This window comes from Enterococcus sp. LJL128, assembly GCF_056924295.1.
Genome location: NZ_JBXPBP010000014.1, coordinates 1 through 57,671 on the forward strand (window position 1 = coordinate 1; position 57,671 = coordinate 57,671).

The 57,671-nt window shown below is 39.7% G+C and carries 42 protein-coding genes; 6 read left to right on the top strand and 36 right to left on the bottom strand.

The window, feature by feature from the left end:
* Positions 1–61: 61 nt before the first annotated feature.
* The 7 genes from AC1Z3K_RS14425 to AC1Z3K_RS14455 form a co-directional block, all read right to left on the bottom strand.
* Positions 62–481: a hypothetical protein gene (locus AC1Z3K_RS14425; protein ID WP_426084671.1), complete on the bottom strand. Its 420-nt coding sequence runs from the start codon at positions 479–481 to the stop codon at positions 62–64.
* On the bottom strand, positions 475–1,143 hold the full coding sequence (locus AC1Z3K_RS14430; protein WP_426084670.1) for a DUF5081 family protein: 669 nt from the start codon (positions 1,141–1,143) through the stop codon (positions 475–477). The genes AC1Z3K_RS14425 and AC1Z3K_RS14430 overlap by 7 nt, the downstream gene beginning before the upstream one ends.
* A 12-nt stretch (positions 1,144–1,155) precedes the next feature.
* A complete protein-coding gene (locus AC1Z3K_RS14435) occupies positions 1,156–1,446 on the bottom strand; it encodes a hypothetical protein (protein ID WP_426084669.1) in 291 nt (96 codons plus the stop codon).
* A 19-nt stretch (positions 1,447–1,465) separates the two neighbouring features.
* Positions 1,466–1,912, bottom strand: a complete 447-nt coding sequence (locus tag AC1Z3K_RS14440) for a hypothetical protein (RefSeq protein WP_461733080.1) — start codon at positions 1,910–1,912, stop codon at positions 1,466–1,468.
* 487 nt (positions 1,913–2,399) lie between these two features.
* Positions 2,400–2,672: a YiaA/YiaB family inner membrane protein gene (locus tag AC1Z3K_RS14445; RefSeq protein ID WP_426084667.1), complete on the bottom strand. Its 273-nt coding sequence runs from the start codon at positions 2,670–2,672 to the stop codon at positions 2,400–2,402.
* Positions 2,673–2,734: 62 nt separating this feature from the next.
* Positions 2,735–3,751 carry a YncE family protein gene (locus tag AC1Z3K_RS14450; protein WP_461733081.1) on the bottom strand — a complete coding sequence of 339 codons (1,017 nt, stop codon included), beginning with the start codon at positions 3,749–3,751 and terminating at the stop codon, positions 2,735–2,737.
* A gap of 95 nt (positions 3,752–3,846) precedes the next feature.
* Positions 3,847–5,091, bottom strand: coding sequence for a hypothetical protein (locus AC1Z3K_RS14455; protein WP_461733082.1), 1,245 nt, complete (start codon positions 5,089–5,091; stop codon positions 3,847–3,849).
* Between the two features lie 283 nt (positions 5,092–5,374).
* Between AC1Z3K_RS14455 and AC1Z3K_RS14460 the strand changes: the two genes are divergently transcribed.
* Positions 5,375–5,542 carry a DUF3042 family protein gene (locus AC1Z3K_RS14460; RefSeq protein ID WP_426084664.1) on the top strand — a complete coding sequence of 56 codons (168 nt, stop codon included), beginning with the start codon at positions 5,375–5,377 and terminating at the stop codon, positions 5,540–5,542.
* A 200-nt stretch (positions 5,543–5,742) separates the two neighbouring features.
* On the opposite strand, the gene AC1Z3K_RS14465 is transcribed toward AC1Z3K_RS14460, so the two are convergent.
* From AC1Z3K_RS14465 to AC1Z3K_RS14500, 8 genes are all read right to left on the bottom strand, one after another.
* Positions 5,743–7,581 carry an FAD/NAD(P)-binding protein gene (locus tag AC1Z3K_RS14465; protein WP_461733083.1) on the bottom strand — a complete coding sequence of 613 codons (1,839 nt, stop codon included), beginning with the start codon at positions 7,579–7,581 and terminating at the stop codon, positions 5,743–5,745.
* A 155-nt stretch (positions 7,582–7,736) separates the two neighbouring features.
* Positions 7,737–8,087: a DUF488 domain-containing protein gene (locus AC1Z3K_RS14470; RefSeq protein ID WP_426084662.1), complete on the bottom strand. Its 351-nt coding sequence runs from the start codon at positions 8,085–8,087 to the stop codon at positions 7,737–7,739.
* Positions 8,088–8,617: 530 nt separating this feature from the next.
* Positions 8,618–9,019 carry a rhodanese-like domain-containing protein gene (locus AC1Z3K_RS14475; protein WP_426084661.1) on the bottom strand — a complete coding sequence of 134 codons (402 nt, stop codon included), beginning with the start codon at positions 9,017–9,019 and terminating at the stop codon, positions 8,618–8,620.
* 14 nt (positions 9,020–9,033) lie between these two features.
* The gene (locus tag AC1Z3K_RS14480; RefSeq protein ID WP_426084660.1) at positions 9,034–10,002 is read right to left on the bottom strand and encodes an ROK family glucokinase; all 969 of its coding nucleotides are present in this window, start codon (positions 10,000–10,002) and stop codon (positions 9,034–9,036) included.
* Position 10,003: 1 nt separating this feature from the next.
* On the bottom strand, positions 10,004–10,222 hold the full coding sequence (locus AC1Z3K_RS14485; RefSeq protein WP_426084659.1) for a YqgQ family protein: 219 nt from the start codon (positions 10,220–10,222) through the stop codon (positions 10,004–10,006).
* Between the two features lie 29 nt (positions 10,223–10,251).
* Complete coding sequence (locus AC1Z3K_RS14490) at positions 10,252–10,950, bottom strand: rhomboid family intramembrane serine protease (protein WP_461733084.1); 699 nt, start codon at positions 10,948–10,950, stop codon at positions 10,252–10,254.
* A 10-nt stretch (positions 10,951–10,960) separates the two neighbouring features.
* Complete coding sequence (locus AC1Z3K_RS14495; protein WP_461733085.1) at positions 10,961–11,497, bottom strand: 5-formyltetrahydrofolate cyclo-ligase; 537 nt, start codon at positions 11,495–11,497, stop codon at positions 10,961–10,963.
* Positions 11,498–11,660: 163 nt separating this feature from the next.
* Entirely contained in the window at positions 11,661–12,587 is a 927-nt protein-coding gene (locus AC1Z3K_RS14500) for an alpha/beta fold hydrolase (RefSeq protein ID WP_461733086.1), read from the bottom strand.
* Positions 12,588–12,839: 252 nt separating this feature from the next.
* On the opposite strand from AC1Z3K_RS14500, the gene AC1Z3K_RS14505 reads away from it, so the two are divergent.
* Entirely contained in the window at positions 12,840–13,697 is an 858-nt protein-coding gene (locus AC1Z3K_RS14505) for a DUF4304 domain-containing protein (RefSeq protein ID WP_461733087.1), read from the top strand.
* 248 nt (positions 13,698–13,945) lie between these two features.
* Here AC1Z3K_RS14505 and AC1Z3K_RS14510 read toward each other — a convergent pair whose 3' ends face one another.
* From AC1Z3K_RS14510 to AC1Z3K_RS14560, 11 genes are all read right to left on the bottom strand, one after another.
* Positions 13,946–14,413 (bottom strand): VOC family protein, encoded by a 468-nt coding sequence (locus AC1Z3K_RS14510; RefSeq protein ID WP_426084654.1) that lies wholly within the window; start codon positions 14,411–14,413, stop codon positions 13,946–13,948.
* Between the two features lie 35 nt (positions 14,414–14,448).
* Positions 14,449–15,318, bottom strand: coding sequence for an AraC family transcriptional regulator (locus AC1Z3K_RS14515; RefSeq protein ID WP_461733088.1), 870 nt, complete (start codon positions 15,316–15,318; stop codon positions 14,449–14,451).
* A 238-nt stretch (positions 15,319–15,556) separates the two neighbouring features.
* Positions 15,557–17,287 (bottom strand): Na/Pi cotransporter family protein, encoded by a 1,731-nt coding sequence (locus AC1Z3K_RS14520; RefSeq protein ID WP_461733089.1) that lies wholly within the window; start codon positions 17,285–17,287, stop codon positions 15,557–15,559.
* 586 nt (positions 17,288–17,873) lie between these two features.
* Positions 17,874–18,590, bottom strand: coding sequence for an MIP/aquaporin family protein (locus AC1Z3K_RS14525; RefSeq protein WP_461733090.1), 717 nt, complete (start codon positions 18,588–18,590; stop codon positions 17,874–17,876).
* Positions 18,591–18,592: 2 nt separating this feature from the next.
* Positions 18,593–20,428: a type 1 glycerol-3-phosphate oxidase gene (gene glpO / locus AC1Z3K_RS14530; protein ID WP_461733091.1), complete on the bottom strand. Its 1,836-nt coding sequence runs from the start codon at positions 20,426–20,428 to the stop codon at positions 18,593–18,595.
* 6 nt (positions 20,429–20,434) lie between these two features.
* Positions 20,435–21,955, bottom strand: coding sequence for a glycerol kinase GlpK (glpK, locus tag AC1Z3K_RS14535; protein ID WP_461733092.1), 1,521 nt, complete (start codon positions 21,953–21,955; stop codon positions 20,435–20,437).
* A gap of 256 nt (positions 21,956–22,211) precedes the next feature.
* Positions 22,212–23,699, bottom strand: a complete 1,488-nt coding sequence (locus AC1Z3K_RS14540) for an AcpB/EbpR/MafR family transcriptional regulator (RefSeq protein WP_461733093.1) — start codon at positions 23,697–23,699, stop codon at positions 22,212–22,214.
* Positions 23,689–25,017, bottom strand: coding sequence for an FAD-dependent oxidoreductase (locus AC1Z3K_RS14545; RefSeq protein ID WP_461733094.1), 1,329 nt, complete (start codon positions 25,015–25,017; stop codon positions 23,689–23,691). Before AC1Z3K_RS14545 ends, AC1Z3K_RS14540 begins: the two co-directional genes overlap by 11 nt.
* 991 nt (positions 25,018–26,008) lie before the next feature.
* The gene (locus AC1Z3K_RS14550; protein WP_426084646.1) at positions 26,009–26,767 is read right to left on the bottom strand and encodes an alpha/beta fold hydrolase; all 759 of its coding nucleotides are present in this window, start codon (positions 26,765–26,767) and stop codon (positions 26,009–26,011) included.
* 273 nt (positions 26,768–27,040) lie between these two features.
* The gene (locus AC1Z3K_RS14555) at positions 27,041–27,859 is read right to left on the bottom strand and encodes a TraX family protein (protein WP_461733095.1); all 819 of its coding nucleotides are present in this window, start codon (positions 27,857–27,859) and stop codon (positions 27,041–27,043) included.
* Positions 27,860–27,945: 86 nt separating this feature from the next.
* Complete coding sequence (locus AC1Z3K_RS14560; protein WP_461733096.1) at positions 27,946–29,625, bottom strand: MutS-related protein; 1,680 nt, start codon at positions 29,623–29,625, stop codon at positions 27,946–27,948.
* A 413-nt stretch (positions 29,626–30,038) separates the two neighbouring features.
* On the opposite strand from AC1Z3K_RS14560, the gene AC1Z3K_RS14565 reads away from it, so the two are divergent.
* The 3 genes from AC1Z3K_RS14565 (at position 30,039) to AC1Z3K_RS14575 (ending at position 33,478) form a co-directional block, all read left to right on the top strand.
* Positions 30,039–30,437: a VOC family protein gene (locus AC1Z3K_RS14565; protein ID WP_461733097.1), complete on the top strand. Its 399-nt coding sequence runs from the start codon at positions 30,039–30,041 to the stop codon at positions 30,435–30,437.
* 440 nt (positions 30,438–30,877) lie between these two features.
* Positions 30,878–32,353 (top strand): SdrD B-like domain-containing protein, encoded by a 1,476-nt coding sequence (locus tag AC1Z3K_RS14570; protein ID WP_461733098.1) that lies wholly within the window; start codon positions 30,878–30,880, stop codon positions 32,351–32,353.
* A 486-nt stretch (positions 32,354–32,839) separates the two neighbouring features.
* Positions 32,840–33,478, top strand: a complete 639-nt coding sequence (locus AC1Z3K_RS14575; protein WP_426084642.1) for a VanZ family protein — start codon at positions 32,840–32,842, stop codon at positions 33,476–33,478.
* Between the two features lie 111 nt (positions 33,479–33,589).
* Here the strand turns inward: AC1Z3K_RS14575 and rpmG are convergent, their stop codons facing one another.
* The 6 genes from rpmG to AC1Z3K_RS14605 form a co-directional block, all read right to left on the bottom strand.
* On the bottom strand, positions 33,590–33,739 hold the full coding sequence (rpmG, locus tag AC1Z3K_RS14580; protein ID WP_426084641.1) for a 50S ribosomal protein L33: 150 nt from the start codon (positions 33,737–33,739) through the stop codon (positions 33,590–33,592).
* 127 nt (positions 33,740–33,866) lie between these two features.
* Positions 33,867–36,005, bottom strand: a complete 2,139-nt coding sequence (locus AC1Z3K_RS14585; RefSeq protein WP_461733099.1) for a peptidoglycan D,D-transpeptidase FtsI family protein — start codon at positions 36,003–36,005, stop codon at positions 33,867–33,869.
* A 407-nt stretch (positions 36,006–36,412) separates the two neighbouring features.
* Complete coding sequence (gene thrS / locus AC1Z3K_RS14590; protein WP_426084639.1) at positions 36,413–38,350, bottom strand: threonine--tRNA ligase; 1,938 nt, start codon at positions 38,348–38,350, stop codon at positions 36,413–36,415.
* 135 nt (positions 38,351–38,485) lie between these two features.
* Positions 38,486–38,608 carry a hypothetical protein gene (locus AC1Z3K_RS14595; protein WP_461733100.1) on the bottom strand — a complete coding sequence of 41 codons (123 nt, stop codon included), beginning with the start codon at positions 38,606–38,608 and terminating at the stop codon, positions 38,486–38,488.
* A 405-nt stretch (positions 38,609–39,013) separates the two neighbouring features.
* Entirely contained in the window at positions 39,014–39,193 is a 180-nt protein-coding gene (locus AC1Z3K_RS14600; protein WP_426084638.1) for a 2-hydroxymuconate tautomerase, read from the bottom strand.
* Between the two features lie 262 nt (positions 39,194–39,455).
* Positions 39,456–40,952 carry a L,D-transpeptidase family protein gene (locus AC1Z3K_RS14605; RefSeq protein ID WP_461733101.1) on the bottom strand — a complete coding sequence of 499 codons (1,497 nt, stop codon included), beginning with the start codon at positions 40,950–40,952 and terminating at the stop codon, positions 39,456–39,458.
* A gap of 410 nt (positions 40,953–41,362) precedes the next feature.
* On the opposite strand from AC1Z3K_RS14605, the gene AC1Z3K_RS14610 reads away from it, so the two are divergent.
* Positions 41,363–41,944, top strand: a complete 582-nt coding sequence (locus tag AC1Z3K_RS14610; RefSeq protein ID WP_426084636.1) for a YdcF family protein — start codon at positions 41,363–41,365, stop codon at positions 41,942–41,944.
* 71 nt (positions 41,945–42,015) lie between these two features.
* Here the strand turns inward: AC1Z3K_RS14610 and AC1Z3K_RS14615 are convergent, their stop codons facing one another.
* From AC1Z3K_RS14615 to AC1Z3K_RS14630, 4 genes are all read right to left on the bottom strand, one after another.
* Positions 42,016–54,648, bottom strand: a complete 12,633-nt coding sequence (locus tag AC1Z3K_RS14615; RefSeq protein WP_461733102.1) for an isopeptide-forming domain-containing fimbrial protein — start codon at positions 54,646–54,648, stop codon at positions 42,016–42,018.
* 38 nt (positions 54,649–54,686) lie between these two features.
* Positions 54,687–54,893 (bottom strand): hypothetical protein, encoded by a 207-nt coding sequence (locus AC1Z3K_RS14620; RefSeq protein WP_426084845.1) that lies wholly within the window; start codon positions 54,891–54,893, stop codon positions 54,687–54,689.
* Positions 54,894–55,704: 811 nt separating this feature from the next.
* A complete protein-coding gene (locus tag AC1Z3K_RS14625; protein ID WP_426084844.1) occupies positions 55,705–56,424 on the bottom strand; it encodes a YebC/PmpR family DNA-binding transcriptional regulator in 720 nt (239 codons plus the stop codon).
* A gap of 65 nt (positions 56,425–56,489) precedes the next feature.
* Positions 56,490–57,665 (bottom strand): nucleotidyltransferase, encoded by a 1,176-nt coding sequence (locus AC1Z3K_RS14630; RefSeq protein ID WP_461733103.1) that lies wholly within the window; start codon positions 57,663–57,665, stop codon positions 56,490–56,492.
* Positions 57,666–57,671 lie beyond the last annotated feature (6 nt).

Below are 57,671 nucleotides of genomic sequence, written 5' to 3' on the forward strand. Positions count from 1 at the left end.
CCTCGCTCAACGCCTGCCAATCTGCTGCATTATACTTTATATCCAACCTTTTCCTCCTTTTTTAGCCAAAAGGGCGCAGGATATCATTCTGCTGCTTTTGAATTCCTGCCAAACCTTCCGGTGCTGATTTTTTCTGATTAAAATTCGGATGTAAGCGTTCATTTCTTTCACGTTCAAAGCCTGCCATCGCTTCCTGACTTTTCTTCTTTAACAGCTGGTCTGCAGCTACTGAAGTCTCAGAAACGAAGGTGACATACTCCGCTAAACGCTGGTAATGCGTTGCTAGCTCTTCTACACGAACCGAAGAATAGGCTTGAAACAGCTCAACCATCATCTGGCCGTCACCGCCTTCATAATAAGCGCTATTATTCAAAGAAGACAGCTTTCCCGCTGCCTCATTCAATTGCTGCGTAATTTGCTGCAGCTGTGTTACAAGTCCGGAAAGCTCCTCCGGATTAACGGATACGGATGCACTTACCAATTAGACAACCCCCTTTTTCTTGTCTCATCTTCCAGTTCGTAGGTAATCCCTAAGCGGTCAACCAGCCATTTAGTCAACCAGTACTGACTTATTCGTTTTAATTTGCCCTCCTGTAAGCGATAAAGCAATCCGTCAGAAATAAACAGGACAAACTCTACCTTCTTTATTTCTGTTTCTGTCCGTTCAATAGAACCAATCGGCAGAAGATGAGAAATATCTTCCTGCTCCAGCTCAGTCAAATCAATGCGGGCCCTTCTGCTGCGGAAGCCTGCTTCTTCTTCTAAGGGCTCCCGAGCAAAAATTGTAAAATGAACATACAGGTAGCTCAATAGCTCCTCTGGTCTGAACAGCTGGAACAGATAGCCTGTCTCTGTTTTTTCCAGTAGAATGCACTCTTCCAGTAGTGCGATAAAATAACGATTTCCGATAGAAATATATTGTTCAGCATCACCATATTTTTCCACTAACAATGCGAGAAAGAAACCTTCGTCCGTTAACTGTTCTTCTTCATCCAGCAGCTGATGCCTCCTTAACTCCTTTAACCCCTGCTGATGGAATTGTTTTTGATTCATTCGGTAAAAAGTCAGGTCAGGAAAGCCAAACAGCTCATCATGACCCACCGTATCTGTCAGTATGAGCAACGCTTCTTTCGTCAACAGCATTCTTTTCCCTCCTCATATTCCTCTGATTTCTGCCATATCGCCGCTGTCAAAGACCTTACAATCTTCATCCAGCTTTTTTAAGGCACTGTGAAAATCCTGAATCATCTCAGCTACTTCTTCATGATTCTGAGACAAAATATCCAAATACATGGCATATGTATTTTTCGCTTCTCCCTGCCAGCTTGTTGTGCTGCCTGCCAGTGATTTAGCTGCGCTCAGCGCATGCTTAATATCAGCCTTTGCTGACTCCGCCAGCGCCGTTGCCTGTACTAATTCACCTTCTTTAATGATTAATTTTTCCATTGCTTTCCTCCTCTACTATTTACCATTTTGGATTCATAATCTGATTATTTCTATTAAAGAAATCCTGTGTATCAGCTTTACGGTCAGAGGGTGTTGGATTCAGCAGCCTTTGCCGTTCCGCTTCAAAATGCGCATGTTCTCTCGCTTTTTCTGCTTGATACAAGGTGTTATAGTGCTCATATTTTTGTTGAGCAACGGTCGTGCCGTTCTTAATACTGCTGTTTCTTCTACTCAATGCATTCAGCAATAGCTGCAGCTCTGAAAATAATTCTTCTGCCTTATTAATTGTCGCCTCATTCGGTGTCCCGCTGCCCTCTGAAACACCAGAAAGACTGCTTTTTGCCTGATTTAAACAATCATTTATCTGTGTTTGCTTCTCTGTATGCTGCTGTTGGAACAAGTCCAGCTCAGTTTTTAGCAGCTGATAGTCGTCTCTCTTCTTTTTATACTCTGCGGTGAGAAACATTGAATCACTCCTTTTTATTTTTCTCCTTTGTCTGTCTAAATGCTTACAATAGTAGTCATTAACCTTTCAATAAAGTACCAACACTACTATCTTTTATTAGAACACAGAGCGGAATCTTACTCTTTGACTTGCTTCAATGCATTTAGATATATAATTATAACAAATAAAATATCAAACAATGTATCAATATTTTAAATTATTATCAAAGAAAATGAGACTTTATTTTTTTATCCCTTGTAAAAAAAACAAAAAATGAGATTTTTTGAAAAAAATTCTGAAACACCCATCTGACTGGCATTTCAGAATTTTAAATTTATACAAAACAAAAAAGACGGGTAGAAGCAGCCGCCACATCCAAGCTGCAGCAAACGCCGCAGACCAAAACAAATCAGAATCCTCCCTTATAGCCTTGTTGCACTAAAAGTATTCCTATTTGTTTTGTTAAAGATGTGATGCTTCTTTCCCCGTCTCTCAGATTATCTGTGATTTAGATAGAACCATCTTCATTTTTGATAGAATCATCCATTGCACGGAACATTTGCTTGTACCGCTCCTCATCTTCCTGATTATCTCTGATGACCTTAGCCAGAGTAAAGGAAGAAGAAATCAATCCCACTGATCCCATCAAGTAGTAGCCTTTTACCATCAAAGGCTCTTTCAATGTGTATAATCCAATCAACATTAATGCCACAAAAAAGGCAAATGACCCCCAGCTCATAAATGAAAAGGCTGGTGTGTTTCGATACGCTTTCTTTTTCATTGTTCTCTCCTTTTAAATAATGTTACCAAATTAGTATAACATTACTAACAAAAGAAGAACAGTTATTTTTTTATTAGTTCGGACAATTCGAGCTTCAGTATACGATCGACTTTATTTTTTGTAAATTTCCTAAAAAAGCTGCTTGAAGATTCGTAAACCGTATAAAGATATTTTCCATCGCTGGCAATCTGCTCCATCCGCTCCGGCATGTCAATACTCGGTGCTGTTTCTTGATCAATAAATACCTCTCCTTCAACATAATCCTCTAAAATAATCAGCTTTGACGGGTTTCTGCCGCCATTAGACTGAGACAATAGCAGGTAATCCTTGTAGAATGCTGCTCCTTGGATTCGCTGATCAATCAGGGCTGATTGAATAGGAGAAATCTTAGTTTTATGCTTCACATGAATCTGTCCTTGACTGCCTGTTTTAAAGGCACCTCGATTATCCAGTGCGTATTTCTCAATAACCCCATCTCTATTCTCATCAAAATAGCCAACATACAGGTGCTGCTGATGCCAGGTCACAAAAGAGGCCCGCTTGATTTCCAGTAAAAGAACAGACTGATCATAGGCTATTGGCTGGCTGCTTTTGGAAAAATCATATGCTTCCAGATTTCTTAACTGAACAGCTACTAATTGTGCCTGATTGTCTTTTCGAGCGCAAATCCAAAGATTTTGAAATTCCGAGTCATAGGATATTCCACCCACATGAGGCTTGCCCTGAAGCACAATCGTTTTAAGGTAGCTTCCACTGGATTTATCTAATACATACAATACAGAATTATGTTTTTTATCATGACAATACGCACTAACAATTAGATAATTTTCCGTAACCGCAACACCTTGCTGATCCATCTCATTACAAACAGAAGCAGTCTGATTTTGATTACTGCTTAGGGTCTTTGTAGTTAATAAACCCGGAATAATGAATAGCTGTTGTGCCTTCGGTTCTTCCAACGCTTGGTAAAGCTTCGGGAAGTTCTGCAGGATGGCTAACTGCTCCTCTGTTGAATAAAGAGCAGCGGACGTGTTGGTTTCTGTTCCATTTGATTCCCGAATAAGCGGCTGAAAAAGCAAGTATCCTCATAGACAACTAACATAGGCCAATCCCGCAAGCAGAATCGGGTAGCCATATGATTTTCCAATCTTCATTTTTTACCTGCTTTCTGTCTTTAATCTTCCAGCGTATGCAAAAATTGAATGAGTGAAGCAACTTCATGATTCTTTTCAAATGGCGACAGACAGTCCACCGCCTGTTGCAGCTGTTCTGCTATTTCTCCAGATTTCATCTTACCTGAGCGAAAAACAACCTTTCCCGACAATAGCGGAACAAGATTTTCACCAACGGCTAAACAGTCATCAATAACGGGCACCTGGGTCCGATTAATAAAGAACAAATTGAAGGTGTAGTTGTTTTCTCTCTTTCGACCAACTATCACAGGCTTACTTCCTGCTCCTTTTTTGAAATTTTTCCATTGAGAAGTTAGAAACAAGATACTCTCAATTAGTTCATTCTTATCAGGCCCCTGCAGCTGAACAGCAGGAAAAAGCCCCGGAACTACACCTATATTAAGCAATGGGTACTCCTCTCGTTCAATAAACGTTTCTGCCTCGACAGCCAGACTAGGCAAAGAAGCAGCTCCGCCCTGATAATAGCCATGGGATTCCCTAGTTTCCCCATCAAATGAAATAAAGTAATGAGGAAATATGTCTAAGATGTCTAGCATACGCTGAACTGCTGCTGTCCCCCAAACCAAAGGTTTATGCTCCTCCGAGGAAATATAAAACTGTTCTGGAAATTGTGCAGCAGGACTATAATGGAAGCCCCAGCTTTCTCCTTGAAGGTTCATCCGAATCAAACGGCTGGCTGCTGTTTCTACTGAGCTTTCTCCATTGAATCCTTCGTTTTCAAAGCAGTGATAACAGCTGGGATTCGGCTGTTTTTTATGAAACAGACTGAAAAATCCGCTCATTCGCTCCTCTGCTGTTTCGGTTAATTCACTGCATTCTGCTCCTAAAAAATTCTGAGGAGCTGCTGACCGCTCTAGTGGAGCGACATAGCCCGTTTGACAACACAGGTTATAAAAATATTCTGTTGCATCAGCTGGCTTTTTCGCATAATATTGAGCGAAAAGTGCATTAACAACAGAGGGAGGCGGTGTCAGCAGCTCTTGAAATTTTTTCTGCAGCTGATTTTTTTCCCAGTCTGTATCCGCTATTTTTTTATTTTTTACTGCAATCAAAAGGAATAACTGTATAGGTGTTTCAGCCGCCTCAGAAAAAACTGTTTTTTCGTCTGAATATCCACCGACCCATTCAAGGATTCGATTTGTTAAGTATAAACGGTCCAGCTCCATCCATCCGCCCAGCTGAATTGCTGAATCATTGAATTGTTTGATTGCTTGTTCTAGCTTCATTATTTTCTTTCCCTTCCCATTCCATCATTCATAAGGAATTATCTCATTTTTCCTGATTAATTTCATTCCTCAAGCACATATTCACTAAAGAAATAGGAGCTGCCTGCACTAATGGAATAACCATATCAAAGAAGAACCAGCTGCCACCGTCATTGTGCTGTTGTATTTTTAATCAATTGATGGAGAAATATATATTCCGCTACTTTACATAACAGTTGGCTTTTTTGATCTTTTGCTTCATAATAGTAAGAGAAGAATCATTTATAACGAGGAGATGGAATTTATGAAAAAATTTGTTTCTGGCCTATTAGTTGGAACTGCAGTCACTTGCGCAGCAGTTGCTGGTCTTGCTCTAACAGTTAAAAAAACAGTGATTGATCCAATCGAAGAAAAAGAAAACATGATTGAAGAAAACCGCAAGAAAGCTATGCGTAAACGCGTTTCCCGCTAAAGAAATACATAAAAAAAGCCAAAGACTTCTCTTTCATCTAGAGAAATCTTTGGCTTTTTTTATTAAAGGGATTATAAACTTTTCCAGTCGTAAATAAAGGAATACTAAGCGGTTGTGAGGAAGACCTCTGGCTGATACCCAGCCTCACGAGCAAGCGCTCAAACAATCTGCGCTGTTCAGCTGTTCTAATTTCTAATTCCTCATGCTAAATATTCTTTCAAGATGCGTGCGGCAATACAATCTGCTTCCCGCAGATTCCATGGGTCCGTTCCCGGTCTGGAGGTAGCGGCTGTTAGCCAATGAATCCCTTCTGTAGGAATCCCATAACAGAATAAACCTGGAACAACCTTTCCTTCTCCATCAATCAGCTGATTAGAAACCGCTTCTACATCAATTGCTCCTGTATAGTGAGCTTCTCCATCGATGGTTAATCGATGACGTCTGCCAACCTTTTCTTTAAGCAGCTGCTGCATCAGCGGACTAACACTTCTTTTCACATCAATAGAAGGAATTCTCGCTTCCATCAAAAAGAATGCATCGTATTTTTTTTCAGGATCATTTGCTGAATAACCAATAAATCGTCCGTCCTTCATGTCTATCTTCATTTCCGGCGCCAGAATTGTTACTACACCAGCCTTCAACAAAGCCGAAAGCTCCTCCATTCGTTCTAAAGGAGGACCAATAGACAAAAAGGAATCTAAGGAAATGAATTTTTCCAAAAACTGCTCTTTGTACTCTTTTTCTGTGAACAGCTGATGATCCAGCATAAAACGGACCTGATCCCGCATATCCTTCAAACTGTCGAACGCACTGCTTAGAGGACCATCGATATTCCCTTTTCGGGCCTCTCCGGCATCATGAAGAACGTAGTTTAAAACGGCTTCTGAAAAATTCTTGTAAGAAGACAAGCCCTGATCTGGGTGCTCAATTTTAGACCAGTCCCAATAATCCTCTTCTGAAATTGCATATTTACTGATGACTGTGCTGTCTCCTTTTTTTCGGATGTACTCCTCTGCAAACCGCTTTTGATTGATTTCAGGATACTTCTCCTTGATTAAGGCTGAATAGTAAACAAATTCTACTTCTTTTTTTAACAAATAAAAAAATTCTTCCGCTGGAAAGCTGCCTTTTCGTTTCCATTTATTCAAATTCTTCTGTTTGAGAAAGCGTGGCTGATACTGTTCCCCATAGGATTTTTGATTGACACCACGGGCATGATAAGGAAAGCCTCTGCCGGAACCAGCCACAATCAGGGGCTCATTCCCGGAGGGCAGGTAATCCAGCTGGCCATTTTTCCGCCGGAAAGTACCACCGCGATTGACAGTCAGCATGTTCATATAATCAAAAAAGGATAGACCTAAACCTTTTAACAGCACTGTCTGTCTGGGCTTAACAGCATCAAAGAAGTTATCTGCAGCATTCTTCGGTTGTGAATAAAATAGACGATGTTCTGCTGCATAGGCAGCTAGCTCCTTCTCAGCGGCTGTCCCTTCAACCTCTTGATGACCAAGAGCCAAGACCACTTTATCTGCTGTAATCTCTACTGATTGTGTGTATACAAGAAATCCTTCTTCCGCTTTTCGAACTGCACGAACGGTATCATTAAAGAAGGTGACAGAGGTTTGCTCCGTCATTCTCGTTCGAATATATTTGTAGAACCAACGCTGATACACGCCATAAAAAGCTCTGGAGCAATGATCATTCGGCCCTAAATTTCGAGCTTCATTGATAAAGGCTAACGCACCGCTAAGCTCCTCCTGAATAAATTCTTCGGCGTAATCCCGCGCCCACTCATAAAGATTAGGACCTTTCGCTACTGGTCCATCTGTACCCAGGGTTTCATCTGTAAATAAAGTGACCTGACAAGCCACTGTATTCATTTTTAGAGACAGCGGCTGATCCTGCCGCCAGATTTTCCCTCCGGGTCCATAAGGATCAAACATCGTGATTTTTAAGTTTTTGACATCTCTCGAACGCTCAACAATTCGTTCCAAAGCAGACAAGCCTCTAGGACCGCCGCCGACTATCACAAGCTTCATCTCATTCCTCCTTTCTTCTCATTACGCTTATATAAATAGGATAAACTTTTCATTAATGCTAAACAAAAATCGGCTAAATTTCTTACAATTAGCAGCCTGCTTCCACATAGCCTAGGCGCGAAATATAGGAGTTGCTCCCGAATCTTTCTGGAAAATTAACTCACTAGGTTTTCGATAACTTCTTTTAAAACCACAGCATTATTCATTTTTTTATTTTTCGCTCCATAAATAAGAGTAACCTTTTCTTTTTTTGTCAGCTCCAACAGCTGTTCAACTACTACCGGGTTTTCTTTAAGTTCTACTTTGTATTTCTCTTTAAATTCGCTAAATTTCTCAGGATCGTGATTAAACCATTGCCTTAATTCCTTACTGGGAGCTGCTGCTTTCAGCCAATAGTCAATCTGCGCCTTTTCTTTGGACACCCCTCTGGGCCACAGACGGTCAACTAAAACACGACAGCCATCTTCTGCTTCCGGTTTTTCATACGCTCTTTTCAGATAAATCATAACGATCCCCCTCTTCCATTGTATCTTAAAATAATAAAAAGAAAACTATTTCTATTTGGAAATTTTTCTTTCGAGTATCGCTGCAGGTAAAAGAAGTCTGCAACCCCTTTAGTAAAAAAAACAGAGAAAGCAGCCTTCCTTGCTTTTTTAGGTTCTATAGCTAACTAACAATTTCTCTCTATCTAAAAGCTGCTAGTAAAATAGTGGGCGTAGCTTCGATAAGTAGTCCTTAAAAAGATTAACTCGCTCCGTTCCAATCAAATGATGCACAAGCAGGGATTGCATGGAAATAGAGCCATTTATTTGAATCATTGAATAGAGATTTTCCACCTATAGACAGGCTATCAGGTGACTAGACCTAACTCTGCGATTACTCCAGATAAAGCAAAGCTTAGCAGCTCAGCTAATTGACAGAGTTTCCTTTCAAATAGAAAAACCTGAAACAAAACCAGAAGTTTCCTGCTTTTTGTTCCAAGTTTTACAATTTTTCCAGATTTTTGTTCTATTAACAAGATTTGATATAGAGCCTTTTATATAGTATTTTTCTTTTTAATTTTACCTGTCCAATTGTCGTATCCTTCTTTTAGCACATACAATTCTTGATAACCGGCTTTCTTCAACTTGCGAGCAACACGCAGGCTAGTTGAACGCCGCTGGTCATAAAGATAGACCGGCTGATCTTTACGAATCGACTGCATACCGGTTTTTAATTGAGAAGACGGTACATTGCGGGCACCTAAAATATGCCCAGCATCAAAGGAATCTTTTTCTCTCACATCGATTACCTGTGCTTTTCTCATTCCTTCTTTAAATTCATCATCTGTCAGCAGTTTAGCTGTTGTCTTTCCTAAAATAAATGTGTACAGCACATTTCCAACCATCATCAAAAGAATTGCACCTAAAATAATATTCAAAACCATTAACACAGACATCTAAAAACCCTCTCTTACTCTTCGTTAAATTTTAATGCCAGAGAAGCAGCACCTACTACACCGGCTTCATTTCCTAATATAGCTAATTTTATTTTTGTACTTTCCCGAACCTGCGGGAAGGTAAATTCATTGAAATAGTTCTCAACACGGCTTCTTAAAAATTCGCCTGCTGCTGAAACGCCGCCACCGATGACGATTGACGAAGGATTCAGAATATTTCCAATGTTCCCTAAAGCCAATCCAAGATAGAAGCATACCTTATCAACAACCATCAAAGCAAATGCATCGCCCTTTTCAGCGTATTCAAACACATCTTTACTGCTAACAGCCTGACCATCATCAATCATCTGTTTCAGTTCAGAATCTCCAGCATATTCTTCTGATAGTTTTCTTGCCAATCTAACAACACCTGTCGCACTGGCTACCGTTTCCAGACAGCCCCGCTTACCGCAGGTACATTGAAAACCTTCAGGATCAACAGTTGCATGCCCGATTTCTCCTGCACAGCCAGCTGTTCCGTGCAGCAGCTGACCTTCTGCAATAATACCGCCACCGACACCTGTACCCAAAGTAATGAAAGCCACATTTGCATCATTTTCACCAGCGCCTTTCCAGCGTTCCCCCAGCGCAGCCACATTTGCATCATTATCTACAGTATAAGGAATTCCTGTGCCGGCTTCAATCAGCTCTTTCACTGGCTGAACTGTTATCCAGTTTAGATTGTAGGCGCCTACTACGGTACCAGCTTCGATGTCTACGCTGCCTGGAGTTCCCATACCGATGCCGACAAAATCAGATTTGTCCATTCCATAAAGAGAAATACGATGGTTGATCGACGCAATGATATCAGGTACGATATGAGTTCCGTCATCTAGAATGTTTGTTTCAATGCTCCATTTTTGCTGAATTTCTCCATCCAGCGTTAAAATCGCGAACTTGATTGTGGTACCGCCTAAGTCAATTCCTATAATCTTCTTATCCATTTCATTCGATCCCTTTCCCTTGTGTTCTATTTTCTTCAATTCTGTGCTCACGGTTCAGAATTCGCCGGGCATGAAGGTAGGTCTCTTTATCAACCAACTGACTATCATAAAGATTCTTCAGCTCAATCATCATCAACTCAATATCATAGATTCTGGCGCCTACATAGATGTATATCCCAAATCTTTTGAACAGCTGCTGAACATCATATAGCGTTTCCAAGTCAAAGCACTTCCTTATCATTATACAGTTTAATAAGCATTTTTAAAACCTAAGAAAAAGCAAATTACTAGAATAAAAACAAAAATCATTCCACTGATAATACGCTCATGAATATTGAAGGACTCCGAGCGCTTAGGTACTGCTAAAAATGTCGCTGTTAAAAGTCCGCCAAGTAAACCGCCAATATGTCCAGCGATGTCTACAGACGGGCTGAACAGGTTAAAAAATAAGTTGATGGCAATAAAAATACCATATTGCCTCGACATAAAAGCAATCGCAGGATCATTCCTGAAATGTCTGCCTAAAATCAGAAAGGCGCCAAACAAGCCAAACAACGAAGTGCTGGCACCAGCTGAAACCGCACCTTGACTAAAAGCAAAACTCAGTAAATTACCGGCTATCCCGCTTAAAAGGTAAATTGCCAGATAACGCCAATGTCCGTAAATATTTTCGACCTGCCGTCCTACATAATAAAGTGTAACCATGTTTACAGCAAAATGCATCCAGCCTATATGTAAAAACATCGGAGTGAAAAAGCGCCAGAATTCATGATTCTGGACAATCGACTGCTTCTGCATTGCTCCCCAGCGCAGCAGTACTTCATTCACTTCTGATCCACCTGTTAGCTCCATCCCCAAAAAGAACACAGTTGTAACTACTAATAATCCGTATGTGATAAATGGCTGGTTAAATATTCGCTTTATTTTTATCTTTGTTTGATAATCCATCAAATCCTCCTTATCGAATAAACAGTTTGTCTACTCTCTGGTCAAATTCTTCAATCTGCCAGCTTTCCTGAATTTGTTCGCTAAATACCAAACTACAGCTTTTCCCTTGAAAATCCTTTAACACACGGTCGTAATAACCTCCCCCAAAGCCTACCCGATACCCGTTAATTTTAAAAATTAAGCCTGGAACAATCAGCAAGTCAATCTCTGACAGCTTAATTTCTTTTTCTATCGCCGGCTCTTCTACACCAAAAGCTGATTCAACAAAAACTGATTCAGCAGTAATTTGATGAAAAACCAAGCCGTTTTTAGTTGTTTTTGGTACAACTATCTGCTTACCTTCAGCCCAGCCCTGCGTCATTACAGGTGCGGTGTCCAGTTCAAACGGCAGCGACTTAACAATTCCTACAACAGCAGCCTGTTTCCAAACTACATCGTTAAATAATTCTTGATATAGTTCAGCTTCTTTATTTTTCTTGATTTCTTCATGTCGGAACAGCCAATTCAAATTCGCGGCGCCAATTTCCCTAATTGCTTTCTTTTTCATTTTTTCCTATTCTCCCGATAATTATTACTCCCGAATATTGCTGATACAATTCATCACTTCAGTGTCATCCCTGCTCTGAAATCCCAGTTTTCAGCTGATTCATCCAGTGTATTAAAAAATGGCGGAAATAGCAATTGAGTTCATTTCTAAATCCGCATACTTACTACCCGTTTTTCTTTAACTGCCGAGCCAGCCAGCTGCTGATGGCCTCATAAACCTGCTCTTTCTCGTCCTCAAAAAGAATCTCGTGGCGCAGCTCAGTAAATAAGGCCAAAGAAACATCCTTTATACCGGACGAACTCAGTGTTTTAGCTACCTTTCTCACACCTTTTCCATACCCGCCGACTGGATCCTCTTCACCGCTGATGACCAGAACTGACAAATTCTTAGGTAGACGTTCTGCCCAGCCGGAACGATTCGCCTTATGAATTAGCTGGAACAATGTATGAAATCCATTATTGGTAAATGTAAAGCCAGTCAAAGCATCTTCTTCATATTGCTGCACATTTAACTGATTTTTACTCAGCCAGTTAAAGCGTCTCTCTTCCGGAAAGTGTTTGCTAAAGGAGCCAAATGCTAACTCATCTAGCCATTGATTTACTTTTTTGGGCTGCAGCTTGTTTAAGCCTGTTGTAATGGATAAGGCTGCAGGAATTGCAGCAGAGCCGGTTCCGGTTCCCATTAAGACAACGCCTGAAACTGATTCATGATGACTTTGCAGATAGTTCCGCAAGGCAAACGACCCCATGCTGTGTCCCAGCATAAAATATGGAAGCTCTGGGTATCTGCCCAGTGTCCATTGCCTTACTTGATCAATATCTTCAATTAGAATCTGTTCTGTTCGACCTTTGCCGAAATAGCCGTGCTGAGGCTCTTTACTATCTACCGATTTTCCATGTCCTAAATGGTCATGCCCCACAACTAGATAACCTAAACGAGTCAGATACTCTGCAAATTCAGTATACCGCTCAATATACTCAGCCATTCCGTGAATTAGCTGAACAATACCTATTGGCTGCTGCTTAGGCTTCCAGCACACAAGATGCAGCTCTGTTTCTTTATCTGAGGATAAATAAAAAATAGCTTCCATAGTTATCTCCTGTTCTATCAATATAGTCCATTATATCGAATTATCCCCTAATGAAATAGTATAACTGTTCTCTTCTTTCATAAGTTTTCTTTAAGAAGGCTTTTAACCGTGAAAGTTGTATTGAGCTTCCACATAATGACAAATCAGTTGAATATACTCTTGTTTTCTCCAGCCTACGATTTGCTTGAAACATATATGCTATACTACTGTTATATTCTCTTTGGTTTTATGTGGTTGAAGAAAGGGTATAAAATGATGAAAGAAGAAAAAGTAAACTATTATTTGGAACTCATATCAATGCCTGAATACCTGCCTTATGATACGAGTGGTATTATGAACGAATTGGCTATCTCAGATGATGATGTTGCAGCGTACCAGCACCAAAAAGCGCGGGAAATAAGTTTAACTCCTGTCGAAAAACGCAATATTATTGTAAAACAAGTAATAAAGCCTTTACTTAAAAAAAATGGGTTTTCCACAGCCGGATTAACATGGTATCGGGAAATTGGAGACTCGTATTTAATTATTCACATGATGAACTCTCAGTTTAACAGTAACAGCACTGGGGCAAGTTTTCGCTTTCATATAAGCGCTTCAAAAAAAGACGAAATAAAAGAACAGCTTTCAAAACAATGGATTTACAATCAAGCATGCGAATTAAACCAATTTGATTTTTTACCTTATTGCGGTATGCTTTCTCCCTATTATTCTGGTGGTATGTATAAAATTGACGGGTATAAAAACTTTCTTCCATCCAATAGACCAATCGAGCAGATTTGTAGACAGATAGGAGCCGATTTTGAAACCTGGATTTTGCCAGAGCTATGCAGGATAAAATCTTATGAGAATTTTTCGGAGCTGCGCTCTCAAAAGTTGAAGCAGCACGAGAGTAAGGAAGTAAAATTATTGCGCTACTATTACGCAGCACAAAGCACTGCTGCAAATCCAAACAAAGCCTCTTACAAAATGCTCGTAGCGATGAAAAAAGAACTCGGGCTAAGTGAAGAGGCTATCAGAGCTCATATTGATTGGCTTGATATATGTAGGGAAAATTCAAGCTTTACAAAGGTTGATGCCAAAGAATGGGCACTACGTACTTCACTAGACTAAAATGCTGCCGTATTATTTGATTTTCATTCATTTTATCAACAGTCAATAATCGGTGATTTTAAAGATAAACACGCGTTGACGAATAAGAATCTAGGCAAGATTAGCGCAAACTGATAAAAAAAAAGAACGAAATTTGTCAATCATCCCTATGTGTTAGTTTCCTAAATCATAAGTGAATGATCCACCATTTCGTTCTTTTTTATCTGCTGTGATTATCAGCAAAAAAGATGACAGCATCGCTTTTGCCTTTAGCTTTTCAGCATTCGTTCAATTATGCCTTTTTTCATAAAGGTCTTTTCAACCAAGTCCTCTACAGAATACCCTTCTTTATGCAGTCTTTTCATCATCAGCTTTAGTTCTTCGCCAACCTCAATAATGTGTTTATCCGGATCATATAGGCGCACAACTCTCTGCCCCCAAGGCATAACCAGCGCTTCTTCTATTGTCGGAATGTCCGCTTTTTTTATTTTAGTAATAAATCCATCGAAATCTTCTTCCTCAAAATACATTTCCACATCGTTTCCCTGATAACGGAAAAAATCCTGCGAACATTTCGTAAACATCATCCATGAATTTTCCGTCTGAACGGATAACCCGCCTGTAAATGTTGCATTCTCACCTAAATCAGAAATAACCCGCAAACCAAGAAGCTCTGTATAAAATTTCTTCGTGCGTTCTATATCCTTAACTACTAGCATCGGTCCTTTAAACTTCATTTTGCTTCCCTTCCTTCAATTATTGTTCTCTTAAGTCATTCGTTTCCTCTCACTACTGGAATCCAAACTTCAAAGGCGGCTTCTTCTGGATTCGGCTCTATATACAATTCAATATCCGGACCATCAGCATATTCATATCCTGAACTAGGCAGCCAGTCGGTCACAATTCTTTTTTCAAGCTCTTGTATCGCTTGAGGCATTGGTCCCCGACCAGAGAAAATAGCCCATGTAAATCCCTCAACTGTATAACTGCTTAAACCTTCCGGGACTGTTTGATCACTGGCTACTCCAATGTAATATTCGGAAACAGCTGTTTCATCCCCAAAGCCTGTACTTATCCCCATGATGCCCTGTACGCCTTGAGGATTACTATCCATTAACGGAAATAGCTTCTGTAAGGTGCCGTCTGTTGTTACTTTTGTCCAAAATTCAGGGACTTCGTTAAAATTTTCTTCGATTTCTTTTGACAGAGTCCGCCTTGCTCCCACAATACGAAAGGCCTCTTTTTTTTCAATCCGGTATTCCATCTCCACAGCTCCTTTAATTGAAATCTGGAATTTAATCCGCGGATAGGATTTTAATGGTACGCCCTCTTTTTGCGCCTGTGAAGGTGTCAACCCGTGAAGCTTCTTGAAAGCTCTGGCAAAAGAGTTTGATGATTCATAACCATACTTGACTGCTGTGTCAATCACCTTTGCCCCTTCTTGCAGATCCACACCCGCAAGAGACAGCCGCCGTCTGCGGATATACTCCGTCAATGGTACACCTACCATGTAGGAAAAAATTCGCTGATAATGATATTCCGAGCAGCAGGCAATTGTTGCCAGCTCTTTATAGTCGATAATGCCAGTCAGATTTTTTTCTATATAAACCAGCGAGCTTTCTAATCGTTCCATCCATTCCATTACGTTCAACTCCATTTATTTAAGTTTAGGTTATCCTCTTTCACTTTACCTCACTTTGCCTGCCCGAAAAAGCACTTCTTTCAACCCACATCTAATAAAAAAATACTAAGACGAGTAGTAAGATATTCTATCGAATTACCTTCTCTACAAGTCTTAGTATAGTTATTTGTACTAAAGCCGAATAGTCCCGTTACTAAAACAGCTCTCTCAACTGCTTCTTATTATTCACAATACAACACTAATCAACCAACTTGATAACTGGATTGATGGATTGCTCTACAGAGATTGTTTCTGTCCCATAGCGCTCGCCCAGTACATACTTAGCCATGTGAATCGTACGGTCGCTCATTCGTTCCAGATTTGAAGCTGAGTCGATAAACAGAATGCCGTCTGCCGCCCGGCCTTTTCCGCTGTTCATGATTGAAATATATTTTTTCCGCAGGAGTTTAACCATCTCGTCAATCTGCTCTTCTCGTTCAATCATGTGCTCAGCCATTGTTTTATCGTCATTTTCAAACGCCGTTAATGAGTCTTTGATGTTTTTCAATACTTTATTGAACAAATCAATTAAGTCTTCATCATAAAGAATCAATGTATCCCGACTGGAAGGCTTGCCGGCTTTTTTGTCTTTTGCCTTCTGTTTCTTTTCCAGCTTAATCGCTTCATCGATATTCTGAGTAATATTGCGGCAATGATCCCCTATCCGCTCCAAATCCTTAGTTAACTCCAGCATCATTGTCTGCTCATGACTCTCAGCGATAGTCAGCTCTGCAGAAGAAAGCTGCACCAAATATTCCGTCAAACGATTGTCCATATCATTAATAGCCGTTTCATATTGATTGGCATTTTCGCGGTCCACATTATCCTGTTTTTCATAAAAAGCCTTCGTTGCTTCAAATGCTCCCACAACGTATTCACCCATCTGGAGCAGTTCAATTTTTGCTTGATTCAAGGCAAGGGTAGGCGAGCTTTGAATAATCGTTTCGTTTAGATTAGAAGGCTTGAAGTCAATTCCTTCTTTATCACTTCCTGGAATAATCTTGCGTACCAGCAGTTCAATTTTACTGATAAACCAGAATTGAATCAGCAGATTAGAGACATTAAATATCCCATGTGCTACGGCAATCTGCATTGCCGGATTCAATCCAAACATGCTTGATATGCTGACAACGACCGCTGTAAATGGTGAAAGTAAGATAGTAAATATGATTGCTCCCACAAGATTAAAGACAACGTGAGAGGCAGCTGTACGCTTAGCCGCCACGCTTGCTCCTAACGCAGCAATAACAGCTGTTATTGTTGTGCCGATATTATCCCCAAATAAGATTGGCAGAGCCGCACCAATTTCTAAACTTCCTTGTGTATACAATTGTTGCAAAATACCGATTGTAGCACTGGAACTCTGCAGAACCATCGTCAGCAAGGTACCAATCCCTACACCTAAAATCGGATAGTCAGAAACCTCGACCATCAGCTTTGAAAACTGCGGCAGCTCCTGTAAAGGCGCCATACCGCTGCCCATTAGCTTTAATCCATAAAACAAACAGCCGAAGCCAAACAGAATCTGACCGATATTGTTGATTTTCTCCCGTTTGAAAAAGAAAAGCATAATCGAACCTATACCCATAATCGGCAGCGAGTAGGCACTTAAATTAAAGCCAATAATAAATGCGGTTACAGTTGTTCCCACATTCGCTCCCATAATTACTCCGATTGCCTGACGCAGCGACATAAAACCCACACTCACCAGTCCAACTGTTAAAACTGTTGTACCGGAACTAGACTGAATAATTCCCGTCACAACTATTCCTGCCAGAACAGCTCTTAAAGGTGTTGAGGTAAATGTATTTAAAATATCTCTTAGAGAATCTCCAGCAGTTTTCTGCAGACCATCTCCCATATACTTCATCCCGAATAGAAAAATTCCTAATCCTCCGAGAAAAAGAAATGCCATCTCTTGATAGGACACCCATTGTTCCCCCTTCAACAAAAAAATAAACTCAAGTTAAGAGTACAAAAAAAAATGCCCGATGTAAACACAATATTTACTTTTCATCCAAAAGAAATATATAACCATAATAATCATTTTTATCCCTTAAAAACAGTTTAAAGAGCGTTGCACTATTTTTAACGGTTGAAAATACAAATGAGCTACAACATTTACTAACAATTGTTTCAATTAATTCCTTAAACCTTTTTCCATACTTAGTATCTTGACTGGTATTCTTCTTTGGTCAAGGGAAGATACAGCGGAGCTGCTTATTCCCTTCAACTCACAGTTTTGCACTAATCCTCAAGCAGCTGTACACTATTTCTCAAAGCAAGTAGGAAGCAAAAATAAAGTCCCCGCTAAAGTTAGAAGAAAATTAACTTTAGCGGACACTTCAAAAAGTCGAAATTCGAGAAATAAGACGAACTATCTCAAAAATGTGAAAAGCTCCAGGTAGGTATCAATCAACAGCTACTTAGTTCCCTCGTAGTGTTTCTTGACAATCTTGGTTCTCGGAACTAAACACTTTTTTCACAACCTCCTATAGGAGACACTCTTTATTTTGTTAAACGATCATCAGCCAAATTCCTCCGGCGATCACTGCGCCAATAACAGGTCCAATAATCGGTACCCAAGAATAACTCCAGTCTGAGCTTCCTTTTGTTGAGATTGGCAAGAGCTGATGCGCCAGCCGTGGACCAAAATCCCGTGCTGGATTGATTGCATAGCCTGTTGGCCCGCCAAGAGATAAGCCGATAGACAGGATTAGAATACCCACAACCATTGGATTAACTCCTGCGGCAAAATCATTTTGTGAAAATGCCAGTAAACCAAGGACAAGAACAAATGTGCCGATGATTTCAGTAATCATGTTTGCTGGATAATTCCGAATCGCCGGACCAGTTGCGAATGTTCCTAGGACTGCGCCCTGATCTTCGGTTTCTTTCCAGTGGGGCAGATACGCCAGCCAAACAAGGACAGCTCCAGTAAACGCTCCAGCTAGCTGAGCTAGAATAAACGGAATCACCATGCCCCATTCAAAGCTGCCAGTCATCGCCATAGCGATTGTTACAGCTGGATTTAAATGAGCTGGTCCCATAAAGCCGGCAATATAAGCCCCCATCGTAACTGCGGCTCCCCAGCCCATTGCAATAACAACCCAGCCGGATGCCTCCGCTTTACTTTTCTTTAGGTTAACTGCGGCACAAACACCATCGCCTAAAAGAATCAAAATCAGTGTGCCTAAAAACTCGCTGAAAAGCTGCGCTGTAGATGTATCCATGGTCAGTTCACCCTCTCTTTCAGTTCAACCAAATCAGATTCCTTGATAACCTGCTCCAGACTTTCTACGTAAGCCTGTTTGACCTCAGAAGTCCAGTCATAATAGCTTGCCATCGCTTCGATGACTCCTTGCTTCACTTCATCAAGAGTATCTCTCATAAATAACAAATGATTCGTTCTACGTACCAGATAATCTTCTGGTGTCAGACTCATCTCTTCCTCCATTGCATAATGAAGCCCTAACGTTTCAGCTAAGCTTAAGCCTTTAGCTGGTTTTATTTCATCAATTTTGGCGAACAGCCAGTCAGCATTAGATCCGTATAAATGAACCAGATAATCTGCTTCATTGTTGCTCAGTCCTTTTTTCCGTCCCTGCTCTGCAAGAAGTTCTAATTCCTCGTCTACCTGTTCAGGGTTAATATTCCCTCCCGATACAGGGTAGTTTTTAGAATCAATCAATGTGACTACCTGATTAAACTCCTCTTTGAGTATTCGCTGAATTTCTTTCATTGCGCCCTCTGCCATTTTACGATAATCAGTAATTTTGCCGCCGGACAATGTCAGCAGACCATCTTCTGACCGCTCTAATAGACTTCCTCTTGAAACCGCTGACGGATTACTTTCGCTTTCAGAGAGAGAATCCTCCAAGTGATTTAATACTTTTTCAACATCAAAACGACTAGCTTGTTTTTTCTGATAGCTTGACACAACATCGACAACCTGATTAAAACTAGCGTCGGTAATTTTGCCGTTTTTACCACCATTATAATCGGAACCGCCGTTTGTCGAAATCAATGGACGAATCCCTGCCCAGCTTGACTCTATATCGTTAACTGTTAAAGCAGCTTCGGGGTAGCGATTATTGACAACCTCTAACAGATATTCGACATCCTCCTGCGTAACAACTGGATGTTTATAATCTCCTGTATAATCTGTATCCGTTGTACCAAAATATGTTTTCTTTTCTCTTGGCACAACAAAAACCATCCGTCCGTCATGCTTTCCTGTATCAAAATAGGTTGGCTGCGGTACCTGTAACCGACTGCTGTCTACGACCAGATGAACACCTTTTGTCGGACGCATCTGAGGTGTAATATTTGCGTCGCTGTCTAGGCCTCGAACCTTATCTGACCAGGGTCCAGTAGTATTAATCACTACTTTAGCTTTGATTTCAAAAATATCCTCCGTCAATAAATCTTTAGCCGTTACGCCGATAATCTTGCCGGAATCATCCAATAAAAATCCTGTTGCTTTAACTCGGCTTACCATATATCCGCCATCAGCTGCCGCCCGTTTGATATTCTCAATCACAAGACGTGCATCGTTGTTTCTGAAATCCAGATATACACCGCCCCCCAACAACCCTTCTTTCTTCAGCTGAGGTTCACGCTCTAAAACCTCTTCTTTTGTCAAAGTATAGTTTTCAAATTTGGTTCCAGTAACATTAGCCAAACGGTCGTATAAATCCATCGCAACCTTTACAGAAAACATGGTGAAGGTCGCACTCGGCTCATCATATACTGGCAGCAGCATGGGATCCGGCTTTGGAATATGAGGAGCAATATGCTGAACAACTGCACGCTCCTGAACTGTATCTGCTACTACCTCCACATCAAAATTCTTTAAATAACGAATACCGCCATGAACCAGCTTAGTCGATCTGGAGGAAGTTCCTTCTGCAAAATCCTGCATTTCAATAAGTCCGGTCTTCAAACCTGCTCCGCTGGCTTGAAGCGCTACTCCTGCTCCAGTGATGCCTCCGCCAATAATCAGTAAATCAAGTGTTTCAGTTTTCATTTTTTTAATGTATTCATCTCGTGAAGCTGCCGAAAATGCCATCTCTCATCACTCTTTTCCATATTTTGGTTTATGCTTGAACATTTTGGTTGCTGCAACGGCTTGCTGCCAGCCTTCATATAAGTCTTCCCGTTCATCCTCTGACATTTTAACTTCGAATACCTCTCCTTCTTCATGAAAGGCTTTTAGTTCTTCTAAATCCTTCCAGAAGCCCACCGCTAATCCGGCTAAGAAAGCTGCGCCTAATGCTGTCGTTTCTAAATTTTGTGCTCTTTGAACAGAGGTATTTAAAATATCAGCCTGAAACTGCATCAGTAAATCATTATTTGCTGCGCCGCCGTCTACTTTTAATACTGGGATATCGATACCCGTATCATTTTTCATTGTGTCAATAATATCTCTAACCTGATAAGCAACTGCCTGTAGTGTTGCTTTGACAAAGTCTTCTCTCGTTGTTCCTCTGGTTAAGCCAAACACTGCACCTCTTGCATCAGAGTCCCAATATGGTGCACCCAGTCCAGTAAATGCCGGAACCACATACACTTCATTGTTGTTCGCAGAAGCATTGGCTACTGCCTCTGACTCAGCAGCTGTCTGAATCATTTTCAATCCGTCTCTTAGCCACTGTACCGCTGAACCAGCAACAAAGATGCTGCCCTCTAACGCATAGTACACTTTGCCGTTAATGCCGTAGCCAATCGTAGTCAGAAGATTGTTATCTGACAGCTGCGGCTTCTCTCCTGTATTCATCACAATAAAGGATCCTGTACCGTAGGTATTTTTTACCATTCCAGCTTCAAAAGCCATTTGTCCAAACAAAGCGGCTTGCTGATCGCCTGCCATGCCGGCAATTGGAATTTCACTTCCATAAAAATGATAGGTTTTTGTCAGCCCATAAATTTCAGAATTTGAAGTTGCTTTCGGCAGCATTGCTTTAGGAATATTCAGCAGGTCTAATATGTCCTGATCCCAGTCTAGCTCATGAATATTGAAAAGCATGGTCCGACTGGCATTGGAATAGTCAGTCACATGGGTTTCCCCGCCGGTTAGCTTCCAAACCAGCCAAGTATCAATCGTTCCAAACAACAGCTCGCCTTTTTCCGCACGCTCCTGTGCCCCGTCAACATGATCTAATATCCAGCGGACCTTTGTTGCAGAAAAGTATGCATCAATAATCAGTCCGGTTTTTTCATGAATCATCTCTCCGTGTCCGTCTTCCTTCAGCTGGTTGGCAATTGGCGAAGATTGGCGTGATTGCCAAACAATCGCATTGTAGATGGGCAGCCCCGTTTCTTTATCCCAGACTACGGTTGTTTCCCGCTGATTTGTAATACCAATTCCCACAATGTCTGTCGGTCTTACACCAGATTCAATTAATGCTCCTGCAATAACAGACTGAACGGAATTCCAAATTTCATTAGCATTATGCTCTACCCAGCCGGCTTTAGGAAAGTGCTGTGTAAATTCTTTTTGAGAGCTTCCTACTTTATTGCCTGCCTTATCAAAAATAATTGCCCGTGAACTTGTGGTTCCTTGATCGATTGCCATGATGTACTTTTTCTCTGTCATGTTTACTTCCTCCTGTTTTTTTAGAAACCGTTTTCTTGTCTATATAATAAAAGAATTTGCGGTTCTAAAAATGTCATATTTTTTTTAAATTTTAAAATAAGTGACTGTTTTTGCTTTCTGCTAATATAAAAAATGAGCCTCTGTTGGACTCTTGTTTCCTAAAGTGCTGCTTCTACTCCTGTACTTCTCTATGTGTTAAAGGAGCTTCTGTCGACTGTGTCGTTCTACTAAAAAGAAGGAAAGTCCGGAAATTGACTTATGTCCCGGACTTGTTCTGCTTTTCATATAAGCTTCTGATTTTCTTTTTAATCTGGGAAATATCATAGGCTGACCCCAGCTCAGACAAAACATAAACGGAATGCTCTGCTAGATGACTATTTTCCCCAAAAGAGTTAGTAATGACCAAATCATAGCGCTTATTTTCTTTATACCCTTCCACGGTTACCCCGTTAATATTTTTCAAACTGAGCATTAATACCTGAGTCATCACGTCTCTATACAGAGGATCCATTTTTAAGTCAATCCCTATCTGCAGCTCTACCATCATTTCAAAATCAATGACAGCCAATACACTCAGATACTTAATCAGCGACCATTCATGAAGACTGTTTCCCTGCTGGTACGCTTCCCCAAAAAAGGACAGGCTTTGCTTCAGCAGCTCATGGGAAAATTCAAGCAAGTGATGCCCCGACAGCTTCTCTTCCTTTTCCCAAATATTATCTTGCTCAAAAAGCTCCAATTCTCCTGTAAAAAAGTATAGCCGGTTGTGGATTTGAGAAAAATAATAGAATATTTTCTTCTCTAACGCTGGAACAAATTTCTGCGGACGATAATACAAAATCACCCGCTCCAGTAAAAAGGTATCTGCCAGCGAAGTAGGGCTTCTTCGCCCCCTCATCATTCCATAATCAGCAAAATCCTCTTCTGATAAAACGAACATGCTTGTTAGAAAAACAAAATGAAGCTGACTTTCGTTCTCATCAATATCAATTGGATAACGGCTGAAAAAACGGATAACAAAGGAACGCAGACTTTGATACAACGGATCCTGCTCATACTCCAGCATTTTCCTTCTTAAAAGTTCGTGCTTTTTATCATTCACTGGAATTCTTTTTTTGCTGATTGTCAGCCACAAACTGATTTTCAGTTTGCTATTTTCAGTAAAATTCATCGCCAAAGCTTTTTCAAGAGCCTCAATAATCCGAAAATTCTGGGCAGTCAATGTCAGTTTTTGATGCTGCTCATAAGGTGTTAAAAACCAGTAAATCTGAAAATAAAAATAGCGAATCTGCAGCTCCTCACCTTTTAGACGGCCATTTCGAATTTGAATATCAAATTCCTTCAACAGTTGGTTCAGTTCTTTAATTTTTCTAAAAAGCGATGACTCGCTAATCATAAATTTAGTCGTCAGCTGAACAATCGTAAACTCCCGATATTGAAACAAATAATTAATCAGCTGGAATTTTAACGAGCTTTGAAGATAATCTCCGATAACTGTACTGATACTGAAGTGATCGGTAAAGTCTACCTTTACCTGACGGCCATCATAAAATAACCTGCAGTCTTTTTCATAAGGCTTCAAATAGTATCCCAGTTCGCTGATGTCACTTTCTAGAGAGGCTTTGGAAATGCCTAAATAGCTGATTAAAATCTCTTCCGAAACGGTTCCCCCTGACAAAATCGCCTTTTTCAATAGTTGAACTTCCCGGGCTTCTTTTTTATCCAGCAGCTCCTCAATCTTCATGTTGTTCACTCCATAGCCCAGCTACCCCCAAATGATTCGTAATATCTAATATATTGGTGAAGAAGGGGTGAAACAGATAATCCTTTTGATACAGCTCCACTAATGTTTGTCCCACTTGAATACTCAACGCCAATGTATTAATTTTCTCTAAAATATCCACTTTAGAAACAAGCTGTGCACCTAATAATTTTTTGGTGCTTTTTTCAAAAATCAATTTTCCCGAAATCATTTCTTCTGAAAACAATGCCGCTTTCTGAGTGAGGTGTACAGCTGCGACCTCCTCCGGATAAAATAAACTCTCTGCTTCGGTCAGCCCTGTACTTCCAATATAATACTCTCCCAGCTTAGTCCCTATTGTCCGTAAAGAACCCGTAAATTCGACCGCAGGATCAATAAGATTTTCAGCGACTGTCAGTCCGGTCCGTACAGCATTATTCACTAAAGGAATGTAAACTGACTCTGTATCAAGAGAATGTCGAATCTGAATACAATCCCCTACTGCAAAGACATCTTTTTGAGAAGTCTGCAAGTAATTATCCACCAAAATAGTCCCATCCATATGACGCTCCACCCGCCTATCAAGATAAGCTAAGTCAGGACGAACATTCATTGCAAAAACTGCACCGTCACATTGATAGTCTCCTTTTCTAGTTTTAATAGATAGTTGCCCCTGCTCCACGATTTCTTCCACGGTTTCGTTGAAGTGGAAATGAACTCCTGCTTGCTTCATGTCTTCCTGTACAGGCAAAATCATCTCTTGATCAAAATATTTAAACAGCAAATAATCCATGCTTTCAAACAAATGGATGTCCTTTTTCAGCTTTAATAAGCTGTCTATTGCCTCACCACCTATTTGTCCGCCGCCAATAACAGCTACAGACTGACTATCAGCTAAAACATCCAGTGAATGACTACTTCCCTCTAAAAACTTGTATTTCAGTACTTTTGACGAGTTGCTTCCCGGAATTTGACGGGACCATTGACTAGAGCCAGTCGCTAGAACTAGTTTATCAAAGGCAATCTGAAATTCCGTTCCCTCTTTTTCATATTTTAGATAATGAAGTACTGTATCAACAGCCGTCACTTCGGCGGCTAAACATAAATCGATGCCCTGCTGCCTCAGCTGTTCAGGAGTGATATAACGAGCCTCCTGCAGCTGCTCTACTTGTCCGTCAGCCCAAAGATTCAAGCCTCCAGGTAAAAAGCCGATATCTGCCTGCTTATCCAAAAGCTGAACAGAAGCTTCTTTGTACTTTTGTCTAATTCCTATTGCAGCTGCTATACCTGCAAAGGATGCACCAATGATTACTACGTTCATCTGGACTCCTCTTTTCCCAATTAACCGCTTTCTTTTAGAATATCATATCTTCCTGAAATGCCCCAAAAAAAGACGCTTTAACAGTTAAGCTGCTGCACTCTCCCAATAGACTTCTTTACCTAAAGTAACATTTCTTATTGCAGTAACAGCTCTCTTTAGGTATACTATACGTGCAGGATAGAAATATTTCACTTAATATAAATAAAAAAGGCTCTTCTCTATCTGACGCCAATCAGATAGTCGAAGATTTGTACAACAGCTGCCACTGTGATGCAAAAGCCAATAGTTCGTTAATTATTCTTTCTTTTTCATGCCTGAAACTCCTTTGGAAGGCTGAGTTTTTTGCCTTTCCCCTGTTTTCAGATTGATTCAGAACCAGATTATTTGTTGTTCAACTATTGACAGTATCAGAGCATATAGCTTATGGTACTGTCTTTTTTTCTATCCTGTTAGCAGTATTGAAGGAGCTTTATTACAGCAGAAGGAAGAATAGCTTTCCTTTGAACACGATTTTCCCTTTACAGATTCATAAGCTCGATGTTTTTATCCCAAAATCTGTTCACAGGTCCCTTGTTTTCCAACAAAATAAAAAAGCACTCCATCATTCGGCGCCAACCAAATAATGGAGTATCGACTGGAAAGCTGCCACTCTCCAGCCGAGTTGCCCTTTGCCAGTACCAGAGTACCAACGGTCTTTATTGTACCTAATTTCTTAAAAAATATCTAGCTATCGTAGACTATTTCTAAGAAAATAGGCAATAAACCTTACTTGTTACTTTGAAAAAGCAAATTGCATGTGTGTACTCCTAAGTTTTTATTCTATCTGCTGTTTAACCTCCTTCAATCCTATTTTAATTGTTTTATTTTTCCTAACTATTAAGAATTGGCGGACGGTATCAATAACTGCTGCCTATTTTTATGAAAAATCCTTTCTTATCACGCCCATATACAATCGAATCAGATTATTTCTTATAGCAAAGCTAATAACTCGCTATTTCAGACTTTCAGCCAAAAATTCAGCAACCGTATCCATCAGACTTCCCTGAACCAGATGCCCTTCACCTGTTCCCGTTAAAAAGCGGCTGCCAGCTGCGAAAGGCTGTGTCTTGACCAATGCCTGAAAATCAGTCATATCTTCATACGGAATTTTTACATCTTCTGTGCCATGCCAGAATAGAATTGGTCTGCTTTGCAGCTTTTCAGGCATTCTAGATAAATCATAATTTCCAACCCAGCTCAATAGCAACGGGAGATCCTCCGGTACGTACACATCCATTTCCTTGGCCTTTCTCATCACTCTCTGAATATATCTTCCCGGATAAGGGGTTCCCATCAGGCAAACAGCGGCTTGAATTTCAGGATGCTGTGTAAGTAAAGCACAAGTAGTAATTCCTCCCATTGAAACACCACCTACCCCCACCTTATTTCCTTCAACTAGCCCTAAACGCTGAAAGAAACGAAGAATAACGGAGAATTCAATGACATTATATTGAATGCTTGACCAAAAAGTAATGGACGGAATCATCGATACCGCCCCTGTTTTCCGCTCGCCATGATTCATCGCATCTGGAAGAACGACTCGAAAGCCTTTCGCCGCCAGTTTACGAGCCTGTGTCAGCGACAGCTCCTTTGCCGACTGCCAGCCATGATAATAGACAATTAACGGCAGCGGTTGTGTCTTTGCCGACTCGGAGACGACCTCCAATACAGGAATTTTCTCCACATAACGATGACGTACACTTATTTTCATGATTTTTACCTCAGTTTCTTTTATTCCTTCTATTTTAACATCAGAAGACAAAAAAAGACGAGTACGGGCTATTATTCCTCCACGTACTCCTCTAAAATTAACCATGAACAAACAGCCAGCTGGAAAAGAATTGCTGAATATTCTTTAAGCTTTATAAAAATACTAAACAAAATTACTTAACATCCAGAATGGGGAATCTCTACTTCATAATGTGAAAAAGTCTTGCTCATTCCTCAATAACTATCCTCTCATCACTAGTCTCATACCTCAGATTTATGAATAGAAATGATTGAAAATAAAAACAGCAAAAAGATACAGCAGCCAGATATGAGCTGGATAGAATACATAGAAAAACTGCTTCATCCCTTTGCCCCTCTCTCCATTGTACAGCGCTATCGGAATGATTGAAAAAATCATCATCCACTGAGTATTCGCTGTAAAAAGCTCCTGAAGATTTGATGCAGCGAACAGCAGACTAACAGCAGCGATTGCCACACACTGCAGCACCCGTTTATTTCTTAACAAATACAGCAAAGTAGCTAGATAAACCATGATGAAATTCTCTGTAAAAATCAGAGTTGGAAAAACGAGACCTATGCTGATTCCAGGAACAATGGTCGCTGGATTACTCATTAACAGCAGTGCTATTCCAGATAAAAGAATCGGCAGCAGCATACATAATAACCCCAAAGCGAATTTGTGAATGTTCTTTTTAAAGTAGCCTTCCTTAATTAAATCTGTTCCGTACATAGCAAGTACAGCGACAAATAAATCCGCAAAAATATTGTTGACCAATCCCATATCCCCTAAAGGAAATAACCGCTGTATCACAAAATTCCCTGCACCCATGACCCAAAAACCAATCAATAGACGCTGTAAATATTTTTGTTTGTTACGGGTATGACTAAACCCTTCCGCACTGACAAAAAAGAACAGTGTCGCAACAGGACGTCCAAACCAATCAATCCAGTCTGGCGCTCCCATCAACGCAAACATTTCATGAATATGGTCGATAAACATCAAGATAATACCCAAAATCTTTAAATCAAAAATCGTAAAACCTCTATTTTGTTTCTCTAATTGTCTGTCCATTGTTGACCTCCTCGCTTGGATTATAGCCCAGAGGCAGCGAAATAAACAGGAACAACATTATTAGATGATGTGACAAAAATGATAGCTTAGACTGTCGGGGTATTCAAAATATTCCATAGTCTGTGCTTATCGAAGAAAGCTGCTTCTTCCTTCGCAGAGTCTACAATAACTTTGGGATAGGACATTACTTGTAATAATTCCAAAGCATTTCTTGTTTTTGCTGCGCCCGACCTTACTTGATAATCAAAGCTAATGCCATCAGCTTCTATCTGCTCTTCAAAATGCAGGTTTGTACAACTATACTTCAGAATTTCCGTCAGCTCAATATCATGAGTCGCAACAAAAGCAATAGATGGGTAGTCCTTTAACCAGTCAATAATACTGGCTGATGCCGCAATTCGTTCAATTGTGTTGGTTCCTTTAAGGATTTCGTCAATAAAGCAATAACAATGTTCACCTGTAGCAACCTGATCCAGAACCCGTTTAATTGATTTGATTTCAGCAACAAAATAACTGTCTCCTTCAAATAAATCATCCTCTACTGCCATCGATGTCAGCACGTGCCCCCGCTGCATTAAAAAGTGGTCTGCAGCAGCTGTATGAATTGTTTGTGCCAAAATGCAGTTGATTGCAACACTCTTGACATAGGTTGACTTGCCGGAAGCGTTTGATCCAGTTACCAATGTGTTGTTTTCCCATGCCACTGGATTAACTACCGCAGAAGCAGACAAAAGCGGATGATAGCTGTTTTCTGCAGAAACTCCGCCAGTCTGGAACTTTGGTACCGCTGTTTTCGGCATATACAAGCGGAAATTTAATACAGCGTAGGCTGCTTCCAGCTCTCCCAATAAATCCCACAGAATAATTGCTTCTTTATTATGCTTTGCCAAACGTCTTAACGCAAAATGATACGAAATAAAAGGCAGCATAAACATAATATTTATATAATCAAAAAGCATTTCAGCTTCTGAGTTTGATTTTACTCGGAAAGAGACTGCAAAAGTCAGAATACTTTTTAAAGGCGTCAGATTGCTTTTTAGCTGCTGCTGTACAGGAGTTTCTATTTTACTGATAGCCTTAGCCGTTCCAAGTCCTTGAACAAAATAACGCATGCTGTTCAGCTCTGTCTCTAGTCGTTCCTTCTTACTCAAATAGTAAAAGGTATTTAAACAAATGCTGCCTACTAATAGGTACAAACCAAATACCTGACCAAAAGCCAAAATTCCTGCACCAATTATAGGGAGGATGCCGAAAAACACATAAAGATAAAAATGCGGCAGCTCTTTTCCAGCGGCTTCAGATAAATAGTGCTTTACAAAGTTTTTATCCTTTTTACCCAACTGGCCAAATCGAAACTGAATAGCCACTCTTTTTTCCGGTTGTTCCTCATAAAATGCAATTAACTCCTCCAGCTTTTCAACAGACTGATCATTAAAATCGAAATTTCTCAACCGCTGATACAAGGCCTCAGATCCAATGCTGGAATAGGTTCCATTCACAGCCTCAAACACCTCTGTCATATCCAAATCATACCAAGTGATATCATCTATTTCACTTTCAAATTTCTGATAGGTCTGCGCAATTTTCCATGCATCCTTTAAGCTGTCTTCGTGATCGAATCTACTCCATACAGGTGCTTTTCCCCATTGCTGTTTAATCTTTTCACGAAGCTTATAATTTGTACGCCATTCAAGAAACAAGATGATTATTACTACTGCAACGCTCAAACCTATAACATACCATACCCGTTGATCCACATTTTTCATCCTTTTCATTTTTTATTATTAATCTTATCACTGATGCTGTGTAAGCAGCCGGCTATTTTTACCACGAAAGCTAATATAGCCTTTCCCTCAGCCCACTTAAAAATATATCGTATCCGCTCTGACTTTACTAAACGAAGCAGCGCAAGCCTTCAGCACCACAATTATTTATTACAGCTTTAAAATCAGCAGCCAAGATTCACAGAACTATACATACAGCATCAAGCAGAACTGACACAATACTTATTAAATAAGAGTTATCTATAAGTGTACCACTACCAAAATCAAAGTAAATGCCTCTGGCGGATAAATAAACATCAAGATGACTATCACCTTACTGAGCATGACCTTTGACAAATAGTCCGCTGCATGAGATTCTCTGCATGTAATTAAAGAAAGAAAAGAGGAGGATTTTTATGTCAACAATGGTTTTTGTGAACTTCCCTGTGTCTGATTTATCTCGTTCTGTAGAATTTTATCAACAGCTGGGCTTTACTCAAAACAAAGAATTCTCAACTGAGGAAGCAAGTTCCATGGTATGGGATGACAATTTCTGGATTATGCTGCTCACTCATGACTTCTATCAAAAATTTATTAAGGATAAAACAATAGCGGATACCCGCACCACAAGCGGTGCTCTAATTGCTTTTAGCATGGAAAGCGCTGAAGCAGTGAAAAAATTTGGTGAAACTGCCAAAAAGAACGGCGGGGATTTCTTCCATGTAGACATGGGTATTCCTGAAAGTCAGATGTATGGTCTGGAAGTTCTCGATCCTGATGGAAACACCCTTGAACCTAATTGGATGGCGATTTAAATAAAGCGTGTCTAAAACGCTAGCGACGAATAATTTGAAACGTGTTAGGAAACATCGGCAGAAACACTCACTGATACGCCGCATAAGCGGTGCTCTTTTCTTAATCATTAAAAAATCCGCCCTGAAACTTTCAGATGCGTTTTTCTTCAGTATGAGACCGGCTTCTGTATATTGTCAAAGATATCTTATTCACGAGCCTAGATATTTTCCAAATGCTCCCCTCGTTTTTCGTCACCATTACTGATTTTACACAGAAAATTTATAAGTCCTTAAATGTAGCAAAAGTCTTGAAAAGTAAAAATAACTTTTCAAGACTTTTGTTTTTCATATTAAGAAAATAATAATTGTACAATAACAATTGTTATTGTATTCGTTTACGAACCTTGCTATGATTGAAAGTGTCACTCTTTTTCATAAATCATTATTTAGGGGGAGTTAATGTGAAAAAATATGTTTATTTACTGCTTTTTCTTTCAGCAACACTATTTTCTTTCTTGGCTGGGCAACCTGCACCTGCTGAAGCTGCTTGGAGTCCTTCGATTTATACAATTACTGGAAATAAGTTTATTGATGTCAAAAGAGATGGTATTTTCACTCTTTCAGAGGGAGATTTACCTGTTAAAAATCAGCGGATTGAACTTTATAAAACTGCTTTGGATGCTCAAAATCAGACTAACTTATTCAAAGCTGCAACAACAAGTGCGGTAGGAACGTATAGCTTCAGCGGCTTGCAGAAAGGAACCTACTATATCCGTTATGACGAAAATAACGGTTATGCTCCGCTAATTCAATCACAGACTTACTATGATGCGCTCGGCAAACCTTTTTCTGGTATTCTGGAAATAAAGGTTAATTCATTATTAGTAAGTGCCAACCTAGCAGTGACAAAATCCGCTAATTTGAATTTTCATGTTTTTAGCGATTTGAACAGCAACGGCATGATGGATTCAACAGAAAAAAGGGAAAATAATAAAACAATGGTTATCGTGAATCTTACCAAAACCAGTGAAGCTCTTAATAATGGCGGACTTGGCGATATCAATCAAGCAGAGTTGATCGGCCAAGCGATGAAAGGCTCCATTACTATTGGCGACGGCGCGATTCAATTGCTGACAACCAAAAATAACCAGCCTATTCAGCTTCCTGATTCAGAAAGCGGTATCTATGTCGCCTTCCGTTCTCCTTTCAACCTGAAGCTAAGCGAGCTCATTGTTAACCTTCCTAAGATTAACGCATTATTGGATATCATTCTTTCGTCCAATGATTTTGCTCAGCTAATCGATAATCCTGACTTAATCTCAACTGGAGATATTACAACAACGCCTGATTATGATTATTTAAAAGATTTATCTGATTTCTTCTCAACAGCATTACATGAAGTCGATCAGTTAAATCTTGATCAATATCTTGGTTCAGATATTTCTACTTTGATTGCTAAAGGTCAAAATATTAGCAAACTTATTAGAAATTTTCCAGCAATGCGCTTTATCTCAGTAGATGTCTGGGGAAATTCTTACGATTTAACGAATTTCCAAGTTCAAAAAACGGCTGATTTCTTCTACGGTATTCGTCCATACGTGACCATTAAAGGAACCGTCTTTGACGATTTGAACGGAGATGGTGTTCGGAATGGATTGACCGAACCCTTACATGCGATTCCTGTAACAGCTTATGACAAAAATGGTAGAAAGCTTTCTACTGTTATATCTCCTGAACGTTTAGGAACATATACACTGAAAGAATTGCCTTACGATCAGGATATTTATCTGGTAGCTGAAACAGATATTCCAACAACTACTATTCAAACAAATATTCCAGCTGCTTTGTCCGGTAAACAGATTATCGCTGTTTATCACTTGTCTTCTCTTGAAGCAGAATCAACAATTTCTCAGAATATTGCTTTAAGACCAAACTAAATACGCTTCAAAAGATAGTGACACACGAAATGATTTTGCTAGTTTCAAGAGATTGTGGCAGAGTGTCCAGCTCTGAGAGACCAGTAGGTATTGTTCACCACTAGCTCGTACTTCGCTGTGTTTTTCAGTAATAAGCCGAATCATCCGAAAATTTTCAAGCGACACTGCGGGGGAATCAGAGCACAGAGAGCTTTTTCTCTACGAGTCTAACGATTCCCGAGAAAAGGGTTAAGTTCTTACAAGCTTGCTTACAGTTCTCACTTCGCTTCAATCCTCAAAGAATGGCGGCATTTAACACACTGTTTATTTGATTTTTGGGATCTGAGACAATGATATGTCTCAGATCTTTTTTTGTCTTCCTCTAGCTTTACTTACTTTTTCAGCGTACCTGTTGTTATTCATTATAGGAGAACTCCTACTAGAGGCGGATTTTTAACGAGAAAAATTTTGTTATCCTTATATATGTAAATAGAAAGAAGGATACTTATGGAAGCACAACAGCTTACATTTTTTGATGCATTAATGGACTTATTTATCGTGAACCCCATATGTCTTATCGGAGTCATTATTCTAGCAGGATTACTAATTTGGAGCTTAAAAGGGGAGCAAGTTTCAACCAAAATAAGCGTTTCTTTAGCTTCTTTATTATTGTTGTATTATTTATTCATTTCCTTAGTCAATGTTTTTGGTATCGCAACGCTTAGGGATTTTTCAAGACTTGGAGATTTAGGTGAATCTGTTTTTAATCCTAACATTGAACTAATCCCTTTTACAGATGGTTTTAGTCTTAGCTTTCTTCTAAATATTGTTGCTTTTATGCCGATTGGCTTTTTATTGCCGTTTATTAGCCCCGCTTTTAAGAATATAAAAAAAGTTATCTTATCAGGCCTACTACTTTCTCTCACAATCGAAATTAGCCAGCTGTTTACCTTGTATCGCGCAACAGATATTAATGATTTACTGACCAATACCTTAGGCGTCTTACTAGGTTATTGCTGTTATCTTTTGATTGCAAAGCTATTTCTAAAAAATAAAAAAGACCTTAGCTCAACAAATAAGCGCCTGCAGCTTTTACCGCCAGTTGTTTTACTGATTGGTTTTCTAACCATATTCTTACTTTTTTAAAGTTTTTTTCACCCTAAATGATGTCCTTACAGCAATTTTTAGCTGAAAAATACTTATCCCATAAAAAAACAGGCAGCCTTCTGCAAAGGCTGCCTGTTTTCTACTAAATTCTTATTTAGTTTCACGGTGTAAAGTAACTTTTCTTTCACGTGGACAATATTTATTCTTTTCCAAACGATCTGGATGGTTACGTTTATTTTTGCTTGTAAGGTAGTTGCGTTCTTTACAAGAAGTGCATTCTAAAGTGATGTTTACGCGCATTTCTATTCCCTCCTATACTGTATTCATTTGATCCTAAGATGTTTCTTAGCCTTAGATATCATACCATGATTTATTCTTAATTTCCAGTCCTTTTATCAAATTTGTAAAGGAGAACTACTTTACAAAATTATTGCTTATACATTTCGACATAAGCATTGATGATATCCTTAGCAAGGTACTGATTCATTTTATAGTTTTCAGCTGTATTGCTTATATTAGGCAAAATCACACTTACCGCAAGCTCAGGATCCTCATACGGTCCATAAGCAATGACATTACTGTTAATCGTTTCATGCAGCTCGCCCGTTTTTTCATCCTTGTAGAACGTTTCAGCCGTACCTGTTTTAGCAGCAATCGGCATGTTCGTATCACTCATATATTTACCAGTTGTAAAATTATGATTCCCATAGACTACATCATGAAATCCTTGTTGAATCAGCTTCATTTGGTCCGCACTGATATCCACTTCGTTTAAAAGCTTTGGCTGTGTTTCTTTTACCAGTTCACCTAATGTACCGTCTGGATTATTACCATAAATCCCCTGAACCAGATAAGCAGCCATCCGTTTGCCGTCGTTTGCTACAGTTCCTACATATTGTGCCAGTTGCAAGGCTGTATAAGTATCATACTGACCAAAGGACAAATCAAGCAGGCTACCCGCACTTGGCGGATCCTGATACTCCCCTTTGAAATCCGTATTGACAATACCAGTTGATTCTCCCGGAAGGTCAATCCCGGTGGAGACTCCCATGCCATACTCGCCATAGGCTTTTCTCAAAATATCAAACACTCTTGAATCACCAGTATTGTAAGGAACACTCATCCCATAACTGTATTCAGTACCCAGCATTTTGAACACCAGCTGCATCATATACGCATTCGAAGAGTATTCCAGTGCTTGTTCAGCAGAAATTGGTATCTTATTATTCAGTAACTGGTTGAAGTTCGAAGATTTTAAGCCGCTCCCGCCAATTTGAATGGGCTCATCAATAAGTACTTCATTTCCTTGAATCACACCCGATTGATAGCCGGCAGTAAGTGTTGCTCCCTTAACGACCGATCCAGGTACAAATGCATCACTGACCGCACCTAACGGATTAGCTGTCAGCTCTCCTGTTTCAACATCGCGGCTAAATCCAACTAATGCGCGAATTGCTCCGGTTTTAGGGTTGGTTATTGCTACATATACTCCGCCGGAATAAGGTGCATTGCCGCTGGCTACCAGCTGTTCATAATGGGACTTAACAACTTCTTCTGCCTTCTTTTGAAACTCCAAATCTATTGTCAGTTTAATATTTTGTCCTTTTTCACCTTCAGATACCAACGTCTGGCTGGCTACTTTTCCATCACTGCCAAGAACAATCTCAGATTTTGATTTGATTCCTTGTAAAACAGACTCATATTGTTTTTCTAGGTAGCTGGTTCCCACCCGATCATTTCTAGCATAACCTTTAGCGAGATATTCATCCGCTTCTTCAGCCGGCAAACCAGCTTTTTCTGTTGAAATCGTTCCAAGAATACTTCTAAGCTCTTCTCCCTGAGGATATTCTCTCGTCCAGTCTGTCCCCGTAGAAACCCCGGGAATATTCGCTATATTTTCACCAATAACCGCTACTTCTTCATCTGTTACTCCTTCACTCTTGATAAAGGTTGTATTCAGCTCTGAAACAGCGCTCATCCGTTTAAAGATAGTCGCAGCTTTAAGAGTTTTTTCGTCGAAATTAATTTCTTCAGGCGTCACTTTTTCTACAGTTAAGGCGTATAGCGTTCCCTGATCAGTAATCACATTTCCTTTTTCGTCTTTCTTATCTTCATCAGTCAGGCGCTCCTGTGCCGCTTTTAGATGCTCTTTATCCGCTAACCAGAAATCTTTTTTATCACGTTCGGTTAATTCATCAGCAGGAACATCTACTAAACTGTTCACACGATTCGCAATCTCTAGAAGATCCGCTGATTGAACATTCTTCCCTCGAGTATAGGTAATTGCCAAATTAGATTTATTGCTGACCAGAACCGCTCCTGAAGCATCATAGATTTCTCCTCTGGGCGCACCGCTTTGAACAACTAAATCAGAGCTCTGAGCAATTCTCTCTGAAAAACTGGTTCCTTCTGCAATTTGCAGATAAGCCAGCCGTACAATTAAAGAAACAAATAAACCGAAGATTACAAAAAATAATAGGTTTAAGCGAAAAGGGATATGAGATTTTCTGGCCTTATATGTACTAGGTTCTTCCTGTGTCTTTTTCCATTTATCTAAAAAATTCATTTTTTATCGTTATCCTTTCAAGTAGAAAAGTCCTGCCTTCTATTCTAACGAAAAATTAGAGAAAATCATAGTCAAATCAGCAAGCTTAAATAAATTATTTATTTTTCTTAAAACATTTTTTATCCAGAAATTTAGGAATAGTCTATTGCTCTGTATCAATCAGCATTACTCAGGACATTTTTAGACCTTTTAGGCAAAACGGATTGCATCTCCTACATTTTTCGAGATTTTCCTCATCTTAGTTATACCAAGATGAGATAGAAACAACTATTCATCTAGTTTTGTTTTTTAATTCAAATAAACGACAAGACAAAAGTATCTCACTCCTTTTTATTTCTCAGAGTTAAATACCTTTGTCTTGATTTTTTACTTAGTTAGTTGTAGTAGCTAAACAGGCGGCTTCGGCACTAGCGGCTAAAGTTTTTAACTTCTGCTGCCATGCTTTCAACAAAAATATTTAAATCTTCGATAGCTGTTTCCTTGCTGCCGTATCGGCGGATGTTGACTGTTACCTCAGCAACCTCCTTATCGCCAACAACGACCTGGTAAGGAACTTTTTGTGTTTGAGAAGCGCGGATTTTGTATCCCATTTTCTCATTACGGTCATCCACTTCTACTCTCAACCCTTCTGCTTGAAGCCGTTCCTTAATTTCATAAGCATAGTCTGAGTGAGCATCAACAGAAACCGGAATAATCGTTGCTTGGATTGGCGCCAGCCAAGTTGGAAAGGCACCTTTATAAACCTCTGTCAGATAAGCAACAAAACGCTCCATTGTTGAAACAATTCCCCGATGGATAACAACCGGACGATGCGTATTTTCGCCATCTTCACCTACATAAGTCAAATCAAAACGCTCAGGCAGTAAGAAATCAAGCTGGATTGTTGATAATGTTTCTTCCATTCCAAGTGCTGTTTTAACCTGTACATCCAGTTTTGGACCATAAAAGGCTGCTTCGCCGTCAGCTTCAAAGTAGTCAAGCTCCATTTCATCCATAGCCGCCTTCAGCATTGTCTGAGCCTTTTCCCACATTGCATCATCATCAAAATATTTATCTGTATTATTAGGATCACGATAGCTTAAACGGAACCGGTAATCAGTAATATTAAAATCTGCATATACTGCTACCATCAACTCCAATGTCCGCTTGAATTCTTCTTTAATTTGGTCTGGACGAACAAAGGTATGTCCGTCATTCAAAGTCATTTCACGCACACGCTGTAGACCTGATAAAGCGCCGGATTTTTCATAGCGGTGCATCATACCCAACTCCGCAATCCGAATTGGCAGTTCACGATAGCTGTGGATATCATTTTTATAAACCATCATATGGTGAGGACAGTTCATCGGGCGTAATACAAGCATTTCACCGTCTCCCATGTCCATTGGCGGGAACATATCTTCATGATAGTGGTCCCAGTGTCCAGATGTCTTATACAAATTCACGTCAGCCATAATTGGTGTGTACACATGCTGATACCCCAGACTAATCTCTTTATCTGTGATATAACGTTCAATTGTGCGACGGATAGTTGCTCCTTTAGGCAGCCAAAACGGTAAGCCGGAACCAACCTCTTGAGAAATCATAAATAAATCTAATTCTTTTCCTAATTTACGATGGTCTCTTTCTTTCGCCTCTTCCCGCAGCTTAATAAACTCTTTCAAGTCTTTCTTATCAAAGAATGCTGTTCCATAGATCCGCTGCATCATATGGTTATCAGAGCTTCCACGCCAGTAAGCACCTGCTACTGACAACAGCTTGAACACTTGTATTCTGCCAGTTGAAGGAACATGTACACCTCGGCATAAATCAACAAAATCTCCCTGATCATAGACCGTTATCACTTCATCATCCGGCAGTTCGCTAATCAGTTCAACCTTGTAAGGATCATCAGCGAACAATGACAAGGCTTCTTCCTTCGTTACGACCTTGCGTACGATTGGATTGTTTTCCTTAACAATCTTCATCATTTCAGCTTCAATCGCTGGCAAATCTTCTACAGTTACCGGCGATTCACCATTATCTGTATCATAATAAAAACCGCTATCAATCGCTGGTCCAACACCAAACTTGATATTAGGAAACAGACGGCGTAAAGCATTCGCCATCAAATGTGCAGTTGAATGGCGCAGAATACCTAGCGCATCTTCATGATCTGGTGTAACAATTTCAATCGTTCCATCCTCTTCGATTGGTCGGTCCAAGTCGATAAGCTCCCCATTAAACTTTCCTGCCAGAGCCTTTTTACCTAAACTATTACTAATGCTTTTAGCGATTTCCAGTGTAGAAATGCCAGCCTCAAACTCTTTGACTGCTCCATCTGGAAAAGTAATTTTAATTGTCATTTTTTCTTCCTCCTTAAACTATTCATGATTGAAAAGAATCGTTTCACTTAAGATATCTCTATTCACTTTTTGATTAGATGAAACGAGGACCCCGATTACTGAATCTCTGTTTAAATTAGTTTTAGAACTTCAAGTTCAAGAGCCCTTCGCTCGTGTTCCTCTCGCCAAGTGCTGTTCATCATCTACTCTGGCTTGCCAATCGTAGTGATTCTGCTCATTGTGACTTCGCTCGTGTTCCCCTCGCCAAGTACTGTTCATCATCTACTCTGGCTTTGCCAGTCGTAGTGATTCACAGCAAAAAATCCTAGTATCTGCAAACAGATACTAGGACGAAAAGTTCGTGGTTCCACCTAATTTTAAATAAAGCAAATAAGCTCTATTCCTCAAAAAGTATTAACGGTTCAACCGCCTTTGTTTCAACAAAGGTTTCAAAAGTGGTCATCCCCTGCACTAGTCTGGAAAAATTTCAGCATGATTTTCCTCTCTGTTAAGACTGTTCTCAAGTTCAGTTGTCTTTTTCTTCAATCAATTATGTTTTAATTTAATCACTTCTCTAAGTAAAAAGCAAGCCTTTACTTTGGCAATTTCTTTTTCAATGATTAAAAATGATTGGTTCCCGCAAAATAACCTGTTGGCTCGTCCTATTCAATTGATTTCAGCGTATTACTTTTTCCAAGCTCCTCCTTGTGCATAGCGCCCTTTCTTCATCTCATTCACAATTACATGAATATTCTGCTCTGGTGCTCCAGTATTTTTGGAAACCACTTCTGTAATTTCCTTAACCATATTGGTCAGCTGCTCTTCACTACGTCCTTCGACTAATTCAACGTGGATAAACGGCATATCATTTCCTCCCATAGATTTATTCAACTATTTCTTTCATTTCAAATATTATACTCTAAAACTTAATTTTAGTATTGTAGTTTGATACTACTGTAGCAACAGGATTTCCAGATTAGTTGAGAGAACAGCTTTTTAGTATGAGGTCATCAAAAAAAGAACCCAAGTCCTCTGTACCGACCTCTAAAAGTTAGATTTTCAGGTCTAACTTTTTAGGGTCACTACAACACGCTACTCAGGTTCTTTTAAGCTATTATCCTTTTATCTATACTGGTGTGCCGTAATCCACAGGCTTATCAAATTCACCAGGTGCATCATCATATATGTGTCCGTAAATGATAACCGGCATTCCTGGATAAGAAGCCGCAAATATCTGTGCCATTGCTTCTCCGGGAGTATTGATACAGCCGTTGCTGCCAAAGTTTGTTTTGTAAGCTTCCTTATTTCCAAAGTATTCTGCCTTGTAGTCCGCATCATGAATACCAATTTGTGTAACTACTCCGCCATAACTCAACAGCGGCATCCAGTAATTAACAGGTACACTGTATTCTGAACCATCCAACATTGAGCCTTCCAGATTTGTATCTGTATCTTTGTAAAGAATAGTATGGAATCCTGGCACAGTTGCCGTTCCTTTATTATAACGTCCAGTGATTACAGATGTTTCAACTGTTTTCACACCATCTTGAAAGAAGTACATCATTTGATTGTTTAAATCAATCTCTACATAGGTTTTATTCACCACTGTGGATTGGTTCACATCCCCATCAATAACTGCAGCAACTGCCTCTTCTGCATTAGCACTTTCTAACGCTTGAACAATTAAGTTAGCTGTTTCAGCGATATTTATCGACCAGCCATAACTGCCATTATTTTTGAACTGTCTAGTTTCTCCATGGACATTTGTAAAAGTAATTGGCAATGAGCTGGAAGAGTATTCCGGACTAATCGCAGTAACCCAAGCTTCAACTGCTGCTGGATCGACATTCCCTTCATCATTGATAAATCCCTGTTGTGCTTCTTTAGGGATTTCCAGTGACTTATCATTAATAGTCAGCGTAACTTTTTTATTTTCTTTTTGTGACAGCGTAGTCAACTGATTTTTTAACTCTTCACTACTCTGAAGCACAGCTGGTTTTTGATAAAAATCTTTTACACTATAACTATAATTCCCAGAATTTTTTTCTACATCTGTAAGAATCTTATTTTTAAGAGCTTCTTTGTCAACGATTGTACCATACTGTTCTGGAACAATTTGAAAGCCTGTATCCAAACGTTGAATATGAGCATCCTGACTTGGTGTTCCTTCTGCAAATGTCAACTCGTCCAGTTTCGTGCTAAGCTCACTTTTAAAGGAATCATTCACGGGAAGATTGATTGCTTGTTTACTAATATTTTTATTCAAAAATTCTTCTGTGACACTGTATTTTTCCGGAAGCTGAATGGTATGTTTTTGTCCATCAGCCAATTCTATCGTGATTTCTTCCGAACCATTAAGCTCTTCTAGTTTCTTTTGAGCCGCTTCAACATTTAACCAACCAATATCTACGCCGTTTGCATTTGCCGTAGGTAAAAAATGCGACTGAAAAAAGATAAAACCAACTAGTAAAATACCTGTAAAAACAGTAATAGCAGCTATCAAAGGTACCGCTATTGACTTTCTTTTAGGCTTTCCATTTTTAGGAACTTTCGGTTTTTGAGTATTTTTTGTTTGAGTCTGCTGATTCCTAGCAGAACGAGTAGTTAAATTATTTTCATCCATTTTATCTATCTTCCTTTTTTAATTATCTATAACAGAGAACATAAACATCAGCTATTTTAAACTTATCCGTTCATTTTCCTATGACCTACACATTTTTCTATTCTACCATAAATAGATGAACTATCGTAGTATTTCTTTGTGCATTTTTTTAATTTATTAGGAAAATATTATTAATTATTATCACGTATCGCTTAATTCTTAACTACCTGTTACTCAAGCATATAAGAATCTATAGACAATTGCTACTTATATGCTTGAATCTTCTTAACCTTTTTCACAATCTTCTTGTTTTTTAATATTGAAAACTAAGAGATTCTAAAATTGTTAAAAATTTACTTAAACCCTTTAAAAATCCCACTATTTTAAACTAAAATACTCTAAACTAAAAATTGGAGAAAGAAGGAGATAACATGAAAAAAATTAGGTTCTTTTTGTTATTTATGATCATTGTTGGCATTTTATATACTGGTTCACTATTTTTTATGATTTTAAAAGGTACAAAAGAACAGCCGGCTAATCAGCCAGACACCATACTGATTTTAGGCGCACAGGTCAGAGGCTCCAGTAAAGAGACCGCTTATCCCAGTACGGTTCTGACAGAGCGTCTGGACACAGCTTTACCTTTCATAAATAAAAATCCTAACTCAATCATTATCGTATGTGGCGGACAAGGAGCAGATGAACCCGATTCTGAAGCAAATGTTATGGCTGATTATTTGATTGACAAAGGAATTGATGCTGACCGACTCATCAGAGAAGATAGTTCTACCCGAACAAAAGAAAATATAGTGAACGCCCAGAAAAAAAGAGAGCTGGGAAAAACAGTTATTGTTACAAGTGATTTTCATATCTACCGTTCAAAGCTGTTGGCTCGTCGATTAGGAATTAAAGAGATTAGCGGTTTACCTGCCGTTTCACATTCTTCAGTTACACCCAATATGTATTTAAGGGAAATTATTGCTTTGGGATATGCGGTCATTTTCGATTGGTAATGTTAGGTGCTTTATTAGTATAAACAAAGAGCTGTAAGAAATGAGTTCATTTCTTACAGCTCTTTTTATCATTATTTTTTCACAGCTTTTTTATTCTTCCCTTGAAGATACATCCCAACTGCACTTACCAGAAGTAGATAGCCCAGCATAGAAACTGCTGTCTCCTGCTCTCCTGTGTTCGGAAGTCTGCGGGTAGGGCTTGCGCTTCCTGTAGTATTCGTGCTTGGCAATAAAGTTGTACTGCCTGTATTAGGCAACGTGATGCCAGGGTTACTAGGATTTGGTATTACTGGTGTATTGATTTCTTTTCCTGTCACAGTCACACTATCTTGACTTCCTACAGGATTGCCCAGTTCATCCTGACCAGTCACATTGGCAGTATTTACAATTTGCTGTTGATGCTGTATACCTGTAGCCTTCACTTTAAAGCGAATATCCCAAACCTCACCTGCTAACATTTCTGCCCTGCTGTAGGTAAAGGTATTATCAGACCAGTGAAGCTCATCAGTAACTTCTTTTCCATCTACTTTTGTTGAACCACTAACATAGACAAGTCCTGCCGGCAGCTGATCCACCACTCGCGGATTGATGACTTTTCCACCTGGGGTTGTATTGTTGCGCACAACTAGACGGTACTCAAATTCTTCATTCAAGCCAATTGTTTTATCTGCTTCTTTTCCAAAGTCTGTGTCATTTGCTGTCTTCACACTCTTTTCCAAACTTAAATCAGGTGTGGTTACAGCAGTGATTACGACATCATCTTCATCTGTATGCTGCGTACCGTTTACATCACTTCCAGAAACAGAAGCAAGGTTTGGTATATCGCCTACCTTGTTTACAGTTACAGTAAACTCAATCGTCAGCTTTGTACCTCCGGCAAATGGCGATGGTAACGGATAAGTTAGTTCATTATTACTCCAAACCTCATCACTGATTAGCTCTCCATTTACCTTAGTAGTTCCGGCTTTATAAGTCAGACCCTCCATCAATGTGTCCATTACAATTCCGTTGTATACATTGCCAGTACCAGCCTCACCGTTAGTTACAACCAGGCGATACGTTACATCATTACCCTGCTTAACTTTAGTATTTCCAACAACTGATTTGGTAATCTGCGGATCTGCTGGTTTATAGATAGTCACTTCATTTGAAGGAATCTTAGGCGTAGAAGTTTCTGTCTCACCATACGATGGCACCTTCCCTTCCACATGCCCAATGTTTGTACTAATTCCTTGAGAAGCTGCTGTTACTGTTACATCAAAGCTAATTATCTTACTGCTGTTTTCCTGCAGCGTGCCAATATCCAAAGTCAGCTGTTGACCAGAGATATTGCTGTTTGAAGCAGGAGCTCCATCAATCGTTAAGGTACCCGGAACAAATATCAACCCTTCAGGAATTGTATCTGTAACTGTTACATTCTTCACTTCAGAAAGCTCCTGGGTAATATTTTCAACAATTAGGTTGTACTTAATTACTGTTCCAACAGCAACAACCTGAGTATGCAGATCCAGCGTATTATCTGCTGACTTAACTTCTTTAGTAATCTGCAGTTCTCCCGGACCGGGAATCACTGCCACCTCTGCATTATCTGAATCTTGATATGTCGTTACAGCGTCACTGTCAGTTCCAGATACCTTAGCGGTATTAGGAATAGTTCCTAACTGATCAGAAATAACTCGTACCTTAAAGGTAATGGTAATTGTTTCTCCCCCTTTGAATTCTGCCGGAAGGGCATAATTCAACGTGTTGCCAGACCAGCCGGCTTTACTGTCAGTCACATTTACTCCGTCTACTTTTGTTGATTTTTGCACGTATTCTAATCCCGTAGGCAAAGTATCCGTTACTGTCCCCGCGTGTAGAGAACCCGTTGCATCATCAAGTCCATTTCGAACAATCAACTGATACTCGAATTCTTCCCCATTAATTACTTGTGGAAGATCATCACGGCTATTTCCAGCTGTATCAAGGACTGTTTTCTCAATAGTAGGAGCTGGTTTTTTATGATTTACCACATCATCTTGGATTTCATCCAGCGGATTCCAATTTCCCGCCAAGTCAGCAACACTACCTATGGCTGTAGCAATATTCTCTAAAGCCCCCTTGGCAGCTGCTGTCACTTCAACATCAAAAGTAATTGTACTTGTTTGACTTTCCAAAAGGTTTCCTACATTAACTTTTAAAACCTGACCACTAACCAGGTTGTCTGGTCTCGTCTGATTGTCTACTTTTAATGAGCCTTTTTGATAAATCAATCCTACTGGAATGTCATCCTTAACAATGACATCTCTGACTTCGGATGGATCTGTTATTGTATTTTTAACTACAACTGTATACGTAATAATATCGCCTACAGATACTATTTTATTGTCAATATTTGCACCGTTCTTACTTACTGTTTTTTCTAGGGCAAGTTCCCCCGCTGTCCGAACAGTCGTAATATCTGCTGAGTCATCGTCTGTATACGTTTGACCATCTGTATCTTCTCCAGATACATCTGCTATGTTGATAATAGCTCCCAGCGTATCAGTCTCAACTCTAACTTTAAATTCAATGGTTACAGCTGCGCCGCCCTTCATAGGTGTCGGCAAGGCCACACTCAAGGTTTCACCTGTCCAGCTGCTTTCTGCGATTACTTGGTTATTTACCATAGTTGTATTCGGCACATGACTTAATCCGGCAGGCAGAGCATCTGTTACCACTCCATCAATCAAATCGCCAGTGTTTATGCCGCCATTTGTTACAACTAAGCGGTAGGTTACTTCCCCGCCTTTGATTGTCGTACCATTTGTCGGCGAAACAATTGTTTTCTCAATCATCGGTTCTGGTGCTCTGTGAACAACCACCTCGTTTGATGGTTTTTCCGGCAAGGTTTCAACTGGTTCTCTTGGATCTGGTGTAACTGCTCCCGTTACTACTGCTTGATTAATACTTGATACTTCAGAGGCATTCGTGACTTTTACCAAGAAACTAATTGTCGCACTCTGCCCTTCTGTTAACTCTTTGTTCAGGGCTACTTCCAGATTTTGTCCGGAAATGTTTGGATTTAAAACAGCCTGCCCATCGATTTCCAAAGAACCTGTTTGATAAAGCAGTCCTGCTGGAATAGTATCCTTAACAAGAATATTGCTTACTGTAGAAGGTTCTGTCGCTGCATTCGTTACAACTAATGTGTAGCGAATAACATCATCCACCTGAACAATCTTGTCATTCAAATCAATTGCACCTGCTTCATCCAAAACAGCTTTCTGAATGTTCAATGCACCTGCCCCGCGAACAACATCTATATCGGCATCATCTGTATCTGTATAATCAGTCGTTCCATCACGGTCTTCACCAGTTACCTCTGCATTGTTCTTAATAATGCCTAGCTCACTGACAGTAGCTGCATACAATACTTCTACCTCAAAGGTAATCACTTTGGCAGCTCCACCAGCGAATTCTGCCGGTAAAGTATACGTAAAGCTATTTCCGTTCCAAACCGCTGCTGCATCAGAAACTGGCACTTGATCAACTTTTGTTGTATTCGGAACATAGCTTAGACCTGCTGGCAAGCTATCTGTTACTGTTCCATTGTATAACGTACCTGTTGTACTTGCCGTTCCATTAGTCACAACCAGCTGGTACGTAAAAGTATTTCCTTTCGCAAGCTGTTCAGTCGCTGTAGCTACTTGACCATTCTTTGTTAATACATCTTTTTCAATCTTGGGTTCCGGCTGTTTATGGTTTTCTACATCATCTGTCACTTCATTGGATGGCGTTTCATTTCCATTGACGTCTGTCACTTTTCCGACTGCAGAGGCAACATTGACAACAGACCCCTTCGCATCAGCAGTTACTTGAACATCAAAAGTGATTTCACGCGTCTCGTTTTCCTGTAGAGAACCAATTTCCACACTCAGATCTTGTCCAGTGACTGAACTATCCGGTGTAGACGCACCATCAACCTTCAGTGTACCTGCCTGATAAATTAAACCTGACGGAATCACATCTTTAACCGTGATAGCCTTCACTTCTGATGGCTCAGCTACGATATTTTTTACAACAATTGTATACGTAATAATATCGCCAACGGCCACTACTTTATTATCAATATCTACAGTACCCTTGCTGACAGCTTTGGTTAAAGCTAATGATCCTGGTTTTTTCATTGTAGTAATGTCAACGGTATCATCATCAGTGTAATTTCCCTGACCGTTCATATCCTGACCAGAAACCTCTGCTGTGTTTGGAATCACTCCAATAGTCGTTGTATCTACTTTTACTTTAAATTCAATGGTTGCAGTTGCTCCGCCAGCCATTGGTGTCGGTAAAACAGCAGTTAATGCTTCACCAGACCAGCTGCTTTCAGCAACAGGATTTCCATTTAATGTTGTTGTGTTAGCAACATGCTTTAACCCTGCTGGTAAACTGTCAGTAACTACGCCGTTTGTCATCGTACCCGTATTTGCATCACCGTTTGTTACAACCAAACGATAAGTTACTTCATCACCATTCATAACAATGCCATTTGCAGGCGTAACAACTGTTTTTTCAATTGTCGGATTCGGTGCTCGGTAGTTCAGCACCTCATCATCATCGGTACTATCGCCTTCTGTACCATCTGGGTAAGTGACCTTACCAGTTACATCGGCGATATTGGTAATTTCACCTTTCGCTGTTGCTGTCACCTTAACCTTAAATGTAATTGTCTTCGTTTCATTTTCCAGTAGTGTACCAACATTGATACTCAAATTTTGTCCTTGAATATGGCTGTCCGGATACACTGTACCATCTACAGCTAAGCTGCCTGTTTGATAAATCAATCCCTCTGGGATTGCATCTGTAATTGTTACTTCACGCACTTCAGATGGATCTGCTACTGTGTTTTTCACAATCAGTGTGTATTCGATAACTTCATCTACACCGACCACTGACTGATTGCCTACATCCACGGATTTCTTTAGTGACAATGCTCCTGGTTTTCTTACCATTGTAATATCGGCAGTGTCATTGTCTGTATAATCTTTTCCAGTTGTCGGATTTCCGTTGCCGTTGATGTCTTTTCCGGCAACGACTGCTGTATTTGGAATCACACCAATGAAATCTGTTTCTACTGTTACTTGGAACTCTATCGTCGCTGTTGCACCGCCTAGCATTGGATCTGGCAGAGTCACAGTTAGATTTTCCCCATTCCAGCTGCTTTCTGCTACTACCTTGCCATCTATCGTGGTTGTATTTGCCACATGAACAAGACCTGCTGGTAAGCTATCCGTTACTGTTCCAGCTGTCAGTGTCCCTGTTTTGGCGTCACCATTGGTGACCACTAAGCGATACATTACTTTATCGCCTTTTCTCACTTCACCACTGGCAGGACTAACCACTGATTTTTCAATCGTTGGTGCTGGTGCTTTATGCGTAACCACTTCATTTGATGTTTCTTCAATCGGCTGATTTGGTTCCCTTGGATCTGGTGTTATTTCTCCCGATGCAATCCCTTTGTTCACACTACGAACAGCGGATACATCGGTCACTGTTACAAGGAAGCTAACAGTTAAACTTTCGTTTTCCTGAAGCGTTTTTCCAGTATTAACAATTAATTTATTGGTTCCATCTACATTTCCTGTAGCTAGCTGTCCATCTACTGTTACAGAACCAGAAACAAAATCGAGTCCTTCCGGTAATTGGTCAGTCACAACAACATTCTTCACTTCTGAAGGTGCTGTTTCTGTATTCTTGACAATAATCGAGTAGCGAATCGTTTCGCCTACTTGTACTACCGTATCATGTAAATCTGTGGATCCTGCTTGATCCAGCACCTTCTTCTCAACGGATAGCGCACCCGGCCCACGAACGATTTCAACCTCTACTGTGTCTTCATCTTTATAATCAGGTGTCCCCGATTTATCTTCTCCTGAAACCTTCGCTGTATTCGGGATAAGCCCTAACGCTGCACTAGCCTCTACTTCGACTTCAAAGACTAGCGTAATCGTTTCACCACCCTTGAATTCTGATGGTAAAGCATAAGTCAGTTCATTCCCGCTCCATCCTGCTACTGAATCTGAAACAGGAAGCCCATCTACAACAGTCGAATTTTGTACATATTTAATTCCAGCTGGCAGTTTATCTGTTACTGTTCCGTTGTACAGGCTACCTGTTGTATCAGCTTGGCCATTAGTAATAACTAGTTGATACTTGAAACGGTTGCCATTCGTCACCTGTTCTGTAGCTCCGGCAACTTGGCCATCTTTTGTTAACACGTCTTTTTCAATTTTTGGTTCCGGCTGCTTATAGTTCAGCACCTCATCATCATCGGTACTATCGCCTTCTGTACCATCTGGGTAAGTGACCTTACCAGTTACATCGGCTATATTGGTAATTTCACCTTTCGCTGTTGCTGTCACCTTAACCTTAAATGTAATTGTCTTCGTTTCATTTTCCAGCAGTGTACCAACATTGATACTCAAATTTTGTCCTTGAATATGGCTGTCCGGATACGCTGTACCATCTACAGCTAAGCTGCCTGGTTGATAAATCAATCCCTCTGGGATTGCATCTGTGATTGTTACTTCACGCACTTCGGATGGATCTGCTACTGTGTTTTTCACAATCAGTGTGTATTCGATAACTTCATCTACACCGACCACTGACTGATTGCCTACATCTACGGATTTCTCCAGTGACAATGCTCCTGGTTTTCTTACCGTTGTAATATCGGCAGTGTCATTGTCTGTATAATCTTTTCCAGTTGTCGGATTTCCGTTGCCGTTGATGTCTTTTCCGGCAACGACTGCTGTATTTGGAATCACACCAATGAAATCTGTTTCCACTGTTACTTGGAACTCTATCGTCGCTGTTGCACCACCTAGCATTGGATCTGGCAGAGTCACAGTTAGACGTTCCCCATTCCAGCTGCTTTCTGCTACTACCTTGCCATCTATCGTGGTTGTATTTGCCACATGAACAAGACCTGCTGGTAAGCTATCCGTTACTGTTCCAGCTGTCAGTGTCCCTGTTTTGGCGTCACCATTGGTGACTACTAAGCGATACGTTACCTTATCACCTTTTCTCACTTCACCGCTGGCAGGACTAACCACTGATTTTTCAATCGTTGGTGCTGGTGCTTTATGCGTAACCACTTCATTTGATGTTTCTTCAATCGGCTGATTTGGTTCTCGTGGATCTGGTGTTATTTCTCCCGATGCAACCCCTTTGTTCACACTACGAACAGCGGATGCCTCAGTTACAGTTACAAGGAAGCTCACGATTAAACTTTCATCTTCCCGTAATGTCAGCCCAGTCGTTACTGTCAGTTTATTTGCACTATCCGTGCTGGCAGCTACTGGAATACTATTTACTGTGGCTGAATTAAAGACAAAGCTTAAGCCTTCCGGTAATTGGTCAGTCACAACAATATCTTTTACTTCTGAAGGTGCTGTTTCTGTGTTTTTAACAATAATCGAGTAACGAATCGTTTCGCCTACTTGTACTACCGTATCATGTAAATCTGTGGAGCCTGCTTGATCCAGCACCTTCTTCTCAACGGCTAGCGTACCCGGCCCACGAACGATTTCAACCTCTATTGTATCTTCATCTTTATAATCAGGTATCCCTGATTTATCTTCTCCTGAAACCTTCGCTGTATTCGGGATAAGCCCTAACGCTGCACTAGCCTCTACTTCGACTTCAAAGACTAGCGTAATCGTTTCACCACCCTTGAATTCTGCCGGCAAAGCATACGTCAACGCATTCCCGTTCCATCCTGCTACTGAATCTGAAACAGGAAGCCCATCTACAACAGTCGAATTTTGTACATATTTAATTCCAGCTGGCAACGTATCTGTTACTGTACCGTTGTACAGGCTACCTGTTGTATCAGCTTGGCCATTTGTGATAACTAGTTGATACTTGAAGCGGTTGCCGCTTGTTACTTTTTCGGTGCCTTTAACAACTAAGCCCGTAGCACTTAATACATCTTTGGTAATTGCTGGTTCTGGCGCCTTGTAATTTACTACTGAATCTTCAATTTCGTCCAGACTTTCTGTTTTCGCTGAATCATTTGGATCAACAGGGACTTTTCCGTTTGCTTTCCCTGTATTGAGAATATCTTTTAGAGCACTTTCTTCAACAATCACTTTGAACTTGATTGTCTTACTTTCATTTTCCTTAAGTATTCCTACATTAACTGTTACTTCTCCATTTTCGACTTTACCAGTCAAGCCTGTGTCCATAACTAGAGAGTTTGATACATAGGTCAATCCATCAGGAATTTTATCTGTCAGAACTACATCTACGATTAAAGATGGATCACTATTGGTATTTTTCACTACAAGCTCATATTCAAGCTCAGTCCCAACAGCTACTACCTTGTTCTCCCAATCTGTTCCATTTGAATAGACATTTTTTTCAAGTGACAATATTCCTTTATTACGAACTGGCGTTACTGACGCATCATCAGTCAGTTCATTGATCGGCGTAGTCAAAGCTGCATTGTTCGCATCCACATCTTCAAACTCACCATTCAAGCTAACTGTGTTTTTTAAAGCTACATCAACAGTATCTCCGGTTACTTCCACATTATAAACAATACGCAATGTTTCCCCGGCTTTTAAATCAAATCCGCTATACGTGAATGACTGACCATTCCAGGTAATTGCCGGATTACTAACTGCACCTGTATTTTTAGTAACAGTCATTGAATTTTGAACATACGTTAGTCCACTAGGTAAAAGATCGGTAATTTTTCCATTAATAATTGGTGCACCTTTATCATTTTTGACAATTAAAATATAAGGTACAATCTGACCTTTTACTACATTTTCATGTTTCTGACCTTCTGCCATTACATATTTTTCAAGGGATGGTTCTGGTTCGATTCTGGTTTTACTATCGTCTTCAGCTTCGACGTCTTTGGGCTGCTCAGGCTTTTCATTCACTGTTCCTTTAGCTGTGGCAACATTTTTCAAAGACCCGCTAGCTGAAGCAGATACTTTAACATCAAAAGTGATTTTTACTTCATCCTGATCAGCTAAATCCTTCACTGGAACTTTGATTTGCTGGCCGTTAATTTCTAAACCATCAATTGGATGAATAGCAGTTCCATCCACTTTCACTGTACCTTGAAGGATAGTCAGACCATCTGGTACAACGTCTTCTACGACAACATTGCTGACAAGAGAACCAGAATCTGCTGGTTTGCTATTTTTCACAATAATGGTATACGTAATCGTATCGTCTACCTGTACCGTAGCTTGACTAACTTTTTTAAGAATCTCTAACTCACCTGGCTGATGAACAAATTCCACAGCTACATCCGCTTCAGCTTCAGTAGAATGAACCCCGCTTTTATCGGTACCTATTATTACAGCCTGGTTTGTTCTTAACGTACCTGTTGGATCCTTAAACACATCTGTATCTGCTTTTACTGCAAAAATAATTTGAACGACCTGATCCGATGTCATTGGACTCAACTCGGTAATTTTAGAAAAATCAATTATTAGTTTTTTTCCGGAAACAGCTATTGCATCCGAAGGAACTGTAATCTCTGTTCCATTGACTAGAATCACGTATTGATTGCCAGCGGAAATTTCAACATCATCCGGTAATGTATCCGTTAGTAGCCCATTGTACATTGGACCAGAATCCGCTGCTAAGCTGACATCTAGTGTATAGAAGAATTCTTCATTTACAAACCATTTACCGTTATCGATTAGACTTCCTGAATTTTGAGGAGCTACATCGTAGACATGTTTTTCTAACAGCACTTCTGGTTTACGATGTTTTAATTCTACATCAACTACTCCAGTATCTGTTGTAGGATTATTTCCATCTTTATCTGTACCAGCAATTTCTGCTGTATTCGTAATTAAATTTTGTTTAGGCGTTGTACTCGAATCTGTTTCAGGCAGTCGCTCATCGGCTATTACACCAAAACTAATCGTAAAGGTTACATCATTCAACATTGGATTTAACTCTGTAACGTTTGTTAAATCAACAGCCAGCTCATACTCTGCTAAATCTGCAGCTGAGCCTGCTTTGTTTGTCCAGGCATTTGATAGATGCTGAGAGCTAATTAAGGTTCCGCTTTTATCAAAAATATCAATATAAGTAGAACTTTCATCTACCTTCAGCCCTTTAGGCAGTGTATCCGTTACTACACCATTGTACATAGCACCTGATCCAGCATTCAGCGAACCATCAATCGCATAATAGAATGTGTCGCCAGAAAATACTTTGTCAATATTTTGTGCCGGTCTGCTGCTTCTAGGATCTGTATCGTAAACTGATTTACTTAGCTGTACTTCTGGTTTGACATAGTTCTCTACACTATCAGACTGAATTTTATCATTTCCCCAACTATTTAAAACAAAATCATCAGTTCTTGTTTGTGAAGTATAGGAAGCCTCATTTTTTAAGATACCACTAGTGTTTTCTTTAACTGTAGCAGTTACCTCTATAATAAGTTTGCTAGCAGCAGGGTTATCTGGAGAAATATATAACATGTTATCCGGTGTAAAAAATGAATCTGGGAAATTGATAGTTATTGTTTCTCCTGTCAGATAGTCACCTGTCACCGTATACTCCCGATTTTTACGCAAAGTAATTGTTCCATCTGCCGCAGTCGTTACCCTTACTCTATTTGAGCTTAGACCTTTAGGTAATTGATCTACAAACTCTTTAACTCTCATTTGAGCTGTTTTTTCACCTGTTGTTGCATCTAAAATAATCTTATAAGTTAATGTATCTCCTACTTTAACTTCTTCATCATTTATATTTTTACCGCTTGAATTATAAACATCTTTAGTTACTTCAGAATCAATTACTTTATGAGGAACTGCTTGAATAGGTGTTCTTGAGGGAACTACATTGGAGCCATTATTTCCAGAGTCAATCCCTTTCGCACCAACATCTAAACGGTAATATCGAGAATCTTCCCCGTTCCCAGCTTTAAGCTCTTGTGGTATCCATTCCGTTTCCATAATCAATTTTTCATTTGCTAGCAATGGCGTTCCTAGATCATACTCATAAAATTGCTCATAACCATCTTTGTGCTGTCCAGTCCAAACAGAATTAGCAGCCACTGTTTTTAAAAGAGTTTTCACACCATTGACTAACTTATAAATTTTTACATTTCCTGTTACTTCTAATCCAGGTGCTGTTTTCACACCATCTGTGGTAAATTGTATAACCTGAGGATTACTGCCTTTGCTATATTCGACTTCTTGGACAGAAGTAATCGTATCATAAAAATATGTTTGATCGATTTTATTTCCCTTAGTATCAATAAAATAAACTGATGTTTGAATTTCAGGTCTTACTTCATCCAAAGGAAAAGACTGATGGACTGAAGATGCTAGGCTTGGATAATAATAATTTCCTATACCATTCACCGTAAATGTGACATTTTCCAAGTAGCCTGGAGCCTTAACAATTTTAATTGTGTAAGTTTCACCAGTCTTCCCAAGATCTAAATGGAAATAACCATTAGTATCTCTATCAGAAGCTGTATACGTTTTTTCAACTCCATTACTAGAAGTAACCGTGAAAGTAATGTCAGACATTATTGGCTGGTTTGGATTTCCGTAACTGGAATAAAAGAATATTGGCAATCGCGTAGGAAAAACCGCTTGCGTTTCTCTAGTTTCACCGTAAACAACCGTTCCCTCAACATCTATCTCTAATGTTAATTTAAATAGATTATGAGCTCCATTCCCAGCTTGATAACTGCTTTCAAATGCTCCCTCATTTAAACCTTCACGAAACTTCATTGTGAATTCAGCTGTATAGGTTTTACCAGCTTCAGGTGCGTCTATTTCAATTGACCTAGCAGTAGGAAAATTTGTAACAGAGTTCCCAAGCTGATCTGTTACTGTCACACTTGATAAATCTAACGTCCCCCAGTCAACAGTTCCTACAAACAAATCTGCATAACTTGCGTCTGCATCGCATTCCCATATTACTCTGTACTTGATCCCATTTGCATATTGACTTGGGTCAGTGATGCTCCCTGTCGAAGCCCAGCTATTCGTCTCAGTATTCCAAACCTCAAAAATTGGTGCCGCTGCTCGTGTCAGCGACTGCTTATCAAGCTTCTGATTCTCTTCTACAGAAGACTCCTGCGTGCTTTCACTTGTTTCTACAGTTGTGCTTTCTTCTATTATATTCGGCTTTTCATTCACCAAGACACTTAGTTGTGCAGCAGAGCCTCTTGAAGAAACTGCTGACAGCTGATAGGTACCAGCTGTTTCTGCTTTAACAATTAGCCAAGCATAGTTATTAACTGGTTCAAGAAGTCCCGCATCAACAGCTTCTGGTACAGTTTCTCCTTCTTCACCTGCCTCTGCCGGCTGCTGCTGCACTTTCTTTGCTTCCGGCCAGCTCAATATGACACTTGAGGCTTCCTCGCTGTAACCAATTGTCACTGGATTACCAATATTGTTTTCGTTTGTCAGTGCTTGCTCTAACGACAATCCGGCTAAATTAACCTGAACAGAGCCGTTTTCCGGATGAACAGAACGTATACCGACTGCCCGGGTTTCCCCAGCTTCCATTTCCAAACTATTCGTTGGATTTCCTTGATCATTTAAAAATGTCAAATCCTGTGAACTAGTTTCTGCCTGTGCGGAGACGCCAGACAGACTTGTGACAACAACATTGAACAATAGTGTCAAAAGCATCAGCCAGTTCATTGACTTGTATAGCCATTTTTTATTTTTTTCCAGATCCACTTTTTTTGTTACCCCCTTAGTTTAAATAGTACTGTTCTCTATTGAGATGAATCGTCCACAATAATTGTTGCTGCATTGGATTTTGCTTCTACCTCTTTTTCTTTAATAGTAGAAGTGGATTCCGTTGTTGTCTCCGAAGATGAGTCCGTCTGTTTCGTCTCATTTTTACAAGAAGCCATCATTAACACTGCAAACACAGTTGAAGCTACAAGCAACATTCGATTTAATTTATTTTTTTTCTCCATAGGACACCTCCCTAAGTCCAATTAATAAAAATGATATTTTTTACTAATTGTTAAAATGTTTTTAAATTGTATATCCTTCGAAAAATAACAATCGTTATAAATAAATTATCTTTAATATATGTAATCAAATACCATTCTTAAAGAAGGACATAAATTCATAACAGTAATTATACATCATAAGAACGTTATTTATTTATCATATTTTTATTGCTTTTTCTAATTTTTTGAAAAAAACTAAGTTTATACCTATTAAAGACCTTTCATTAAATAATTTTTTTCTTAGAAACTGTCATTATTTATTCCATTTAATTATTGATTAAAAATATCAATTCCATCCCTTTTATATCGCTTTTTTTTACGTTTTTCTTATTATCCTTTTCATATTTCTTAATAGTTGATTTTAAGAACTCTCGATTTATTCTGAATATTAAAGTAAACCGCTCAGTTCAGTTAGATTAAATTTACAGTTTTCTCATTTTTTTACAGAAAGAGCAAAATTATTGAGAAAAACTTTTTTTCATGCTATTATATATTTAATCTTAGATTTCATATTGTGTTTTCCCTTCATATTAGTGTGTGGTATGAGGGGTTTTTTATTGTCTAAAAACAGCTTGCTTTGTTTCTCTATATAATAAAAAAGGGCTGTGACATTAGTATGCCTCAGTCCCTTAAAGCTGGAAAAACGGTGTTTCAGAAGTAACTTCTTCAACACTAAGGCGGAAATTCGCAAAAATTTGTGGAACAATTTTCGGAATTTCCGCCTTAGTGCTTGAAGCTGAACACTTCTGTCACAACCTATTTCTATATTTACTTATTCACCTAAATCCACATTGTGATAAACCTTCTGAACATCTTCCAAATCTTCCAGAACATCAATCATTTTCTCAAACTTCTCTAAATCCTCACCAGTCAACGTTACTTCATTTTGAGGAACCATTTCCAACTCGGTAACAGAAAATTCTTCAATTCCCTTTTCTTTCAAGGCTTCTTGGATGATATGAAGATCTTCAGGCTCACCATAGACAATGACTTGATTCTCTTCTTGCACCACATCACGAACATCGATTTCTTTTTCCATTAGATACTCTAAAATATCATCCGCATCTTCTCCTGGAAATCCGATGATTGCTGTATTATCAAACATATAGGCTACAGCTCCGCTGACTCCCATATTGCCGCCATTTTTCCCGAATGCTGCACGTACATCTGCTGCTGTACGATTGACATTATTCGTCAATGCGTCAACGATGACCATGGAACCATTCGGACCAAAACCTTCATAACGCAGCTCTGAATACTGTTCATCGCCGGAACCTTTGGCTTTTTCAATCGCACGGTCAATAATATGTTTTGGAACATTATATGTTTTAGCTCGCTCGATAACAAACCGCAGCTTCTGGTTTGCATGGGGATCAGGATCACCTGATTTCGCTGCAACATAGATTTCAATACCAAATTTTGCATAAACTCGACTGTTGTTTGCATCTTTGGCAGCTTTTTTCTCTTTAATATTTGCCCATTTACGGCCCATATTCTCACTTCGCTTTCTTTTTTGTAGGATAACCTTTTTCATTATACTTGTATCAACAGTTTTTGTTAAGCCTTTTTTATCCGAATCGGAAAACGACCTTGACTCTGTTCAGAAATTTCGGCATGCCCTAATTGATAAATCCGGTCATTTGTCAGTCCGGCAGCAAACAGTTGTTCCATACTTTTTGCCTGTCTGGTCAGTAGGGGCAGCTCAAAATCTTTTTTGTGAACACTTAAATACTTTTGTCCTGCTTCAGTCATTCCTAGCACTCTTAGATAACTATTATCCCAGCCCTGTTGAACCGCTTCATTCGAACTGTTTAACAGGGTATAGACAGCTAAACGCTGTAATCGAGTCCACGTATAGCGTTTTGTTTTTACCAGTTCAATGAATTGCTGAAAATTCTCTGCTCTCACAGCCATCTCCTTTAACCGATATTCTAACCCTTCATTCATCTGATAAACCAACTGCAGCTCTTCAATAGACGTACTAATAAGTTTATACTGAAGCAGCGGCCAATAATTCTCCCACGAAACCAAAGGACCTTGTGCTAGGTCATTCGAGGTTTGTTTGGGTACTGTAGTTTCAATCTCAGAAAAATGTTTAGTTAAAACAGCTTTTCGAATGGCAGTTGCGCTGGAAAACCTCGGCTGCAGATTTACTTCATTATAATGCGCACCTTTTCTATTGATAGGCAGCAGTTTCATTGGTTCCTTATATAGCGCATTTTCTTTAGCATAGCTTAATCCCAATATATGATTAGGAGAGGAAAAATCAAGAGGCAGCTCTGGATATAATGCTTGATAAACTGCTGTCATTTGCTGAGGATAGCTTAGTTTTTTATCCGCCAGTTCTTTATATTTCTCTTCAATTAGCTGCTGATTATTCGCTGAAAATTGACCAAAGGCTTGATAATCTACCTCTCCTGAGCTGTCTGTTCCAAAACACAGATACTGACATTTCAAGGCATGAAGTAGTTTGACTCCCCCTCTTGCAAAATAATCCGCAGATTGAACCGCCCATTCAGCTGGCAGTTCAATAACTAAATCAACGCCATTGCTCAGTGCTTCCTCTGCCCGTTTCCATTTATCTATAATTGCTGGTTCTCCCCGCTGCAAAAAGTTCCCGCTCATCACAGCAACTACAACTTCTGCCCGAGAAGCCTCTCGAGCTTTTTGAATATGATAGATATGCCCGTTATGAAAGGGATTATACTCAACAATAATACCACAAGCCTTCATCTACTT

Excerpts from the sequence above, each read along its gene's own strand:
- AC1Z3K_RS14585 (WP_461733099.1), bottom strand. The coding sequence starts at position 36,005 with ATGAATTTTTTAGATAAATGGAAAAAGACACAGGAAGAACCTAGTACA.
- glpO (WP_461733091.1), bottom strand. The coding sequence starts at position 20,428 with ATGGCATTTTCGGCAGCTTCACGAGATGAATACATTAAAAAAATGAAA.
- AC1Z3K_RS14500 (WP_461733086.1), bottom strand. The coding sequence starts at position 12,587 with ATGGAAGCTATTTTTTATTTATCCTCAGATAAAGAAACAGAGCTGCAT.
- AC1Z3K_RS14605 (WP_461733101.1), bottom strand. The coding sequence starts at position 40,952 with ATGGATGAAAATAATTTAACTACTCGTTCTGCTAGGAATCAGCAGACT.
- AC1Z3K_RS14600 (WP_426084638.1), bottom strand. The coding sequence starts at position 39,193 with ATGCCGTTTATCCACGTTGAATTAGTCGAAGGACGTAGTGAAGAGCAG.
- AC1Z3K_RS14595 (WP_461733100.1), bottom strand. The coding sequence starts at position 38,608 with ATGAACAGTACTTGGCGAGGGGAACACGAGCGAAGTCACAATGAGCAG.
- AC1Z3K_RS14455 (WP_461733082.1), bottom strand. The coding sequence starts at position 5,091 with ATGAAGCTAGAACAAGCAATCAAACAATTCAATGATTCAGCAATTCAG.
- AC1Z3K_RS14490 (WP_461733084.1), bottom strand. The coding sequence starts at position 10,950 with ATGGATTATCAAACAAAGATAAAAATAAAGCGAATATTTAACCAGCCA.
- AC1Z3K_RS14430 (WP_426084670.1), bottom strand. The coding sequence starts at position 1,143 with ATGCTGTTGACGAAAGAAGCGTTGCTCATACTGACAGATACGGTGGGT.
- AC1Z3K_RS14505 (WP_461733087.1), top strand. The coding sequence starts at position 12,840 with ATGATGAAAGAAGAAAAAGTAAACTATTATTTGGAACTCATATCAATG.
- AC1Z3K_RS14550 (WP_426084646.1), bottom strand. The coding sequence starts at position 26,767 with ATGAAAATAAGTGTACGTCATCGTTATGTGGAGAAAATTCCTGTATTG.
- glpK (WP_461733092.1), bottom strand. The coding sequence starts at position 21,955 with ATGACAGAGAAAAAGTACATCATGGCAATCGATCAAGGAACCACAAGT.
- AC1Z3K_RS14610 (WP_426084636.1), top strand. The coding sequence starts at position 41,363 with ATGAAAAAAATTAGGTTCTTTTTGTTATTTATGATCATTGTTGGCATT.
- AC1Z3K_RS14435 (WP_426084669.1), bottom strand. The coding sequence starts at position 1,446 with ATGGAAAAATTAATCATTAAAGAAGGTGAATTAGTACAGGCAACGGCG.
- AC1Z3K_RS14480 (WP_426084660.1), bottom strand. The coding sequence starts at position 10,002 with ATGGATAAGAAGATTATAGGAATTGACTTAGGCGGTACCACAATCAAG.
- AC1Z3K_RS14445 (WP_426084667.1), bottom strand. The coding sequence starts at position 2,672 with ATGAAAAAGAAAGCGTATCGAAACACACCAGCCTTTTCATTTATGAGC.
- AC1Z3K_RS14555 (WP_461733095.1), bottom strand. The coding sequence starts at position 27,859 with ATGGACAGACAATTAGAGAAACAAAATAGAGGTTTTACGATTTTTGAT.
- AC1Z3K_RS14470 (WP_426084662.1), bottom strand. The coding sequence starts at position 8,087 with ATGATTTATCTGAAAAGAGCGTATGAAAAACCGGAAGCAGAAGATGGC.
- AC1Z3K_RS14465 (WP_461733083.1), bottom strand. The coding sequence starts at position 7,581 with ATGAAGCTTGTGATAGTCGGCGGCGGTCCTAGAGGCTTGTCTGCTTTG.
- AC1Z3K_RS14620 (WP_426084845.1), bottom strand. The coding sequence starts at position 54,893 with ATGGAGAAAAAAAATAAATTAAATCGAATGTTGCTTGTAGCTTCAACT.
- AC1Z3K_RS14525 (WP_461733090.1), bottom strand. The coding sequence starts at position 18,590 with ATGGATACATCTACAGCGCAGCTTTTCAGCGAGTTTTTAGGCACACTG.
- AC1Z3K_RS14630 (WP_461733103.1), bottom strand. The coding sequence starts at position 57,665 with ATGAAGGCTTGTGGTATTATTGTTGAGTATAATCCCTTTCATAACGGG.
- AC1Z3K_RS14460 (WP_426084664.1), top strand. The coding sequence starts at position 5,375 with ATGAAAAAATTTGTTTCTGGCCTATTAGTTGGAACTGCAGTCACTTGC.
- AC1Z3K_RS14475 (WP_426084661.1), bottom strand. The coding sequence starts at position 9,019 with ATGTCTGTGTTAATGGTTTTGAATATTATTTTAGGTGCAATTCTTTTG.
- AC1Z3K_RS14575 (WP_426084642.1), top strand. The coding sequence starts at position 32,840 with ATGGAAGCACAACAGCTTACATTTTTTGATGCATTAATGGACTTATTT.
- AC1Z3K_RS14565 (WP_461733097.1), top strand. The coding sequence starts at position 30,039 with ATGTCAACAATGGTTTTTGTGAACTTCCCTGTGTCTGATTTATCTCGT.
- AC1Z3K_RS14495 (WP_461733085.1), bottom strand. The coding sequence starts at position 11,497 with ATGAAAAAGAAAGCAATTAGGGAAATTGGCGCCGCGAATTTGAATTGG.
- thrS (WP_426084639.1), bottom strand. The coding sequence starts at position 38,350 with ATGACAATTAAAATTACTTTTCCAGATGGAGCAGTCAAAGAGTTTGAG.
- AC1Z3K_RS14545 (WP_461733094.1), bottom strand. The coding sequence starts at position 25,017 with ATGAACGTAGTAATCATTGGTGCATCCTTTGCAGGTATAGCAGCTGCA.
- AC1Z3K_RS14540 (WP_461733093.1), bottom strand. The coding sequence starts at position 23,699 with ATGAAGATTGAGGAGCTGCTGGATAAAAAAGAAGCCCGGGAAGTTCAA.
- rpmG (WP_426084641.1), bottom strand. The coding sequence starts at position 33,739 with ATGCGCGTAAACATCACTTTAGAATGCACTTCTTGTAAAGAACGCAAC.
- AC1Z3K_RS14510 (WP_426084654.1), bottom strand. The coding sequence starts at position 14,413 with ATGAAGTTTAAAGGACCGATGCTAGTAGTTAAGGATATAGAACGCACG.
- AC1Z3K_RS14515 (WP_461733088.1), bottom strand. The coding sequence starts at position 15,318 with ATGGAATGGATGGAACGATTAGAAAGCTCGCTGGTTTATATAGAAAAA.
- AC1Z3K_RS14440 (WP_461733080.1), bottom strand. The coding sequence starts at position 1,912 with ATGTTTCTCACCGCAGAGTATAAAAAGAAGAGAGACGACTATCAGCTG.
- AC1Z3K_RS14560 (WP_461733096.1), bottom strand. The coding sequence starts at position 29,625 with ATGAAAAATGTGGATCAACGGGTATGGTATGTTATAGGTTTGAGCGTT.
- AC1Z3K_RS14625 (WP_426084844.1), bottom strand. The coding sequence starts at position 56,424 with ATGGGCCGTAAATGGGCAAATATTAAAGAGAAAAAAGCTGCCAAAGAT.